Source organism: Serratia sp. CY27727 (assembly GCF_052169275.1).
GTDB classification, from domain to species: domain Bacteria; phylum Pseudomonadota; class Gammaproteobacteria; order Enterobacterales; family Enterobacteriaceae; genus Serratia; species Serratia sarumanii.
This window is the reverse complement of sequence record NZ_JBJNLB010000014.1, coordinates 54,215-101,834: the sequence shown is the minus strand read 5'-3', so window position 1 is coordinate 101,834 and position 47,620 is coordinate 54,215. Positions and strand designations below refer to the sequence as shown.

The following is a 47,620-nucleotide window of genomic DNA, read 5'->3' as shown; positions in this document are numbered from 1 at the left end:
ATCTACCTGCTGGACGAGCGCGGGCAGCCGGTGCCGCTGGGGGCGGTGGGCGAGCTGTATATCGGCGGGGTGCAGGTGGCGCGGGGCTACCTGAACCGGCCTGAACTGACGGCGGAGCGTTTCCTTGCCGATCCGTTCGCGCCGGGCGGGCGGATGTACCGCACCGGCGACGTGGCGCGTTATCTGGCGAACGGCGACATCGAGTACCTGGGGCGCAACGATCAGCAGGTAAAAATCCGCGGCTTCCGCATCGAATGCGGCGAGATAGAGGCGGTGCTGGCGACGCACCCGGCGGTGCGCGAAGCGGTGGTGGATGCACGGGCGGTGGGCGACGACAAACGGCTGGTGGCGTGGGTGGTGCCGGCCGCGGACGTGGCGGAAGAAGCGCTGGCGGGCGCGCTGCGGCAGCATGTGAGCGCGGCGCTGCCGGACTATATGGTGCCGTCGGCCTGGGTGGTGGTGGTGGCGTTGCCGCTGTCGCCGAACGGCAAACTGGATCGGCGAGCGTTGCCGGAGCCGCAGGGGGCGCAGAGCCAGGCAGCGTACGAAGCGCCGCAGGGTGAACACGAAACGCTGCTGGCGGCGATCTGGCGCGAGCTGCTGAACGTGGAGCGGGTCGGGCGCCACGATAACTTCTTCGAGCTGGGGGGCCACTCGCTGCTGGCGGTGCGTCTGACCAACCGTCTGCAGCAGATGGAATGGCAGCTGCCGTTGCAGGTCCTGTTCGCCAACCCGACGCTGCTGGCATTGGCGCAGCAACTGCGGAGAACCGATGAGGCGCTGCCGCCGATCGAGGCTATGCCACGCGGCGCCGCGTTGCCGCTGTCGTTTGCTCAGCAGCGTTTGTGGTTCCTGACGCAGTTGGAAGGCCTGAGTGAAACTTACCATATTCCCCTGGCGCTGAGCCTGCGCGGCGAGCTGGCTCTGCCCGCCTGGCGGCAGAGCCTGGATGTGCTCTATGCCCGCCACGAAGCGTTGCGCAGCCGGTTTGTCACCGTCGAGGGGCAGCCGCAGGCGCACATTCTGCCGGCAGACGCGCTGCCGTTGACGGTTCACGATCTGCGTGGGCGGCAGGATGCTCAGAGCCAGGCGCGGCAACTGGCGCAGCGCCTGACGGAGGCGCCTTTTGATTTGACGCAGGGGCTGCTGGTGCGCGCCGCGCTGATCCGCCTGGCGGATGAGGAGCATCTGTTCCTGCTCACCTGTCATCACATCATTTCCGACGGTTGGTCGACCGGCATTCTGCTGCGTGAACTGGGGGCGTTGTACGGCGCTTTGCGTCGCGGCGATGCCGATCCGCTGCCGCCGCTGACGCTGCAATACGCGGATTACGCCGCCTGGCAGCGTCGCTATCTGACGCCGGAGCGGCTGGCGGCGCAGGCGCAATACTGGCGCGAAACGCTGAGCGATGCGCCGGCGCTGCTGACGCTGCCGACCGACCGGCCGCGTCCGACGGTGCAGTCTTTCAGCGGCGGGGAGGTGCCGATCGCGATCGACGCCGAGCTGACGCAGGCGCTGCGGCAGTTCAGCCGGCAGCATGGCGGCACGCTGTTCATGACGGTGCTGGCGGCCTGGAGCCTGGTGCTGGCGCGCATGGCCGGGCAGCAGGAGCTGGTGATCGGCACGCCGGAGGCCAACCGTGGCCGGCTGGAAACCGAATCGCTGGTCGGCTTCTTCGTCAGCACGCTGGCGCTGCGCATCGATCTTCGCGACGATCCGGATCTGCCGACGCTGATCGCGCGGATCCGCCACGCGGTGCTGGCGGCACGGGAAAATCGCGATCTGCCGTTCGAGCAGGTGGTGGAGCTGGTCAATCCGCCGCGCCACCTGGGTTATACCCCGCTGTTCCAGGTGATGTTGGCCTGGCAGGACGGCTCGGTGCGCGATATCTCGCTGCCTGGGCTGCAGGCCGAGAGTGCCGAGTTGGGCTATCAGATCGCCAAGTATGATTTGACGCTCGATTTGGCGGAGCGCGACGAGCAAATCAGCGGGACGCTGAACTTCGCCACGGCGCTGTTCGACCGCGCTACCGCCGAGCGTTACGGCGTTTACCTGGTGCAGGTGCTGCGGGCGATGGCGACAAATGCTACGCAGCCTGCGTCGCATCTCGATCTGCTGCCGGTTGCCGAGCGTGAACTGTTGTTGTACGGCTGGAACCGAACCGCGGAAGTTTATCCGGCGCAGAGCAGTGCCCACGTCCTGTTTGAACAGTGGGCGCAGCGCACGCCGGACGCCGTTGCGGTGGTGAACGATCGGGACAGCCTGAGCTACGCCCAATTGAACGCCCACGCCAACCAACTGGCGCACCAACTCATCGCGCAGGGCGTGCGCCCGGGCGATCGCGTGGCCACGTCGCTTGAACGCAGCGTTTCTCTGGTCATCGCCCAGCTGGCGATCCTCAAGGCGGGAGCCGCTTATGTGCCGCTCGATCCGCACCTGCCCGTTGCGCGGCAGGCGTGGATCATCGGCGACAGCGGGGCGTTGTTGATCCTGTGCGATCGCGATATCGACCGCGAGATAGCCGGCGAGATCGCCTGCCTACGTATCGATCGGCTGCGGCAGAATCCGACCCACGATCCGGCTGTGGCTCGCGCCGGCGACGCGCCGGCCTATATCATGTATACCTCGGGCTCGACCGGTACGCCTAAAGGCGTCATGGTGACGCACCAAGGCATCCTCCGGCTGGCGATCAACAATCGTTTTGCGTCGTTTGAACGCGGCGATCGCTTCGCTTTCGCCGCCAATCCGGCGTTTGACGCCAGCACGCTGGAAATGTGGGGAGCCCTGTTGAATGGCGCCAGTCTGGCGATCATTGCGCCGGAAGTGTTGACGGAAGCCGAGGCGTTGGCGGCGGCGCTGGTGCGGCAAGGGATTAACGTCTTGTTCCTGACCACCTCGTTGTTTAACCAATATGCCCATAGCATCGCCGCGACGCTGGCGCAGTTGAAATATCTGCTGAGCGGCGGTGAAGCGGCGGATCCGCACGCCTTTGCCCGCATGCTGAAAGAGGCTGGGCCGGTACGGCTGATCAACGCTTATGGGCCGACCGAATGTACGGTGTTCGCCACGACGGCCACGATCGAGCGAGTGGATCCATGGCAGCGTTTGCCTATCGGGCGGCCGATCGGCAATACCCGGATTTATCTGCTGGATGAGCACGGGCAACCGGTGCCGCTCGGCGCGACCGGCGAGATCTACATCGCCGGCCCCGGGGTGGCGCTGGGTTATCTCAACCGCGCAGAGTTAACGGCAGAGCGATTCCTGGCGGATCCGTTTAACCCAGGCGAGCGGATGTATCGCACCGGCGATCTGGCGCGCTATCTGGCGGACGGCAATATCGACTACCTGGGACGCAACGATCGGCAGGTGAAAATTCGCGGCTTCCGCATCGAATGCGGTGAGATCGAGGCGCGAGTGGCCGGTCATCCGGCGGTGCGCGAAGCGGTGGTGGATGTCCTCGGCGAAGTGGACAATAAGCGACTGGTAGCCTGGGTGGTGCCGGAGGCTGACGCGGATCGCCAGACGTTGGCGGTGACGCTGCGACAGTATCTGGCGGGGATGTTGCCGGAGTTTATGCTGCCGGCGGCCTGGGTGGCGCTGGATACGCTACCGCTGACGCCGAACGGCAAACTGGATCGGCGCGCGCTGCCTGAGCCGCAGGAGGACGCCTACGTGCGTGAGGTTTACGCCGAACCTGAAGGCGAACTGGAAACGCTGCTGGCGGGGATCTGGCGCGAGCTGCTGGGCATTGAGCGGGTCGGGCGCCACGATAACTTCTTCGAATTGGGCGGCCACTCGCTGCTGGCGGTGAAGTTGATGGCGCAGCTGCGCCGTGTCGGGCTGAGCGCCGGGGTGCAAACGCTGTTCACCGCGCCGACGCTGTCAACGCTGGCGCAGACGTTGGTCACGCAGCAGGAAGTGAGCGTGCCGGCCAACGGTATCCTGCCGGGCTGCGTAGCCATTACGCCGGAGATGTTGCCGCTGGCGACGCTGAGCCAGCCGGAAATCGACGCGGTGGTGGCGCAGGTGCCGGGCGGTGTGGCCAACGTACAGGACATCTACGCCTTGTCGCCGCTGCAGGAGGGGATTTTGTTCCACCATCTGCTGGCGGAACGAGGCGACCCGTACCAGCTGTCTGCGGTGCTGCGTTTCGACAGCCGTGCGCGCCTGGACGCCTGGCTGGCGGCGATGCAGCAGGTGATCGATCGCCATGACATTCTGCGCACCGCGTTCATCACGCAGGGCGTGTCATCGCCGGTGCAGGTGGTGTGGCGCAAGGCCGAGTTGTCGCTGCGAGAACTGCGGCTCAATCCGGCAGAGGGCGAGATCGGTTCGCGGCTGACGGCGTTGTTTGATCCGCGCCGCGTGCGGCCTGATCTGACGCGCGCACCGTTGCTGAGCTTTGTCGCCGCACAGGGGGAAGAAGGCAGTTGGTGCGTGCTCCAGCAATGGCATCACCTGATCGGCGACCACTCGACCCTGGCGGTGATGCAGGAGGAGATCAACCTGATCCTGGCCGGGCGCGGGGACGAACTGGCCAAGGCACCGCCGTTCCGCAACGCGGTGGCGCAGGCAAGGCTCGGCGTCAGCAAGGCCGAACACGAACGGTTCTTCCGCACTATGCTGGCGGATATCGATGAACCGTCGCTGCCGTTCGGCCTGAGCGACGTGCATGGCGAAGGGCGGGATATCTCGACGGCGCACCTGGCTTTACCGCATGCGCTCAACCAACAGCTGCGGCGGCAGGCGCGGCGGCTGGGCGTCAGCCTGGCCAGCCTGTGCCACCTGGCCTGGGCGCAGGTGTTGGCGCGCGCTACCGGCCGCGATGAGGTGGTATTCGGCACCGTATTGTTGGGCCGCATGCAGGCCGGAGACGGGGCGGAACGGGCGCTCGGATTGTTTATCAATACGTTGCCGCTGCGGCTGGATGTCAACGAGGTCGGCGCGGAATCGGCGGTGTTGCAGGCGCACATCCGGCTGAGCGGGCTGCTGGCCCATGAGCATGCGCCGCTGGCGTTGGCGCAGCGCTGCAGCGGCGTCGCCGCGGGCACGCCGCTGTTCAGTGCCCTGCTGAACTACCGGCATAACAGCGGCGAGGACACCGCATTGCCGACCGGCGTAACGCTGCTCGATAGCCAGGAACGCACCAACTATCCGTTCGTGCTGTCGGTCGAGGACGGCGGTGATTCGCTGGGCCTGACGGCGCAGGTCAGGCAGCCGATTGAAGCGCAGCGCGTGTGTGGCTATATGGCGCAGGCGTTGAGCGCATTGGCGCAGGCATTGGAGCAGGCGCCTCAGACACCGGTCTGTGAACTGGAGGTGATGCCGGATGAAGAGTATGCGTTGCAGCTGTGCCGCTGGAATCATACGGCGGAAGCTTACCCGGCGGATACCTGCGTGCACGAACTGTTTGAACAGCAGGCGCGGCTGACGCCGCAGGCCATCGCTTTGATCCAGGATGCGCAACGGCTCAGCTACGCACAGTTGAATGCGCGCGCCAACCGGTTGGCGCATCGGCTGATTGAGCGCGGCGTACAACCGGGCGACCGGGTCGCGGTGCGGCTGGCGCGCAGCATCGAACTGGTCTGCGCCCAATTGGCGGTAATCAAGGCCGGGGCGGCGTATGTGCCCATCGATCCGCAACTGCCGGCCGCGCGTCAGGCGTGGATCGCCGATGACAGCGGCGCCTGCCTGATGCTGACGGACGCCATCGGCGACGAGGAGATCCCGCAGCTGACGGTCGAGGATCGCGAAGCTGAAGATCATAACGGTAACCCGGCGTTGCGCGTGTCGAGCGGCGCGACGGCCTACATCATGTATACCTCCGGCTCGACCGGTACGCCGAAAGGCGTCATGACGCCGCACCAGGGTATCACGCGTCTGGTGCGCAACAACCGCTACGCCGCCTTTGACGCCGACGACCGCATCGCCTTTGCCGCCAATCCGGCATTTGATGCCAGCACGATGGAGGTTTGGGCCGCCCTGTTGAATGGCGGTGCGCTGGTGGTGATCGCGCCGGAGGTGATGATGGAGGCCGAGCGTCTGGCGGCCGAACTGCAACGCCATCGCATCACCACGCTGTTCTTGACCACTGCGCTGTTCAATCAGTATGTGCACAGCATCAGTGGCGCACTGGCGCAGTTGAAATATCTGATTAGCGGAGGGGAGAAAGAGGATCCGGGCGCTTATGCGCGGTTGTTGCAAGAGCGGGGGCCGGTGCACCTGATCCATGCCTATGGGCCGACGGAGACCACCACCTTTGCGACAACGGCACGTATCGAGCGGGCTGAAGGGGAGGCGCGCTTGCCGATTGGGAAACCGATCGGCAATACCCGCGCTTACTTGCTGGACGCCCGCGGGCGCCCGGTGCCGATGGGGGCGGTGGGGGAATTGCATATCGGCGGCGTGGGGGTGGCGTTGGGCTACCTGAACCGACCGGAACTGACGGCACAGCGCTTCCTGAGCGATCCGTTCAATCCGGTCGGCGGCGGCCGCATGTATCGCACCGGCGATCTGGCGCGTTATTTACCGGACGGCAGTCTTGAATACCAGGGGCGATGCGATCAGCAGATCAAGCTGCGCGGGTTCCGCATCGAACCGGGCGAGATTGAGGTGCAGCTGGCGGCGAGCCCGTGGGTGCGGGAAGCGGTGGTGCAGGTCTGTTCGACGGAACATCATCCGCGCCTGGTCGCCTGGATCGTACCGACGGCCGACGTTGACCGCAGCGCGTTGCAGGGACAGCTACGGGCCTATCTGAGCGAACGTTTGCCGGAGTACATGGTGCCGTCGGCTTATGTCTGGCTGGATGCGCTGCCGTTGACCGCCAACGGCAAGCTGGATCGGCGCGCCTTGCCGGAGCCGGAGCGCGCGGCAGTCGGCACTCGGGAGTATGCGGCGCCTCAGGGGGAGACCGAAACGACGCTGGCGCGGGTATGGTGTGAGCTGCTCGAGATTGGCCAGATAGGGCGCCACGACAATTTCTTCGAGCTCGGTGGCCATTCGCTGCTGGCGGTACGTCTTTCCAGCCAGCTGCGTCAGCAAGGCATCACCTTGCCGGTACAGGCGATCTTCAACCATCCGATATTGGCCGAGCTGGCCGAGCGGATAGATCGTCGCACCGCAGAGGCTCCGCTGCGCAAAGCGGTGCCGGCTCGCAGCAGCGGCAGCCGGCCGCCGCTGTTCTTCGTTCCGACCGGCTTTGGCGACCACTCCTACGTGTTTGAATTGGCCAAGGAGATCGACGAGACCTTCCCGGTCTACGCCGTGCCGTGGCCGGCGGTGGAGGAGAAGCCGGCCACCATGTCCGATATGGCCGCCAGCGCCGTGGCGTTGATTCGCGAGGTGCAGCCGCAGGGGCCATACCATCTGGCGGGGTACTCTTCCGGCGGGGTGTTGGCCTATGCCATCGCCGAGCAGCTGCAATCGGCCGGGGAAGCGGTCGCCTTCCTGGGGTTGATCGACACGTTGCGGCCGGTGGAGGCGATGCACAGCCCGGTCCAGCTGTTGCTGAACTGGGTGGAGTCAACGCAGGAAAGGCCGGATCCGCAGTTCTGTCAGCAGTTGGCCGAGCTGCCGTTGCCTGAGGCGATCGCGGCCGTGCAACGCGCCGGGATCAAGACTCAGCGTGAGGAAGTGGCCGACGAGGCGGCGCTCTGGCAGCAGCGGCACCACTACGCCAAACTGGTGGAAGCGACCCTGGTGCAGCCCGCATCGCTGAAAATCCATCTGTTCAAGGCGAAGCAGGAGCAGGTTTCCGTCAATTCGCAGAACGCACAGTTCCAGGCGTATTGGCAGAGGATCAAGCAGGCGGGATATTGCCGCGAAGACGCTTCCGCGTTGGGATGGGATAAGCTGTTGCCGCCGGCGACCGTCCGCGTCAGCCAGGTCAACGGCGACCATGTGTCGATGATGGAGCATCCGGTTCATCGGCGTGAGCTGGGGCAACACTTCAATCTGGCGTTGCGCGAGCTCGGACAGGCGTAAGCCGGCGGGATGTATCCGAGAAAGCCCTCGCAAGAGGGCTTTTTTTTACCCGTTGGCGGCGGTTTTGACGAGTTCCACCACCAGCGGCGAAAGCTCGCCGCGCAGCGCGGCGCGTTCTGACTGGAACAGCGTGGCGACGTAAAAACGCCGGCCCGGCAGTTCGATGGCGCGCACGTCGCCTTCGGTGTCGTGGCCGCTGACGATCAGCGGGAAGCGCTCAAGATCGGCGACGAATTCCGGATTTACGCCGAAGTTGCAGTGGTAGCCTTCATGGGTGTTCAGGCTGCCGTAGGCCTGCGCGACGCGGGTGTCAGGCTGAAAAACGATGTCGCCGGTTTTTTCCACCAGCGAGCAGCTCAGCGGGGCGATCACCAATCGGCCGCCGCTGTCGGTTTCCGCATGGCCGGCGTCGTGCCAGCCCATCACGTTGCGGGCGTACTCGACGATGGCGTATTGAAAACCGCCGCAGGAGCCGAGGAACGGCACGTCGTTTTCCCGCGCATGGCGGATCGCCATAAAGGCGCCGTCGTCGTAACGATACGGGCTACCCGGCACCACCCAGATGGCGTCGAAATTTTGCAGGACGTCGGGGGAGGTCAGGGTTTCTGTCGGTAGCCATTGGGGCTGCACGTCGATGTCGAGATGGGCGGCGGTGAGCTGGAGCGCCACGGGGATGGCCTGATGGGCCACGGCTTGCGGGTTGTAATCACCGACCAGAGCAATGCGAACTTGAGCTTTCATCATTTCCTTTCCTGTACGGGTAAAAAAGGAGATTACAGGAAAGTAGAGTGTCGAGCCGCCGCTTTTTAAACGTGGCGCACAAAAAAGCCCGGCGTTGGCCGGGCTGGAAAAAAGAGGGTCAGTACAGCGAGGGCGCGCCGGCCGGTCGGGTTTTGAAGCGGCGGTGCAGCCACATGTATTGCTCCGGCGCCCGCATGATCTCTTTCTCGATCACTTTGTTCATGTAAGCCGCCGCCGCCTGTTCGTCGCTGAGCGGGTAGTCTTCCAGGGCCGGTTGAATCAGCAGGTCGTAGCCGCGGCCGCCTTCGCGGCGGATCAGCACCACCGGCACCAATGCCGGGTTGGCCATGCGTGCCAGCATGAAGGTGCCGCTGGTGGTGGCGGCCTGATCGACGGCGAACAGCGGCGCGAATACGCTGCCGCGCGGGCCGTAGTCCTGATCCGGTGCGAACCATACCGCCTCGCCGCGCTTGAGCGCGTGCACCATGCCGCGCAGATCCTTGCGATCGATCATCGCCTTGTTGGAGCGCATGCGGCCCTTGGTCTGCGCCCACTCCATCGCCTTGTTGTTGTGCGGGCGGTACATCGCCATCATCGGCTGGCACAGGCCCATCGCCCGGCCGCCCAGCTCCAGCGACATAAAGTGCACGCCGATCACCAGCACGCCGCGATCGTCGCGCTGCGCCATTTTGAGGTGGTTGATGCCGGAGACGTTGAACCAGCGCTTGACGCGTTTATCCGACCAGAACCAGGCCATGCCGGTTTCCAGCAGGCCCATGCCGAGCGATTCGAAGTTGCCCACTACTTTACGTTCGCGCTGCGCTTCGTCCATCTCGGGGAAGCACAGTTCGAGGTTGCGGCGGGTAATGGTGACGCGACGCTTAAGAAAACGCATCGAAGTGCGCCCCATCCACACCCCCAGCCGATTGAGCAACGGGTAAGGGAGCTGTACCAGCAGGAACAGCAGGGCCAGGCCGAACCAGGTCAGCCAGTAGCGCGGGTGCAGCAAGGAAAGTTGAAATCTCTTTTGGCGTTTCATAGCAGCTCGTTTATGCGTTAGGGGGTAGCAACCTGTAACGCATAAAGGATCCACTCGATAGCGATACGAATACTCAGACACCCAAGTACGGCCAGGGTTTAGTCGGAATTCCATAATTGACTAAACATTTACATTCGAAGGGCGGTTTGCGCTGCTATCAGGCTTCGGAGGGATAGCTGTTGGCCAGCGGAGGCGGCTCTAGGAACGTGTATGTTAACACAGGGTACGGGGTACAGAGGAAGAGGGGCATGCGAATATTCTCATTCGCGTTGCCCCTGAGTTGAAGATTGGCTCGTTTTATAGGCTGGGAATGATAATCGCGGCGAAAATCGCAGCGATCACCAGCCATTTCAGCAGGTAGTAACCGCGGCGGTTGCGCGCCTTCAGGCGCTGGCCGGCATCGCGCACCGCGTTGACGTATTTGAAGATGCGGTTGATGCCGCCGGTGCGGTCCTGATCGTCGTTTGGCGAGCTGGCCGCCGACATCAGCGTGGCGCCGACCCAGTGGTTGACCGCCTGCGCCCAGCGCCATTTCATCGGCCGCTCGACGTCGCAAAACAGAATGATGCGCGTCTGATCGGTGGCGTTCTGCGCCCAGTGCACGTAGGTTTCGTCGAAGATCACCGCCTCGCCGTCGCGCCAACTGTGCTGCTCGCCGTCCACCTCGATGAAGCAGCGATCGTCGTTGGGCGTCATCAACCCCAGGTGATAGCGCACCGAGCCGGCGTAAGGATCGCGGTGTTTACCCAAATGGCTGCCGGGCGGCAGCTCGGCGAACATCGCGGCCTTGACCGACGGGATGCGGTTGAGCAGCTCGACGGTTTTTGGGCACAGCGTCTGCGCCGAAGGGTGGCTGTCGCTGTACCACTTCAGATAGAAACGTTTCCAGCCGCGTTTGAAGAAGGTGTTGAACCCCGCATCGTTGTGCGACTGCGCCTTTTTGATGTGATGCTGCAAGCGCACCGCTTCCTCGCGGATCACCTGCCAGTTGTCGGTCAGCGTCTGCAGCTCCGGGAAACCTTTTTCGTCGAAATAGGGCTGCCTGGCGGGCAAACGGGAGAAACCGGTCATAAACATATTGATCGGCCCCATAAAGGTGGAGTGATCGAACAGTTGGCGGGTAAGCTTTTGTTTCTCCTTGCCGCGGGAGTGTGCGTAAAGGAAGCTGACGATAAAAACGCCTATGATGATGACGGCAACCATAGAATCCATCCCTGTCATTACTGATTATTACGAGGTAAAAACGTAAAAATTATAGTTTTGTGACAGATAAAATTTAACTTTTTCGTGCCATTTCGCCGTTGTTGAACTTTGATGGCATGAAAAGTTAATAAATATGTGGGTGTTGATATTTTATGTTGGTATTTTTGGTTTTCGTACTATTCTTAGGTTTCTTTAACGGGATTGTGTGCCATCTTATTTCATGACGAATGGCACGTATCTGAGAAAAGAGGGACTTATGAAGAAATCAATCATTGCCTTGTCTGCACTGCTGCTCGCTTCCCCGGTGTTCGCCGCTGAGACCGCGACCGACACCGCTGCTCACGCCAGCAACGAGGTCGTTGCCGAAGCGCACAAAGGAGCGGATACCGCCAAAGAAAAGCTGCACCAGTCTCAGGACAAGGGTGAAGAGCTGAAGCTGAAAGCCAAGCACGCCGCCGAAGGCAAGAGCGACAGCGTCGGCAGCAAAGTGAGCGAAGGCTCGCAAAAGGCCTGGCACTCCACCAAGCAAGGTTCGGAGAAGGCTTGGGACAAGACCAAGCAAGGGGCGGAAAGCCTCAAGAACAAAGTGACCGAATAAGGTCTCCGCTTTGCCACAAGGGCCGCGCTGCGGCCTTTTTTATTGCCCGCAAACCGGGCGCACCCCAAAAGAAAAAGGCGCTTATCAAATGAGATAAAGCGCCTTTTCAACACGTTAACTGACTAGTATCAGTTCATGCCGTATTTTTTCAGCTTCTTGCGCAGCGTGCCGCGGTTGATGCCCATCATCAGGGCTGCGCGGGTCTGGTTGCCACGGGTGTATTGCATCACCATGTCCAACAGTGGCTGTTCAACTTCAGCCAGTACCAGCTCATACAGGTCATTTACGTCTTGACCGTTCAGTTGAGCAAAATAGTTCTTCAGTGCTTGTTTAACCGAGTCACGCAGAGGCTTTTGAGTCACCTGATCTTGTGAGTTAACGGTAGAAACGGTCAGTACGTCAGAATTTACGCGTTGTTCGAACATAGTTCTGTCAGCTCTTTTTTTACGCTAAGATTTTCGAAATATGCCTCCAACGCCTCCAGCTGTTCGCTGGCATCCTCTATGGCGTTGAATGTGCGCCGAAACTGGTCATTCGGAGCGTGTTCCTGGAGATACCAGGACACGTGCTTACGAGCAATCCGGAATCCCTTGCCTTGGCCATAGAAGCCGTGCAATTCCCGAATGTGCCCAATCAACAAGCGCTTCACCTCGCCAAGCGGCAGCGGCGGCAGCAACTCCCCAGTGTCCAGATAATGCTGGATTTCCCGGAAGATCCAGGGTCTCCCCTGAGCAGCGCGGCCTATCATCAGGGCATCGGCCCCGGTGTAGTCGAGCACTGCTCTGGCTTTATGCGGGTCAGTAATATCCCCATTCGCGATAATCGGAATGGAAACACTCTGCTTAACTGCCCGAATGCTGTCGTATTCCGCGTCGCCGTTAAACAGACAGGCGCGGGTTCGGCCGTGAATCGTCAGGGCCTGAATACCACAGTCTTCGGCCAGTTGGGCAATCTCTACACAGTTACGATGCTCTGGCGCCCAGCCGGTGCGAATCTTCAGCGTTACCGGCACATCCACCGCGTCAACCACCGCGTGGAGGATCCGTTTAACCAGATCCGGGTACTGCAACAAGGCGGACCCGGCAAGCTTCCGGTTCACTTTTTTGGCAGGGCATCCCATATTGATGTCGATGATCTGCGCGCCGCTGGTCACGTTGATACGCGCGGCGGCGGCCATATCATCAGGATCGCATCCGGCAATCTGCACGGAGCGGATCCCTGGTTCATCGCTATGCACCATACGCAGACGCGACTTATCCGTCCGCCACACCTCCGGGTTGGAGGAGAGCATTTCGGATACAGCCATCCCAGCACCCATTGCATGACAGAGGGTTCTGAACGGGCGATCTGTAATACCGGCCATCGGGGCCGCAATCAGGCAATTAGTAAGCTGGTGGTGTCCAATGCGCATAGACAAAGAGTGACCATACTGTGTCCGCAAGGGCGCGTATATTACGCATTTTTTCGCCGAGATGAAAGGCCAAACTTTAACCAATTGGCGCGATATTAGGGCAAAAAATGCGCTACGCAGTGATTCATAAAAATATTGTATATATTTTACAATGAGTTGACGAAAAGTGCTTATTTTGTGTGCGGTAAAATATTCGCCTTTGCGCAGGATATTATCTGCATTCACCCGCGTTTTTTGCCGGGATAGCCTGCCTGGAAGGCGCATTGTCAGGGCGATCCGTCGTTGAACGGCGAAAAATTGCATAAAATTTTGTCTCGCCCGCGGGCCGATCGCCAGGCAAAAAAAATCCACCGGCGCAGGGCCGGTGGATGAGGGGGCAATAGACCGTGACGCTTACTTGCGGCGGCCGGTGATGCGGCACCACTCTTCACGCTCGGCGACCGGGTCGAGCGTGAACTTCTCTTCGTAGGCTTGCGCAACGCTGCTGGCCTGGCTGGCCAGCACGCCGGACAGCCCCAGATGGCCGCCGGCCTTCGGCAGGCAACCGATCAGCGGCGCCAGCTCGCGCAGTGGGCCGGCGAGGATGTTGGCGACCACCACGTCCGCCAGCAGGTCCGCCGGCTGGTCTTTCGGCAGATACAGCTCCAGACGCTCTGAAACGCCGTTACGCTGCGCGTTGTCGCGGCTGGCCTGAATGGCCTGGGGATCGATGTCGATGCCGATAGCGCGCGCCGCACCCAGCTTCAGCGCGGCGATCGCCAGGATGCCGGAACCGCAACCGAAGTCGATGACGGTTTTGCCGGCCAGATCGAGGCCGTCCAGCCACTGCAGACACAGCGCCGTGGTCGGGTGGGTGCCGGTGCCGAACGCCAGGCCCGGATCGAGCATCACGTTGACCGCGTCGGGATCCGGCACGTCGCGCCAGCTCGGGCAGATCCACAAACGCTCGCCGAAGCGCATCGGGTGGAAGTTGTCCATCCATTCGCGCTCCCAGTCCTTATCTTCCAGCTGCTCTATCTTGTGGCGGAAACCGGCGCCCAGCAGCGGGTGCTGTTCCAGCATCGCCACCACCTCGGCCATATCGGTTTCCGCGTCGTACAGGCCGATCACGTCGGTATCGCCCCACAGCAGGGTTTCACCCGGCAAAGGTTCGAACACCGGGTTGTCGTGGGTGTCCTGGAAGGTCACCGACACGGCGCCGCTTTCCACCAGCGCGTCGCTCAGGTCTTCCGCCTGGCTGCCGGTGGTGTTCAGTTTGAGTTGGATCCAAGGCATAGCAATTCTCTTCAAGAGGGTAATGATGACGCCGTCCGGCGCTTTTCGCCGACGACGTTACCGAGATAAAACGCCAACAGGCTGAGCAACAGCGAAGGCACGATAGGGTGCAGCCCCGCCGGCTGCAGGTTGAAGCTGGCCAATAGCGTATAGCATACCGCACCCGACACCATTGAGCTAAGCGCTCCCTGAGCATTGGCGCGTTCCCAATACAGGCCCAGCACCAGCGGCCACAGGAACACCGCCTCCAGCCCGCCGAAAGCCAGCAGGTTGAGCCAGATGATCATCTCTGGCGGCCGCCAGGCCGCCAACAGCACCAACAGGCCGAGGATCAGCGTGGTCAGGCTGGAGAAGCGCTTGATCAGCCGCTCGTTGTGGATCTGCTGCGGCCGTACGCCAAGATAGAGATCCTTGATGATGGTGGCGGAGGATTGCAGCAGTTGGGCGTTGATGGTCGACATGATCGCCGCCATCGGCGCCGCCAAGAAAATCCCGGCGGCGTACGGCGGCAGCACGGTGATCATCAGCGTCGGGATCACCTGATCGGGGATCTTGAGATCCGGCAACACCGCGCGGCCGAGCGCGCCGGCCAGGTGCATGCCGAACATCAGCACCGCCACCACCACGGTGCCGAGCAGAATGCCGCGGTGAACCGCCTTGCTGTCCTTGTAGGAGATACAGCGCACGGCGGTGTGCGGCAGGCCGATCACCCCGAAGCACACCAGGATCCAGAACGACGCCATAAACGGCAGGCTGAGGATCTGATCGCCGCCCTGCGGCGACACCAGCGCCGGATCGATCTGCTGCAGTTTGCTGACTGCGCTGTCCAGTCCGCCGGCGGCATGGATCACCGCCACCAGCAGCAGCACGGTGCCGAGCAGCATCACCAGCCCCTGCATGGCGTCGTTCAGCACACTGGCGCGGAAGCCGCCGAAGGCGGTGTACAGCGCGATGCTGATGCCGAAGATCAGCAGGCCGGTGTCGTAAGGAATGCCGGCGGCGGTTTCCAGCAGGCGTGCGCCGCCGATAAACTGCACCGTCATGGCGCCGAGGAACGCCACCAGCAGGCTGAGGCTGGCCAGCCACACCAGCAGGCGGCTTTGGTAGCGGCCATACAGCATGTCATTGAGGGTGATAGCGTTATAGCGGCGCGCCAGGATGGCGAATTTCTTGCCCAGCACGCCGAGCGACAGCCACACCGCCGGCAGCTGGATCATCGCCAGCAGCACCCAGCCCAGGCCATATTTGTAGGCGGCGCCGGGGCCGCCGATAAACGAACTGGCGCTGATGTAGGTGGCGGTCAGGGTCATTGCCAGCACAAAGCCGCCCATCGAGCGGTTGCCGAGGAAATATTCGCTGAGGAAATTTCCATTCTGACGGCGGCGATAGGCGTATACCGACAGGCCGAATACCAGCAGCAGGTAGGCGACCAGCGGCAGGATCACTTCAGTTTGCATCGCTGTCCTCCAGCGAAATGTCGCGGAACACCGTGCGCACCATCAGCCAGCACAGGCCGATGAACAGCAGCGGCACCAGTAGGCAGGCCATTTCGAACCAGTGCGGCAGGCCGGTGACGCCGACGGCGCTGTCCGGCAGATAGGCCGCCAGCCCCCAGGCCAGCAGGTAGAGCAGCGTCAGTCCCAGCGCCCAGCGCGCTTCGCGGTGCGCCTGAATAAAGCGTTTGTCCATCCGTGTCTCCCATAGGTTTACGGTGATGGATTCATCAAAGGTAGGGAATTTTACGGCATGACGGCGTTTTGCCAAGCCGTTACTGGCGGCAACGCCAAAGAAAAAGGCCGGTGATTCACCGGCCTTTCGTCAGACGATGCTGCGTGCTGCCTTAGGTTTCCTGCAGACCCAGCTTCTTCTCCAGATAGTGGATGTTGGTGCCACCGTGCTGGAAGTTTTCGTCGTTCATGATCTTCTGCTGCAGCTCAACGTTGGTTTTGATGCCGTCGATGATCAGTTCAGCCAGGGCGTTTTTCATGCGGGCAATCGCCACGTCACGGTTTTCGCCGAAGGTGATCAGTTTGCCGATCATGGAGTCATAGTACGGCGGTACGGTATAACCGGCGTAGATATGAGATTCCCAACGCACGCCGAAACCGCCTGGCGCGTGGAAGCGGGTGATCTTGCCCGGGCTCGGCAGGAAGGTGTTCGGATCTTCGGCGTTGATGCGGCATTCTACCGCGTGGCCGTGGATCTTCACTTCTTCCTGTTTGATCGACAGCGGCTGACCGGCAGCGATGCGCAGCTGCTCTTTGATCAGATCCACGCCGGTGATCATTTCGGTAACCGGGTGCTCTACCTGAATACGGGTGTTCATTTCGATGAAATAGAACTCGCCGTTTTCATACAGGAACTCGAAGGTGCCCGCGCCGCGGTAGCCGATTTCCACGCAGGCTTTCGAGCAGCGCTCGCCGATGTAACGGCGCATTTCGCTGGTGATGCCCGGCGCCGGCGCTTCTTCGACCACTTTCTGGTGGCGGCGCTGCATGGAGCAGTCGCGCTCGGCCAGATAGATGGCGTTGCCCTGGCCGTCGGCCAATACCTGAATCTCGATGTGGCGCGGATTCTCCAGGTATTTTTCCATGTACACCATGTCGTTGTTGAAAGCCGCTTTGGCTTCCGCTTTCGTCATGTTGATGGACTGCTCAAGGTCTTTGTCGCTGCGCACCACGCGCATGCCGCGACCGCCGCCGCCGCCGGAGGCCTTGATGATCACCGGATAACCGATGCGCTTGGCGAAGGCACGGTTTTTATCCATGTCGTCGGTCAGCGGGCCGTCGGAGCCAGGTACGCACGGCACGCCGGCTTTCTTCATGGCGTTGATCGCGGAAACCTTGTCGCCCATCAGGCGGATGGTCTCGGCTTTCGGGCCGATGAAGATGAAGCCGGAGCGTTCAACCTGCTCGGCGAAGTCGGCGTTCTCGGACAGGAAGCCGTAACCTGGGTGGATCGCCACCGCGCCGGTGATTTCCGCCGCCGAGATGATGGCCGGGATGTTCAGGTAGCTTTTTACCGATGGCGCAGGACCGATGCAGACGGTCTCGTCGGCCAGCAGCACGTGTTTCAGATCGCGGTCGGCCGCGGAGTGAACCGCAACGGTCTTGATGCCCAGTTCTTTACAGGCACGCAGGATGCGAAGCGCGATCTCGCCGCGGTTGGCGATAACAATTTTATCAAGCATGGGGGCGCCTCGTTATTCGATGACGACCAGCGGCTCGTCATATTCGACCGGCTGGCCGTTTTCCACCAGGATGGCTTTCACGACGCCGGACTTGTCCGCTTCGATCTGGTTCATCATTTTCATGGCTTCAACGATGCACAGGGTATCGCCGGCGTTCACTTTCTGGCCCACTTCAACGAAGGCTTTCGCGTCCGGGCTTGGGGTGCGGTAGAAGGTGCCTACCATTGGGGAACGAACGACGTGGCCACTCACGGCCGCCGGTGCTGCAGGGGTTTCTGCCGCAGGAGCGGTGGCAACGGCGTTAGCCAGGGCTGGCTGCTGCTGTGCCGGCATCGCGTAGGCCTGCTGCATGACGGGATAAGCCTGCGCCGGTGCGGCACGGCTGATGCGAACCGATTCTTCGCCTTCAGAGATTTCCAGTTCAGAAATGCCTGATTCTTCAACCAGTTCGATCAGTTTCTTGATTTTACGAATATCCATGAGTGTGATTCCGTACTCTTTTTGTGGAGCAATTAGTGGGTTTTCGACAGACGGTTAACCGCTGCCTGTAAAGCGAAAGCGTAGCCATCCGCGCCGAGGCCGCAAATCACGCCTACCGCTACGTCCGAGAGATAAGAGTGATGGCGGAAAGGTTCGCGGGCGTGCACGTTGGACAGGTGGATCTCGATGAACGGGATCTGCACCGCCAGCAACGCATCGCGCAGCGCCACGCTGGTGTGCGTGAACGCCGCCGGATTTATCAGAATGAAATCGGTGTTGCCGCGCGCCTGATGAATGCGATCGATCAGCTGATGCTCGGCGTTGGACTGCAGATGGCTCAGGGTAATATCCAATGCGGATGCCTGGTTTTCCAATCCGTTAACAATCTCTGTCAGCGTCGTGCTGCCGTACTTCTCCGGCTCACGCGTCCCCAGCAGATTGAGATTGGGGCCGTTCAGAAGCAAAATGTGAAACTTATCCGCCATTGTGCTGGTATCTCCGGCAATAAAACCATCATCGTAGAAAATAACCCGATGTTATCGATTTGTCACCTGTTAAGGGGCAAATTCACCCTGAGAATAGAAACAAGGTCGGGCATTATAACGATATCGTAGCAATTCGCAGCTAAATACTGGTCTTATCAGCGAAGATATTCAACCCCAAATCGACGAACTCGGGGATCCGTGACAGGAATATGAGCGCTGGAACACAGAAAAAGTTCCCGCCGGCGGCGCGCGTTTTTCCGTACCAATAACGCGCGCCGCCGCGTAGTTCAGCGCCACCAGGCGCGGAATTTCTTGTAACGCAGGCCCAACAGCGCCACCGCCAGCAGCGCGTAGATGAACGGCTGGGGGGAAAACGTTTTGACCGACCACAGGTAGTGGATGGGGGCGAGGATCGCCGCCAGATAGACGAAGTTGTGCAACAGTTGCCATTTGGCGCCCAGTTTGCGCATCGCCCACAGCGTCGAGGTGGCCGCCAGCGCCAGTAGGATCAGCCAGGTGAGGATGCCGAGCGTCAGATAAGGGCGGTTCACCAGCTCGCTGCCCAGCAGGCCGAGGTTGCTCAGCCCCAGTTCCAGCGTGGAGTAGCTTATCAGGTGCAGCGTGCCCCAGGCAAAGCACCACAGCCCCACCAGGCGGCGGCAGCGGATCAGCAGCGGCTGGCGGGCGTAGCGCGCCAGCGGGGCGATAGCCAGCGTGGCCAGCAGCAGTTTCAGCGTCATCCTGCCGGTAAAATGCTGGATGTCCTTGGACGGATCGGCGCTGAACCAGCCTTGATCCACCGCCAGTACCAGCCAGAGAAAGGGCAGAAACGCCGCCAGATGCAGGGCGGCTTTCAGCCATTTGATATGAACAGGCGTCAGTCGCACTTAGAAATTCTCCCGCAGATCCATGCCGCGATACAGCGACGCCACCTGGTCGGCATAGCCGTTGAACAGCAGCGTCGGCTGGCGTTTGACGTCGAGAATGCCGCCGGAGCCGATGAAACGCTCGGTGGCCTGCGACCAGCGCGGATGATCGACGTGCGGATTCACGTTGGCGTAAAAACCGTACTCGTTCGGCGCGGATTGGTTCCAGGTGGTCGGCGGCCGATCGCGCACCAAACGGATATGCACGATCGATTTGATGCCTTTGAAGCCATATTTCCACGGCGTGATCAGCCGCAGCGGCGCGCCGTTTTGCGGCGGCAGGGTTTTGCCGTACACGCCGACGGTCAGCAGCGCCAGCGGATGCATCGCCTCGTCCAGCCGCAGCCCTTCGACGTAGGGGTATTTCAGGCCGCCGCCGATAAAGCGATCTTTCTGGCCGGGCATCTGCTCCGGATCGTACAGCGTCTGGAAGGCCACGTAGCGCGCGTTGCCGTTCGGTTCGGCCAGCTTGATCAGCTTGCCCAGTTCGAAACCGATCCACGGCACCACCATCGACCAGGCCTCGACGCAGCGCATGCGGTAAATGCGCTGTTCCAGTGGGAAACGCTTCATCAGATCGTCGATATCCAGCGTTATCGGCTTCGCCACTTCGCCGTCGATGCGCACTTTCCAGCCTTCGGTTTTCAGCCCGCCGGCGTTGGCGGCCGGATCGGCCTTGTCGAGGCCGAACTCATAGAAGTTGTTGTAGCCGGTGACCTTGTCTTCCGGCGTCATCGCCAGCTGCGCCTGCCAGGCGGCCGGTTTGCTGAATTCCAGCGCTTTGCCCGGCGGCGCCTTGGGGCGATCGTTGCCCTTGAACCACGACAGCAGGTCCGCCTGTGCGCCGGTGGGCAGCGCCAGCGAAGCGGCGGTGATGCCGAGCGCCTGCAGCACCTTGCGCCGCTGGTGGAATACGCTCTCCGGCGTGACGTCGGCCTCGGTCAATTTCGGGTGTTTGTTCATGCTTATGTTCTCCGCGACTGATTCCCGCCGCCTGCGAGCGGCTAACGGGTCTCCATGAAATAAGCATGGCGCTAAAGGCGGCCGGAAGCGAGGGGACGCAGGAAAATATGAAATTTCGCAGAAGCGGGCGATCCCCCCGTCGCCGGGGGGAGAAGGTCAGCGGATTTTCACCAGGGTGCGGCCGGTGATTTGGTTGTTCAACAGCGCGGCGGCGGTGGCCGGCGCCTGCTCGAGGGAGATTTCGTGCGTGGCCTGCTGATAGAAGCTGTCCGGCAGAATGCCGGCCAGCCGTTCCCAGGCGGTTTGGCGGCGATGCAGCGGCGTATGCACCGAATCCACGCCCTGCAGGCGCACGTTGCGCAGAATGAACGGCATCACGGTGGTCGGCAGTTGATAACCGCCCGCCAGGCCGCAGGCGGCGACGGTGCCGTTATAGTTCATCTGCGCCAGCACCCGCGCCAGCAGTTTGTCGCCGACGGTGTCCACCGCGCCGGCCCACAGCTGTTTCTCCAGCGGACGCGGCATGTCGATATAGCCATCGCGCGGCATCACCTCTTTGGCGCCGAGCGCTTTCAGGTAGTCGGTATTGCTGTCGCGGCCGCTGATGGCGGTCACCCGGTAACCCAGCGCCGCCAGCAGGGCGATGGCGGTGCTGCCCACGCCGCCGCTGGCGCCGGTGACCAGGATATCGCCGTCGTCCGGGTGCACGCCGCCTTCCTCCAGCGCCATCACGCACAGCATGGCGGTAAAGCCGGCGGTGCCGATGATCATCGCCTTGCGCTCATCCAGGCCGTTCGGCAGCGGCACCAGCCACTCACCGGAGACGCGCGCCTGCTCGGCCAACCCGCCCCAGTGGTGTTCGCCCACGCCCCAGCCGGTGAGCACCACGCTTTGTCCCTCTTTGAAGCGATCGTCGCGGCTGTGGCGCACGGTGCCGGCGAAGTCGATGCCCGGCACCATCGGGAAGTTGCGCACGATCTTGCCTTTGCCGGTGATCGCCAGCGCGTCCTTGTAGTTCAGGCTGGACCAGTTGATGTCGACGGTGACATCGCCTTCCGGCAACCGATCGCTGTCGATATCTTTGATATGAGCCAGAGTTTGGTCGTCTTGTTGTTCCAATAACAGTGCACGCATGTCACTCTTCCTCTCGTTTACACTTTTCTATTCAATGGCTGAATCACAGTTATTTGACTATATGCATAATAAGCGGCCCAAGTCCTGATAAAGGACAAAAATGGCGCTTGCAGGTTTAATTCCTCGGCAAGGCTTGTTAGGGTTGGACGGCCCCTTTTAGCTAAAGGGTGAACACTCACTTAACCATAGCGGACAAGGCACAGGGATGCGATTTACCACCAAACTCTCTGCATTGATCACTCTGTTGGTCGCGCTGGCGATGTTTTTGATGCTGATGGGATGCTCATACAGCTTCTTTTACGTTACCCAGGATCGCCAGGAGCGCCGCTTGGATTCGCTGGTCACCACTCTCGATCAAGCCATGCTGAGCGAGCCGCCGCAGGAGCAGGAAAAATGGTTGCCGATCGTCATGCGCACGCTCGGCATCGTGTCGATCCACATAGAGGCCGGTAGCAGCCAACTGCTCGACTATCAATTGCCGACGCAGGAAAAAGAGCACTGGGATGCGTTGAACGGCTATCGTCAGGTCTCGCGTCCCCTGTTGCAGCATCCGGGCAGCACGCTGCGCATCACCTACCGCGATCCCTTCGCCAGCGATGTGCGCACGCTGCAATCCACCGCCGCCGTCACGCTGTCGATCGTCGTGATGGTGGTGGTTTTGCTGTTCAGCCTGCGCTGGCTGCGTGAGCAGGCCGACGGCGAAGATCGTCTGGAACGCCGCGCGCGGCGCATTCTGAACGGCGAACGCGAAAACGTCATGCAGGGTGACGTGCGTGAGTGGCCGGCCAACGTCAGCGGCGCGCTCGACCGCCTGCTGGCCGATCTGGCGGAAGCGCGGGAAGAGCGCAGCCGGGTCGATACGCTGATCCGCGCCTTTGCCGCGCAGGACGCCAAAACCGGGCTGAATAATCGCCTGTTCTTCGATAACCAGTTGACCACTCAGCTGGAAGACGAAGGCTCGCACGGCATCGTGATGATGGTGCGGCTGCCCGATTTCGAGACCCTGCGCGAGACGCACGGCAGCGTGGCGGTGCAGGAGCTGATGTATTCGCTGGTCAATCTGCTGTCTACCTTCGTCATGCGCTATCCGTCGGCGCTGCTGGCGCGCTACTTCCACAGCGATTTTACCGTGTTGTTGCCGCATCGAACCCTGAAGGAGGCCGACGGCATCGCCTCACAGCTGGTCAACGCCATCGATGCCTTGCCTTCCACGGCGCTGATCGACCGCGAGGCCTTCCTGCACATCGGCATCGTGGCGTACCGCAGCGGTCAAACCACCGAGCAGGTGATCGATTATGCGGAGCAGGCGACGCGCCACGCTACGCTGCAGGGCGAAAACGGGTGGTATGTGTACGACAGCCAGGTGCCGGAAAAGGGGCGCGGCAGCGTCAAATGGCGCACGCTGCTGGAACAGGTGCTGGCGCGCGGCGGCCCGCGGCTGTATCAGAAACCGGCGGTGACCGTGGGGGGCGAGGTGCACCATCGCGAGATCATGAGCCGGATCTATGACGGCACCCAGGAATTGCTGCCGGCGGAATATATGCCGCTGGTGCAGCAGCTCGGGCTGGCGGAAAGTTACGATCGCCAACAGGTGAGCCGCATCATTCCCTTGTTGACGCAGTGGCCCGAGGAAACGCTGGCGTTTCCGCTGTGCGTGGACTCGATTTTGCAGCGCTCTTTCCAGCGCTGGCTGCGCGATACATTGCTGCAGTGCGAAAAAAGTCAACGTCGGCGAATTCTGATTGAACTTGCGGAGGCAGATGTGTGTCAACATATCGACCGTTTGCGTCCGGTGCTGAGGCTGTTGTCAGGGCTGGGCTGCCGCCTCGCGGTGTCCAAAGCGGGTTTAACCGTGGTCAGTACGTCCTATATCAAGTCGCTGCAGGTGGAGATCGTCAAGCTCCACCCGGGGTTGGTGCGGAGCATCGATAAGCGGGACGAAAACCAGCTGTTCGTGCAGAGCCTGACCGGCGCCTGCGCGGGCACGCGCGCGCAGGTGTTCGCCGCCGGCGTACGCACGCGCAACGAGTGGCAGACGCTGAAAGAGCGCGGGATCCACGGCGGGCAGGGCGACTTTTTCGCGCCGCCGGAACCGATCGACCCGGGGCGTAAAAAATATTCACGTCGTTATCGCGTTTAAGCTGATTGCCGGACAAAAATTGACGTAGAATGAGCGCCAGATCCATCTGGGCCATGTCACCCGTCATTTTGGAGTTTTCTCCAATCTGCCTGCGACAACGACGCCTATTTGAGATAGGCTCTTGTCAGCTTTTATCTGGTTGGCGTTGGTAGGTGCTTACCATCGGCGGCAATCAGGGAATATGTTAGATTTTATGAGCTGTGTTACGCCGTTTCGTGCGTTGACAGGGTGGTAAACTGAGCCTTTGTTCAGGGAATTCAGGCCTCATCCAATTTCCGTGCATTCGAGCAGAAACAATACAGACTATTTTTCACCGAAGTAGAACGTTTTTGCGCCTTGTCGCTGCTTCGTGTGGTTGGTAAAGTAGGCGGATTTTATTTTCCGCCCCCAGCTTGCAGGATTATCCTTTCGTTATGTTTAAGAAATTTCGTGGCATGTTTTCCAACGACTTGTCCATCGACTTGGGTACCGCCAATACCCTGATTTATGTTAAAGGGCAAGGCATCGTACTGAATGAACCTTCGGTGGTTGCCATTCGTCAGGATCGTGCCGGCTCCCCAAAGAGCGTCGCGGCCGTCGGTCATGACGCCAAACAGATGCTGGGCCGCACCCCCGGCAACATCGCGGCTATTCGCCCGATGAAAGACGGCGTGATCGCCGATTTCTTCGTGACCGAAAAAATGCTGCAGCACTTTATCAAACAGGTTCACAGCAACAGTTTCATGCGTCCAAGCCCGCGCGTGCTGGTCTGTGTGCCGGTCGGCGCGACCCAGGTTGAACGCCGCGCTATCCGCGAGTCCGCCCAAGGGGCCGGCGCGCGTGAAGTGTTCCTGATTGAAGAGCCGATGGCGGCGGCGATCGGCGCTGGTCTGCCGGTCTCCGAAGCGACCGGTTCCATGGTGGTGGATATCGGTGGCGGTACCACTGAAGTGGCGGTGATCTCGCTGAACGGCGTGGTGTACTCCTCTTCCGTACGCATCGGCGGCGACCGTTTCGATGAAGCCATCATCAATTATGTGCGCCGCAACTACGGCTCGCTGATCGGCGAAGCGACCGCCGAGCGCATCAAGCACGAAATCGGTTCTGCCTATCCGGGCGATGAAGTGCGCGAAATCGAAGTCCGCGGCCGTAACCTGGCCGAAGGCGTACCGCGCGGCTTTACCCTGAACTCCAATGAAATCCTCGAAGCCCTGCAAGAGCCGCTGACCGGCATCGTCAGCGCGGTGATGGTTGCGCTGGAGCAGTGCCCGCCAGAATTGGCCTCCGACATTTCCGAACGCGGCATGGTATTGACCGGCGGCGGCGCGCTGCTGCGCAACCTCGATCGCCTGCTGATGGAAGAAACCGGCATCCCGGTCGTGGTGGCGGAAGATCCGCTGACCTGCGTGGCGCGCGGCGGCGGCAAGGCGTTGGAAATGATCGACATGCACGGCGGCGATTTGTTCAGCGAAGAATAGTCAGCCCCTGGAAGGAGGAATCGTATCGGATGAATGCGCACAGCGAAAATCAGGTACGGTTCCTCTTTCTGTTGTCGAGGAACTCGCATAATTTATGAAGCCGATTTTTAGCAGGGGGCCTTCCCTGCAACTGCGACTTTTTTTGGCGGTGATCGCGGCCATTGGCCTGATCGTTGCCGACAGCCGGCTCGGCACGTTCGTGAAGATACGCAACTACATGGACACCGCAGTCAGCCCTTTCTATTTTCTGGCCAACGGGCCGCGTAAAGTTTTGGACAGCGTGTCAGAAACGCTGGCCACCCGCCAACAGCTGGAGCTGGAAAACCGCGCTCTGCGGCAGGAACTGCTGCTGAAAAACAGCGATATTCTTCTTCTTGGCCAATTCAAGCAGGAAAACGCCCGCTTACGCGAGCTGCTGGGTTCTCCGCTGCGCCAGGACGAACACAAGATGGTCACCCAGGTTATCTCCACCGGTTCCGATCCTTACAGCGATCAGGTGGTGATCGACAAAGGGTCGGACAATGGCGTCTATGAAGGCCAGCCGGTGATCAGCGACAAGGGCGTGGTCGGCCAGGTGGTGGCGGTGGCGAAAGTCACCAGCCGCGTGCTGCTGATCTGCGACGCCTCGCACGCGCTGCCGATCCAGGTGCTGCGCAACGATATTCGGGTGATCGCCGCGGGCAGCGGCTGCGCCGACGATCTGCAGCTGGAGCATCTGCCGAACAACACCGATATCCGCGTTGGCGACGTGCTGGTCACCTCCGGCCTCGGCGGCCGCTTCCCGGAAGGCTATCCGGTGGCGGTGGTTTCCTCGGTCAAGGTCGACAACCAGCGCGCTTACACCGTGATTCAGGCGCGGCCGACCGCCGGTTTGCAGCGCTTGCGCTACCTGCTGCTGCTGTGGGGCGCCGATCGCAACGGCGACATGCCGCTGCCGCCGGACGAAGTGCACCGCGTGGCCAATGAACGCCTGATGCAGATGATGCCGCAGGTGCTGCCGCCTGCCGGCTCCGTCGGGCCGCAGCTGCCGGCTCCGGCCACCGGGGTGGCGCCGCAAACCACGGCTCCGGCCTCTGTCCAGCCCCAAGCTCAGCCTGCCGCGGCGGGAGTGGTGCCATGAATAGCTACCGCAGCCACGGGCGCTGGATAATCTGGCTGTCGTTCCTGGTGGCGTTGGTGCTGCAAATCATGCCGTGGCCGGAGCAGATCTACATGTTCCGCCCTTCCTGGCTGGTGCTGATCCTGATCTACTGGGTGATGGCCTTGCCGCACCGGGTCAACGTCGGCACCGGCTTCGTGCTGGGGCTGATCATGGATCTGATCCTCGGCTCTACGCTGGGCGTGCGCGCGCTGGCGCTGGGCATCATCGCCTATCTGGTGGCGTTCAAATTCCAACTGTTCCGCAATATGGCGCTGTGGCAACAGGCGCTGATCGTCGTGCTGCTGTCGCTGTCGATGGACGTGGTGGTGTTCTGGGCTGAGTTTTTAGTGATCAACGTCTCTTTCCGCCCAGAGGTGTTCTGGAGTAGTGTGGTAAACGGCATTTTGTGGCCGTGGTTATTCCTGTTGATGCGCAAAATCCGCCGTCAGTTCGCCGTACAGTAAGGGTATCTCAATGACTTCGCTTTATCTGGCCTCCGGCTCCCCACGTCGACGTGAACTGCTGACCCTGCTCGGCGTGTCGTTCGACATTTTGCTGACGCATACCGAAGAGCAGCGCCGGGAAGGCGAAGCCGCCGAAGCCTATGTGCGCCGCCTGGCGCAGGACAAGGCCAAAGCCGGCGTAGCGCTGGCGCAGGAAGATCGGCCGGTGCTGGGCGCCGACACCATCGTGGTGCTCAACGGCCGGGTGCTGGAGAAGCCGCGCGACGAAGCCCATGCGGCGGACATGCTGGCGGCGCTGTCCGGCAAGCAGCATCAGGTGATGACGGCGGTGGCGATCGCCGATCGCCACGACGTGCGCTGCCAGCTGGTGGTGACCGACGTGACGTTCCGCAGCCTGTCACAACAGGATATCCGCGACTATATTGCTACGGGCGAACCGATGGATAAGGCGGGCGCCTATGGAATTCAAGGAAAGGGTGGTTGTTTCGTCAGAACGATAACCGGGAGTTATCACGCGGTGGTTGGTCTGCCGCTGGTCGAAACACATGAGCTGCTCAGTAATTTTGTCGCATTACGTGATGTAAGAACCGGTTGATGGGCGCTGCCATTATCGACCGGCTCTGAGGAGAAGGCATGACAGCTGAGCTACTGGTTAATATCACACCGTCTGAAACGCGGGTCGCCTATATCGATGGCGGCATTCTGCAAGAGATCCATATCGAACGCGAATCCAAACGCGGCATCGTCGGCAACATCTATAAAGGGCGCGTCAGCCGCGTCCTGCCGGGGATGCAGGCGGCGTTCGTCGACATCGGCCTGGACAAGGCCGCCTTCCTGCACGCCTCCGACATCATGCCGCATACCGAATGCGTCGCCGGCGACGAGCGGAAAAACTTCCACGTGCGCGACATCGCCGAGCTGGTGCGCCAGGGGCAAGACCTGATGGTGCAGGTGGTGAAAGATCCGCTCGGCACCAAGGGCGCGCGCCTGACCACCGACATCACGCTGCCTTCGCGCTATCTGGTCTTCATGCCGGGCGCGGCGCACGTCGGCGTTTCGCAGCGCATTGAAAGCGAAGCCGAGCGCGAGCGCCTGAAAGCCATCGTTGCGCCGCACTGCGACGAGCTGGGCGGTTTTATCATCCGCACCGCGGCGGAAGGCATCGGCGAGGAAGAGCTGGCGCAGGACGCCGCGTTCCTCAAACGCCTGTGGACCAAGGTGATGGAGCGCAAGAAGCGCAACCAGACCAAATACAAACTGTACGGCGAGCTGGCGCTGGCGCAGCGCATCCTGCGCGATTTCGCCGGCGCGGCGTTGGATCGCATCCGCGTCGATTCGCGGCTGACGCACGATCTGCTGGTGGAGTTTACCGGCGAGTACATTCCGGACATCACCAACAAGCTCGAGCTCTATACCGGCAGCCAGCCGATTTTCGATTTGTACGATGTGGAAAACGAGATCCAGCGCGCGCTGGAGCGCAAGGTGGAGCTGAAGTCCGGCGGCTATCTGATCATCGATCAGACCGAGGCGATGACCACCGTTGATATCAACACCGGTGCCTTCGTCGGCCACCGCAACCTCGACGAAACCATCTTCAATACCAATATCGAGGCGACGCAGGCCATCGCGCGCCAGCTGCGGCTGCGTAACCTGGGCGGCATCATCATCATCGACTTTATCGATATGAACAACGAAGAGCACCGCCGCCGGGTGCTGCACTCGCTGGAGCAGGCGTTGAGTAAAGATCGGGTAAAAACCACGATCAACGGCTTCTCTCAGCTAGGCTTAGTTGAAATGACGCGTAAACGCACGCGTGAAAGCATTGAACATGTGCTCTGTCACGATTGTCCTACTTGCAATGGGCGCGGCACCGTGAAAACGGTGGAAACCGTGTGCTACGAGATCTTGCGCGAGATTGTGCGCGTGCACCATGCTTACGATTCCGATCGCTTCCTGGTGTACGCCTCCGCGGCGGTCGGCGAAGCGTTGAAGAGCGAAGAATCGCATGCGCTGGCCGAAGTGGAGATCTTCGTCGGCAAACAGGTGAAGGTGCAGATCGAACCGTTGTACAGCCAGGAGCAGTTCGACGTCGTCATGATGTAGCCCGTCCGACATCGTAAGGGCCCGGCATGCCGGGCCCGTCAGTGCATAGATATTCCCGTTGCCAGGCAGCGGAGCAAGGAGAACTGCGTGAGGCGACTGCCTGGGATTCTGTTAGCAACAGGCGCCACCCTAATCGTGATTGTGGCGCTGCTGATCAGCGGGCTGCGCCTGATGCTGCCGAAGCTGAACGACTACCGTCCCCAACTGCTGGCGCAGGTGGAGAAGCTGTCCGGCGTGCCCGTGCAGATGGATTTCCTGCAGGGCAGCTGGGAAACGTTCGGCCCACAGCTTGAAATGCGCAACCTGAGCGCTACGCTGCCCAAAAGCGATGTGCATATCGAACGCGTGACGCTGGCGCTGGACGTGTGGCAATCGCTGCTGCACTGGCGCTGGCAGTTCCGCGATCTGACCTTCTATCAATTCCGCCTCGATCTGAACGCCACGCTGGGCGGCGACCGGCAGGGCGAAGGCCTTGAGCCGGGCAAAATCGGCGATCTGATGCTGCGCCAGCTCGACCATTTCGATCTGCGCGACAGCCGTATCTCGTTCCTGACGCCCGCCGGCGCGCGCGCCGAATTCGACATTCCCCAACTGACCTGGCTTAACGGCCGCGAGCGCCACCGCGCCGAGGGGCAGATCAGCCTGTCGACGCTGAACGGCCAGCACGGCGTGGTGCAGCTGCGCATGGACCTGCGCGATAATCAGGGCCTGCTGGACACCGGCACGGTCTATCTGCAGGCCGATAACATCGACATGAAACCCTGGTTTACCCGCTGGCTGCGCGCCAACACCGGGCTGGAAAGCGCCGACTTCAGCCTGGCGGCCTGGCTGCAGGTGCAGAACGGCGAGATTGCCGGCGGCCATGCGTTGCTCAAGCAGGGGGCGGCCAACTGGGATATCGGCGCCGCGCAGCACCGGCTGGACGTGGACAATCTGGCGCTGTCGCTGCGCCGCCAGGGCACCGGTTGGCAGCTCGACGTGCCGCAGCTGCGGTTGAGCACCGACGGCCAGGCCTGGCCGCAGGGCACGCTTTCCGCCCTGTGGCTGCCGGAAAACACCGAGTTCATGGGGCCGGCGCAGAATGAAGAGCTGCGGGTGCGCGCGACTAACCTTCAGCTGGAGCGCCTGTCGGCGCTGCTGCCGACCTTCTCGTTCCTCAGCCCGGACGTGCTCGATCGCTGGAACGATCTGCAGCCGCAGGGGACGATGGAGGCCTTGGCGCTGGACATCCCGCTGAAGCAGCCGGAAAAGAGCCGTTTCCAGGCGCTGTGGCGCGATGTTAGCTGGCAGCGTTGGGAGCTGCTGCCCGGCGTCAACCACTTCTCCGGCGCGTTGAGCGGCGGGGTGGAGAACGGCCGCCTGACGCTGGGGCTGGCAGGCAGCACCTTGCCTTACGGCGATATGTTCCGTGCGCCGCTTGAAATCAGCAGCGCGCGTGGCGCGCTGACCTGGCGTTACAACGATCAAGGCTGGGAGCTGGCGAGCCAGGGGTTGGACGTCAAGGCGAAGTCGCTGTGGGTCAACGGCGATTTCCGTTATCAGCAGCCGGCCAAGGGCGATCCGTGGCTGAATATCCTGGCGGGCATCCGCCTGTATGACGGCGCCGAGGCCTGGCGCTATTTCCCGGAACCGCTGATGGGCAAGCATCTGGTGGACTACCTGAGCGGCGCCATTCAGGGCGGCCAGGTGGATAACGCCACGCTGATTTATTCCGGCGATCCGCAGCACTTCCCGTACCGTAAGAACGAAGGGCAGCTCGAAGTCTTCGTGCCGCTGCGCCACGCCACCTTCCAGTTCCAACCGGGCTGGCCGGCGCTGACCGATTTGGCGATCGACCTCGATTTCGCCAACGAGGGATTGTGGATGCATGCGCCGCAAACCCGGCTGGGCAAGGTGGCGGGCAAAAATATCAGCGCGGTGATCCCGGATTACCTGAAAGAGCGGCTGCTGATCGACGCCGAAGTCGCGGGTGCGGGCAGCGACATACACGACTACTTCATGCAGACGCCGCTGCACGATTCGCTGGGGGCGGCGCTGGATCAGCTGCAGATTGGCGGTGATGTCAGTGGGCGCTTACATCTCGATATTCCCCTGGACGGCGAGCAGGTCAGAGCCACCGGTGAAGTGGCGCTGAACAACAATTCGTTGCTGATCAAGCCGCTGGACAGCGAACTGCAAAAGCTCAGCGGCAAGTTCCGCTTCGACAACGGCAACCTGCAGAGCGACCCGCTGTCGGCCAACTGGTTCGGGCAGCAGGTGGCGGTCAACTTCACCACCCAGGAAGGCGAGCGTGACTACAAGGTCAACGTCGGCCTGAAGGGCGACTGGCAGCCGGGCAAGTTCCCCGGCCTGCCGAAAGAGGCCGCCGATGCGCTCAGCGGCAGCGCGCCCTGGCAGAGTCAGGTGGCCATCACGTTGCCGCATCAGGGCTCGGCCAGCTACGATATCGGCCTTGACGCAGACCTAAGGAAAGTGAGCAGTCACTTACCTTCGCCGTTGGACAAGGCACCGGGCGAAGCCTTGCCGGTGAGCGTCAAGGTCAAAGGCGGTCTTAACGGCTTCATGTTGACCGGCAGTGCGGGCAAGCAGAACCGCTTCAACAGTGAATGGAGCTTCGACAAAAAACAGGTGAATCTGGCGCGCGCCGCCTGGCAAACCAACGGTGGCGGCACGCCGCCGCTGCCGGCCGGCAAGTCGATGACGCTGAACCTGCCGGCGCTGGACGGCGAGCAATGGCTGGCGCTGCTGGCGCCGGCGCTGAAACAGGGCGGCGGCAGCGGTCAGGTGGGCGGTTTCAGCTTCCCCACCACCGTGGCGCTGACCACGCCGCAGCTGCTGTTGGGCGGCCAGGCCTGGCATAAGCTGACGCTGTCGGCCGAAAAACAGCTGGGCGCCACCGTGGTGAGCGCCAAGAGCGATGAAGTGGACGGCAGCCTGCGGGTGGCCGATCGCGGGCCGTGGCGCGCCGATATCAACTACCTGTACTACAACCCGCAGTTCGCCGAGACGAAAAGCGCGGCGGGTTCGCCGCCACCGCCGCCGGAGAAAGTCAGCTTCCGCGACTGGCCTTCGCTGATGCTGCGCTGCAAGTCGTGCTGGGTGCTGGGGCAGAACCTCGGCAAGGTCGAGGCGGATCTGAGCAATCGGGGCGATACCCTGACGCTGGATCACGGCCTGGTCGATACCGGCAAAGGGCGCATGAGCGCCACCGGCCTGTGGAAGCAGAACGCGCAGGAAGAGCGCAGCTCGCTGAAAGGCAAGCTGCTCGGCGGCAAGATCGATGAAACCGCCGCCTTCTTCGGCATCACCATCCCGCTGAAAGGCGCGCCTTACGACGTGGACTTCGATTTGTACTGGCGCGGCGCGCCGTGGCAGCCGCAGGTCAATACGCTGAGCGGCGCGCTGCAGGTCAAAATGGGCAAGGGCGAGATCGACAGCATGGGCGGCGGCCGCGCCGGCCAGCTGCTGCGACTGGTCAGCTTCGACGCCTTGCTGCGCAAGCTGCAGTTCGATTTCAGCGATACCTTCGGCAAAGGCTTCTACTTTGATTCCATCCGCAGCACCGCCTGGCTGAAAGATGGCATAATGCATACTGATAATCTATTGATCGACGGCCTGGCGGCGGATATCGCCATGAGTGGCCAGATCGATCTGGCGCGCCGCCGCATCGATATGGAAGCGGTGGTGGCGCCGGCGATTTCGGCGACGGTCGGCGTGGCCACGGCGTTTGTCGTTAACCCGATCGTCGGCGCGGCGGTGTTCGCCGCCTCGCAGGTGCTGGGGCCGCTGTGGAGCAAGATTTCGCTGATTCGTTACCATATCAGCGGCGATCTCGACCAGCCGAAGATCAATGAGGTACTTCGTAAGGCAAAGGAGGATAAGGCGTCATGAGGAATGCTAACGTTGCGTTGTTGCAGTTGTGCAGTGGCGATCAGGTGCGCGATAACCTGGCCCAGATTGAACAGCAGATCAAGCAGCTCAATGCCGGGGTAAAACTGGTCATGACGCCGGAGAACGCGCTGCTGTTCGCCAACTCCGCAGCCTATCGCCAACAGGCGGAAAAACAGGGCGATGGCCCGCTGCAGAACGCGGTGCGCGAACTGGCGCGCCGCTATGGCGTGTGGTTGCTGGTGGGCTCGATGCCCTTGATCAGCCGCGAAAACCCGGAGCTTATCACCACCAGCAGCCTGTTGTTCGACGATCAGGGCGAGATCCGCGCCCGCTACGACAAGCTGCACATGTTCGATGTGGACATCAACGACGCCCACGCCCACTACCGCGAGTCGGATACCTACCAGCACGGGCAGCATCTGACGGTGGTGGATACGCCGGTCGGGCGTTTGGGCATGACCATATGCTACGATCTGCGCTTCCCCGCGCTGTTCCAGGCGCTGCGGGCGCAGGGCGCTGAACTGATTTCGGTGCCGGCGGCCTTTACCCGGGTCACCGGCGAGGCGCATTGGGAAATCCTGCTGCGCGCCCGGGCGATCGAAAACCAGTGCATGATCCTGGCGCCGGCGCAGGTGGGGCGCCACGGGCCGACCCGCCGCACCTGGGGCCACACGCTGGCTGTCGACGGCTGGGGCAAGGTGCTGGCCGAGAACCCGGACGCCGTAGCGGCGCTGAAGGTGCGCGTGGACACCACAAGCCTGCAGCCCCTGCGGCAACAGATGCCGGTGCTGCAGCACAATCGATTCCAGACGTCGCTGACGGCGCCGTCTGACACGTTATCCTCCAATCAAGAGTGAAACCATTATGAGCCTGACGTTTGTCAGTGAGCAGTTACTCGCTACCAACAAGCTGAGTCATCAAGACCTGTACTCGGTACTGGGTCAACTGGCAGAACGCCGTATCGACTACGCCGATCTCTATTTCCAGTCCAGCTATCACGAAGCCTGGGTGATCGAGGACGGCATCATCAAGGATGGCTCTTACAATATCGACCAGGGCGTCGGCGTGCGCGCCGTCAGCGGCGAGAAAACCGGTTTCGCCTATGCCGATCAGATCACCCTGAATGCGCTGCAGCAGAGCGCACAGGCGGCGCGCAGCATCGTGCGCGAGCAGGGCGACGGGCGGGCGCACACCCTGGGCGAAATCGGTTACCGGGCGCTGTACCCGCTGCTCGATCCGCTGCAAAGCCTGCCGCGCGAAGAGAAAATCGCCCTGTTGCACCGCGTCGATAAAGTGGCGCGCGCCGCCGATGCGCGGGTGCAGGAAGTGAACGCCAGCATCACCGGCGTTTACGAGCAGGTGTTGGTGGCCGCCACCGACGGCACGCTGGCGGCGGACGTTCGCCCGCTGGTGCGGCTCTCCGTCAGCGTGCTGGTGGAGCAGGACGGCAAGCGTGAGCGCGGCTCCAGCGGCGGCGGCGGCCGTTTCGGTTACGACTATTTCCTGGAAACCGTCGACGGCGACGTGCGCGCCGATGCCTATGCCAAAGAAGCGGTGCGCATGGCGCTGGTCAATCTCGGCGCGGTGGCGGCGCCGGCCGGCAATATGCCGGTGGTGCTGGGAGCCGGCTGGCCGGGGGTGCTGCTGCACGAGGCTGTGGGGCACGGCCTGGAAGGCGATTTCAACCGGCGCGGCACCTCGGTGTTCAGCGGCCATATGGGCGAACTGGTGGCTTCCGAGCTGTGCACCGTGGTGGATGACGGCACCCTGCAAGGGCGCCGCGGCTCGCTGGCGATCGACGACGAAGGCGTACCGGGCCAGTACAACGTGCTGATCGAAAACGGCGTGCTGAAAGGCTACATGCAGGACAAACTCAACGCGCGGTTGATGGGTGTCGCGCCGACCGGCAACGGCCGCCGCGAGTCTTACGCGCATCTGCCGATGCCGCGCATGACCAATACCTACATGCTGGCGGGCCAATCGACGCCGGAAGAGATCATCGCCAGCGTCGAATACGGCCTGTACGCGCCGAACTTTGGCGGCGGCCAGGTGGACATCACCTCCGGCAAGTTCGTGTTCTCCACCACCGAAGCCTACCTGATCGAGAAGGGCCGCATCACCAAACCGGTGAAGGGGGCGACGCTGATCGGCTCCGGCATCGAGGCGATGCAGCAGATCTCGATGGTCGGCAACGATCTGGCGCTCGATAAAGGCGTGGGCGTGTGCGGCAAGGAAGGCCAGAGCGTGCCGGTGGGCGTCGGCCAACCGACGCTGAAACTGGATACGCTGACCGTCGGCGGCACGGCGTAATCTTTCCTCAAGGAGCCACGCGCTGGCTCCTTTATCCATTCCCCATGTTGCGGCCCTTGCAGGCGTGCCTGCGCCCAGTGATGGAATGAAATTGACGTGGCGAAAAAACGGAACAATACGAGGATGGCGCGTTGGGCTTTCTCCGCCCTGCGTTGGCTGTTGTTGCTGGGCGTTCTGTCCCTGACGGGCTGCGCCCGTTCCGATGCGCTGTGGGGCGTGGTCGATAAGCTCTGCATGGCCAACTATCAGCAAAAGCGCGATCCGGCCCCGTGTGAGCAGATCTATATGCCGCAGGGGAAAGCGCAGGGCTTTAGCGTGCTGCAAAACCCGCGTTATCCCTATCATTTCATTCTGGTGCCGACGGCACCGCTTTCCGGCATTGAAAGCCCGCTGCTGCTGGCCGGAGAACGAACGGACTATTTTGGCTATGCATGGCTGATGCGTTACCGGCTGGCCGCCGAGTATGGCGGGCCGGTGCCGGACGACAGGCTGGGCATGGCGATCAACTCCGCTTACGGCCGCAGCCAGAACCAATTGCACATTCACCTGACCTGTCTGCGCGAGGATGTGCGGCGCCAGCTGCAGGCGGAACGTCCCTACATACAGGAACAATGGCGCCCCTTGCCGGATAAGCTGTTGCGCCACACCTACTATGCCCGCCGCGTGATGCAGCCGGCCGCGATGGGCATCTACCCGATTAAGGATCTTGCGGATTATTTTCATCTGTCGCCGCCGCAGCTGGCGGAGTATGGCGTGGCCGTCGTCCCGACCACGTTTGCCGGCCAACGGGGTTTTATCTTGCTGGCCTCGAAGCGCGGCTGGGACGTCGGCAACCGCGCCTCGGTAGAATCGCTGCTGGATAAAACGTGCGCTATTTTGCCGCGTTAATCTTAAGACGGCAGGTGAGAGCGACGCGCTCTCACCTTATTCTTCCTACCTAAACCGCGCATCCCGCGCAAACAGGAAAGCGGCTTCCCGCTGGCGGGCGTCTGCTTCCGCCTGAGCGCCCTGATAACGCAAAATCATGATCAGCGTGGCATAGACGTTGGCGTCGATACGGCGCTGCAGATAGGCATTGGCCCACTGCCGATAGCCGGTCAGCAGGGCATCATCGCGCGTTTGGTTATAGACCAGCAGCGCGTGAGATTGCTCGTCGAAGGTTTTGCGCTCCCGGTAGATCCAGGCGGCCGGCGGCGGCATCTGCTCGATGCTGTCGATGGAGGCCAGCATGGTGCGTTCCGATTGGGTGAGCGCCATGCGCCCTTGCCAGGCGAAGATCGCCATCACCAACACGCCGATGGCCGCCATCGCCACCGGCAGGCTCAGGGCTTTGGCGAACGGCAGTGGGCGGGGCTCGCCGGTTTGGCCGTCCAGCAGCGCCAGCAGCAGCAGAAACGCCAGCCAATGCGGCGCAGACAGATAGAAAGGGTATTCCAACTGGGTGTGCACCAGCATTGGCAACAGCACCAGAAACAGCCCGACGCGCGCACCGGCCGGCTGCTCGCGATCCCGTTGCCAGGCGCGTTTCAACAGCAGCGCACCGGCGACGAGGACGATAACGATCCCCGCCAGCGCTGGCAGGCCGCCCTCAACCCACCACAGCAGGATTTCATTGTGCGGATGCCCGGCGACTTCCAGCACTTCTCGCCAGGGCATTTCCTGCAGACGGAAGTGCGCGAAGCTGTATTCAAAGCCGCCGTAGCCCCAGCCCAGCAGCGGTTTGGCCAAGATCATGGCGCCGACGTCATGCAGCATGGTGAGGCGAGCGCTATTGGAAAGCTCCCGCCCGATCAGGCCGGCGCGGCCATCCAGACCGAAACCGGTGAACAACACCGTAGTACCGATCGCCACGCCCAGCAGCAGCGCGCCGCCGGCCCAGCGGCTTGCGCCTGGGCGCTGACGGGCAAAACGCCACAGCAGCAGCGCCGCCGCCAGGGCGCCGCCCAGCCAGGCGGCGCGCGACTGGATCAGCACCAGCAGGGCGGAGAAAGCGGCCAGTAGGGCGAGCAGCGGGAGCTGCCGCCGCCGCGTCGGCGTGGAGAGGGGGGCAAGCAGTAGCCAGAGCGCCAAAGCCAGCCCGGTGGCGATAAAGCTGCCCAGCACGTTCGGTTGCTGAAAGACGCCGTAGACCCGGCGGCCATTGGGGGCCACCCAGGCCAGCGCGGGGGCGAACAGCTGCAGCGCCGCCAGCAATGCCTGAACGCTTACGGCGAACAGCAGGCCGTACAGCAACAGATCGCGTTGCCGGGTGGTGAGGCGCAGCTGCAGGCAAGCGACATAGAACAGCCAGCCACCGAGCAAACCGGCGCAGCGCCACAGGGCGTCTTCGCGCCACTCGGCGCGGGTATACAGCAGCGGCAGCGCCAATACGGCGATGCCGAGCAGCAACAGGCGTGCCGTGGGGGTCAGCGAAAGACGGGTACGGCCAAGGCAAACGGTGAAGGTCACGATCAGCGTGGTCAGCGCCATGGCGCTCCAGGCCAGAATGTTTTGCGGCAGCGCCAGGCCGCCGCCGCCCATGTTGGGGTGATAGAACGGCAGGATCGCCGCCATCCAGATCAGCAGCAGGGGCAGCACGGCGATAGCCGGTGCGTTAATGGCGGTTTTATCGGTCATGGTGAACCTGCCATGTTTCGATATCGATCATTGAATGCATATTATTAGGATTCCCTATCCTTATCCTGGTGTTTAAATTCGCTGAAGCTTCAATACCTAAAATTTTTTATGGAAATTGAAAAGACTTCCTGTTGAAGCGATAAATAAGTTTTTCCCCTGTGAGCGCGGGGACGGTTTATATAAAAAGGGGTAAGCCGTATTTCAGTTGCCTGCAAAGGGTGTTTTATTTGTTTGAAAAAACAGGGTTGTCATTTTCTCAAATTCACCTTGCTCCAGTCAATTTTTAATCTTTTATTTTATTTTTGTATTTAAATCAAAATATTGGGATTTTTTTGTATGGAGTAAAACGCCGTGTGTGCGACAACGAACACTTGGGCCGACAGACGATGTAGCCAATGAGATAAGCATTTTCTTGTTAAATCGTTGTTGCCAATGACGGCACGGCGATCGTGGTTTTATTTACCGCTGTTTTTATTTTTTATTTTATATTTTCTTCATTGAATATGTATTTATTTTCATTAAGACTCTTCTTGTTTTTTATTGGTTGTTTTTAAATTTTATTTAAATCCATTTTATTAAGATTGTTCTGTTGCTGTGGAAATAAAGGGGTGATGATCCCCCTATCCCTGTTGCCGTGCCGCAAGACGGATTAACGCGCCTGTAAAAGCGCGTTAATCCACGCTTCACAGACCTCACTCCACTTCGCCAATCCGTTCCAGCGCATCCACCACCATATCCCAGAATTTATCCTGATCCAGTTTGACCGCCACCTGGGTGTGGCAGTCCGGCGGTGGCGGCGCGCGGAAGTCCGCGACCGTCATGCCCAGCGTCAGGGTGCCGGTGAGTTCGATATCCACCGGCACTTTGCGCACCGTCATCACGCTCGGATCGATCACGTAGGCGACGGCGCAAGGATCGTGTACCGGCGGGGCGCTGAAGCCCTGCGCCTGTTGGTACATACGGCCAAAGAATGCCAGCAGTTCGCCGACGAAGGCGGCCGGCCGGGTACCGAGGGCGGCGATGCGCGCGCAGACTGCCGGCGTGGCCAAAGCCTGGTGGGTAAGATCCAGCCCGACCATGGTCAGCGGCCATTTTTCGTTAAACACGATGTGCGCCGCCTCGGGATCGATTTTGATATTGAACTCCGCCACCGCGCTCCAGTTGCCCACATGGTAGCCGCCGCCCATCAGCACCACTTCCTTGACCCGCTCGGCAATGCGCGGCTCTTTGCGCACCGCCATGGCGATATTGGTCAGGCCGCCGGTCGGCACCAGCGTTACGCTGCCGGGCGGGTGGGCCATCACCGTATCGATGATCAGATCCACCGCGTGGCGCGAGTCCAGCTGCAGGTGGGGTTCCGGTAGCACCGGGCCATCGAGGCCGGAATCGCCGTGGATATCGGGCGCCACTTCGATATTGCGCACCAGCGGGCGCGGGCAGCCGGCGGCGAAGGGCACGCCGGTGATATTGGCGATGCGCGCCACCGCCAGCGCGTTGCGCGTCACTTTGTCCAGCGTCTGATTACCCACCACGGTGGTGACCGCCAGCAGGTCGATCTGCGGATTGCCCCAGGCCAGCAGCAGGGCGATGGCGTCGTCATGCCCCGGGTCACAGTCCAGTATGATTTTTTTCATGGTTATTCCTGATGCAGGGAGAGGTTCCCGCAGCATAACGCAGCGCGGCGGCGTGGGATAATGCCGATGGTGCTTTTGTTAACGGCATCAAAGCCTTGCCACTTTTACGATGTAATGAAACGTAAAGCCTGCTCGCCGGGCTTTACCCTGGAGGTTACTCCAGGGTTTACAGTGAGCTTCAGCGCCAATGCACAGAGGAGAGGCGGGATGAGCTTACTGAAAAGGTTGTTGGGGCAAGGCGGTATTAACCGCGGTCATCAGCGCGCGGGCCACGGCGGCGGGCATCATGGCAACCGCTATAACCAGCATGGCGAGCCGGGGCCGCAGTGTCCGGAATGCCAGGCGGTGAATAAATCGGGCGCGCGTTATTGCCACCGCTGCGGTCAGCCGTTTGCCGCGCTGAGCGCCACCTGCGGCCAGTGCGCCGCGCCGCTGCCGCCGGGCAGCCGCTTTTGCCCGCAGTGCGGCGGCGGTGTGCCGTGAACCGGGGCGGTTGGACGCTAGCGCTGCTGCTGGGCGCCATGGCGCTATGGACGCTGCTGGCCTGGGGCGTAGCCGGCGTGCTGGCCTGGCTCCCGGCGTTGGCGGAAGCGGCCGGCGGCGCATCGCTGCCGGTGAACGGCGCGCTGAGCCTGGTGCCGCAGGCGGTGCTGGACGCCTGGTTGCCGTGGCTGAAACAGCTGGGCAGCGGGCTGGCGAGCTATTTTCCTCTGCTGCTGAACTGGGCGGGCTACGCCATCTGGCTGCTGTGGGGCCTCGGCATGCTGGCGCTGATGCTGCTGGGCGCGCTGGCGCACCGCTATTTGGGCGCCGCTCAACGATAGCCCTGATAGACCGCCGCCACGCGTTCGAAATAGTCGGTTAGGTAGTTGATGCACACCTGCACCTTCAGCGGCAGTTTGTCCTTCTCGGTATAGAGCGCGTAGATCGGCCGCGGATCCGAATGGTAGCTTTTGAACAGGATCTCGATCTCGCCGCGCTTGATCTCTTCGATCACCCACATCAGCGGGGCGTAGGCGATGCCGGCGCCGTTTTTCAGCCAACGGATCATGGTGGAGGAGTCGTTGGTGACGAAGCGCCCCTGCGGGGAAATGCGCGTGGTGATGCCCTCCGGCGACATCAGTTCAAATTCGCTGTCGGGCCGCACGCTGTACTCCAGCCAGGAAAAGTTGACCATGTCGCTCGGCTTCTGCGGCGTGCCGTGCTGGCTGAGGTAGCTTTTGGCGGCGCACACCACCATCGGCATCTGCCCCAGGCGGCGGGAGAACAGGCTGGAGTCCTGCAGCGCGCCGGTGCGGATCACCAGATCCAGCCCGTCGGTGATCAGATCCGGCGCCGGAATGCCGGTCACCAGGTTGACCGTCAGGCCAGGGTACTCTTTCATCATCTCGGCGGTCATGTTCGCCAGCACGTTTTGCGCCATGGTGGATGAGCTGCCGATGCGCAGCGTGCCGGCGGGGGTATTGTTAAACGCGTACAGCTGCTCATGCACTTCGCTGACTTCCTGCAGCATGCGTCGGCAGCCCTGATAGTAGATTTTGCCGGCCTCGGTCAGGCCGATGCTGCGCGTGCTGCGGTTCAACAGCTTGACCTGCAGCTCATTTTCCAGTTTCGAGACGGTTTGGCTGATCGATGAAACGCTCATGCCGAGTTGGCGCGCGGCCGCGGTAAACGACCCGAACTCAACCACTTTGGCGAATACCGACATCCGTTTTAATCTTTCCATTATTCACTCTGGCTTAAAAGTGATTTAGATCACAGATTGTTGATGCCTTGATAGTAAGCAGGCTAATATAACGTGGTCGGGTGAATAGACCTTACCAACGTGCGAGAGCGATCGGCAACGCAATCCTGCCGCTCCTCCGGCACCCTCGCAATCCCTGTCGTGGATGTCTGCCCCAAAGTTTAACCTTTTTTCGGGTTCGTGACCTGGACAAGCTGCCTGGTCAAGATTTGTGGCGCGCGCACGCTAAAATGTAAAGAGAATGTGAATGGCGAGACCTGTCTTTCCCCGGCGCAGTGAACAATAAGGAAAAAGTGATGAGTTTGCTTCCGGTTATGGTCATCTTCGGACTGTCGTTTCCGCCGGTGTTTTTCGAGCTGCTGGTGTCGCTGGCGCTGTTTTTCCTCATGCGCCGCCTGCTGCAGCCGACGGGGATTTACGATTTTGTCTGGCATCCGGCGCTGTTTAACACCGCGCTGTATTGCTGCTTGTTTTATCTGATTTCATGTCTTTTTGTTTGAGGTCGCTGTGAAAAATTTTTCGATAAAAATAACCCGAATCGCGATCACTTTGATTCTTGTGCTGCTGGGCATCGTCGCGGTATTCAAGGCCTGGGTGTTTTACACCGAGTCGCCGTGGACGCGTGACGCCAAGTTTACCGCCGACGTGGTGGCGATCGCGCCGGACGTCAGCGGCCTGCTGACCGATGTGCCGGTGGTGGATAACCAATTGGTGAAGAAAGGGCAGGTGCTGTTCGTGGTCGATCGGCCGCGCTATGAGCAGGCGCTGGCGGAAGCCAGTGCCGACGTCGCTTACTATCGGACGCTGGCGGCGGAAAAGCGGCGCGAGGCCGGCCGCCGCGTGAAGCTGGGCGTGCAGGCGATGTCGCAGGAAGAAATCGACCAGTCGAACAACTCGCTGCAGACCGTGCAACACCAACTGGCGAAGGCCGTGGCGACGCGTGAGCTGGCGCAGCTGGATCTGGAACGCACCACGGTGCGCGCTCCGGCCGATGGCTGGATCACCAACCTCAACGTACACGCCGGCGAATACATCACCCGCGGTTCGGTGGCGGTGGCGCTGGTGAAGAAAGACTCCTTCTACATCCTGGCCTATCTGGAAGAAACCAAGCTGAACGGCCTGAATAAGGGCGATCGCGCGGAGATCACCCCGCTCGGCAGCAACCGCATCATGCACGGCACCGTCGACAGCGTGGCGGCGGCGGTGAACAACAGCAGCAGCACGGTGAACAACAAAGGATTGGCCTCGATCGACAGCAACCTGGAGTGGGTGCGCCTGGCGCAGCGCGTGCCGGTGAAGATCCTGCTGGACGCCAAGGACCAACAGCATCCGTACCCGGCCGGCACCACCGCCACCGTGGTGATCGTCGGCAAGAACGATCGCAATGCCGACAGCGGCTCGCCTTTTGTGCGCCTGATGCACCGGCTGCGTGAGTTCGGCTAATGAATAGCCCAACCTTTATCCGGCTGAGATTCGCCTTCAAGCTCAGCTTCGCGATTGTGTTTGCGCTGTTCGTCGGCTTCCATCTCAATCTGGAAACCCCGCGCTGGTCGGCGATGACCGCCGCCATCGTCGCCGCCGGCCCGGCCTTTGCCGCCGGCGGTGAACCCTTCTCCGGCGCCATCCGCCACCGCGGCTGGCTGCGTATTATCGGCACCTTTATCGGCTGCTTCGTCGGCCTGCTCATTATCATCACCACCGCCCGCGCGCCGGTGGTGATGCTGCTGTTGTGCTGCATCTGGGCCGGTTTCTGCACCTGGCTCTCTTCACTGATCAAGGTCGAGAACTCCTACGCCTGGGGCCTGGCCGGCTATACCGCGCTGATCATCATCGTGACGGTCGCCACCAGCGAGGCCCATCTGCTGGAAGCGCCGCAGTTCGCCATCGAGCGTTGCAGCGAGATCGTGCTGGGCATCGTCAGCGCCGTATTGGCGGATCTGCTGTTCTCGCCGCGTTCGATCAAGCAGGACATCGATCGGGCGGTGGATCAGCTGCTGGTGGATCAATATCGCCTGATGCAGATGTGCATCAGCAACGCCGACAAAGAAGACATCGACCGCGCCTGGAGCAATCTGGTGAAGAGCACCACGGCGCTGGACGGCATGCGCAACAACCTGATGATGGAGTCTTCGCGCTGGCAGAAGGTCAATCGCCGGGTGAAGGCGCTGCATACCCTGTCGCTGACGCTGATTACCCAGGCTTGCGAAACCTACCTGATCCTGGTGAATCATCCGGATGCGCTGCAAGCGAGCCTGCGGGAGCAACTGATGGTGCCGGCGGAAACCCCGCAGGAGATCCACAGGCGCATGAAGCTGTTGCGCCAGGTGCTGACCACGCATCGCTCCGAAGAAACGCTGCCGACCCTCACCGGCTGGGTCGGCGCGGCAACGCGCTACCTGCTGCTGTCGAAGGGCGTACACACCAACGGCAGCATCAGCGCGGTGGAAGAGGACGTGTTGAGCAATGAAACCGTGGTCAAGCCGACCTCGGCGGAAGGGCATCATGCGATGATCAACGGCCTGCGCACCTTTGTGGCCACGGCCTTCGGCTGCCTGCTGTGGCTGTGGACCGGCTGGACGTCCGGCAGCGGCTTTATGGTGATCATTGCGGTAATCACCTCGCTGGCGATGCGCACCCCGGCGCCGCGCATGGTGGCGATGGATTTCGTGCTGGGCATGCTGGCGGCGATCCCGGTCGGCTCCCTGTTCTTCATGGTGATCCTGCCGGCGACGCAGCAGAGCATTTTGCTGCTGTGTCTCAGCCTCGGCCTGCTGGCGTTCTTCATCGGCATTGAGGTGCAGAAGCGGCGGCTCGGTTCGCTGGGGCTGCTGGCGGGGACCATCAACATTCTGGTGTTGAGCAACCCGATGGAGTTCAACGTCACCCAGTTTCTCGACGGAGCGCTCGGCCAGTTCCTCGGCAGCTGCGTCGGGCTGATGGTGCTGCTGTTGATCCGCGACAATTCGCGCGAACGCACCGGCCGCACGTTGCTCAACCAGTTCGTCAGCAGCGCGGTGTCGGCGCTGACCACCAAGGCGGCGCGCCGTCGGCAGAACCACCTGCCTGCGCTGTATCAGCAGCTTAACCAACTGCTGATGATGTTCCCGAACGACATCGCCAAGTATCGTCTGGCGCTGAATCTGATCATCGCCCACCAGCGCATGCAGCGGGCGGAGATTCCGGTCAGCGAAGAGCTGTCGGCCTTCCACCGCCAGATCCGCAGCACCGCCGATCGGGTGGTCTCGGCCAAAAACGACGTCAAGCGCGCCTATTACTACGATCGCTTGCTGGGTGAAATGAACGAGTACCAGCAAAAATTGGTAGACAATCAGGCGCCGCTCAGCGTCACCGGGCCGGTGAAGCGCCTGGCCGACATGCTGCATCGCTATCGCCACGCCTTGATCGATTGATGCGTTCCCGCCTGTTGCGCCGCGTTGTGCGGCGCCTTCCCCGACTATACTGAAAGCAGCGCCTGGCACGGCGGGCCGTCTCATGTGGGGCGGCCCGTTTTCAGAGCGACTCCGAGTGCCAGAACGGCTGGAAAGTGGCATCATTGTCATGAATGGATGAAACTCTTACCGCCGCGAAAATGTGACGTGCCGGTCATCTTAGTTTCATCCAGGTCGACTATATAGCTAACTAGCCTGGGGGCGCTGCGGCGCCTTCGGCGGCATAATTTCAGGGAATGTCATGAACAAGCGGATTCTGTTGGCGATTGTCATCGCCGTGGTCATCGCCGTCTTCAGCGCGCTGCGCGGCAACGAGCACCGTGCGATCGACGGCAACGCAGCGGTGGCGCCGGCGGGGCAGCAGCAGAGCATCGATCGGCTCACGCAGCAGCAAACGGTGGTGAGTTACCTGCAGCAGCATCAGCGGCTGCCGGGCTATTACGTCACCAAGAAGCAGGCGCGCGAGCAGGGCTGGGATCCGCGTTCAGGCAACCTCTGTGCGGTATTGCCGGGCAAGGCGATCGGCGGCGATCGGTTCTCTAATCGTGAAGGGCAACTGCCGAGCGCCGGCGGCCGGGTCTGGCGCGAAGCGGACATCAATTATCAGTGTGGCCGGCGCGGCGCCGATCGCCTGCTGTATTCGAGCGACGGTCTGATCTTTGTCACGCGCGACCATTACAAAAACTTCATTCGTGTGGAGTGAGTTTGATGGCAAAAGTAGAGTTTGATTTCGAACAGATCCAGGATGTGCCGACCTTCTACCGCGATTTCGCGCACAAGTTTGCGCTGGACGAGGGGTTTGGCGCCAACCTCGACGCGCTGTGGGACGTGGTGACCGGCGATATCGGCCTGCCGGTGGAAATCGAGTTCACTCACCTGAATGCCCGCAGCAAGCGTCGTTTCGGCGCGATCATTCTGCTGTTTGAAGAGGCGGAAGAAGAGCTGGAAGGCAGCCTGCGTTTCAATATCCGCGAAAGCAGCGGCGAACCGGCCCATCACCGGGGATGAAACGGGTTCATCCCGGGATGGCGGCGGCGCTTAGTCGGCCGCTTCGGCCAGCTCGCGCAGGTATTGGAAGATCTGGCGGTAAGCCTTAGGCGGCTTGTTGGCGGCCTTCTCTTTCTGTGCGTTGCGCACCAGTGAACGCAGCTGTTGGCGATCGGCGGCCGGATACAGATCCAGGATCGACGGAATCACGTCATCGCCTTCTTCCACCAGACGGTCGCGCAGCGCTTCCAGCTTGTGGAACAGCGAAACCTGCTGGTTGTGGCGGTTTTTCAGCTTGTCGAGCGCGGTCTGGATCGGCTCGATATCGCGGGCGCGCAGCATCTTGCCGATCAGCTGCAGCTGACGGCGACGACCCTCTTTCTTGATCTTCTGCGCCAGCTCGATGGCGGCGCGCAAATCTTCGTCCAACGGGATGCGATCCAGCGCGTTTTTGCCCAGATCGACCATTTCGGCCCCCAGGTCTTTCAGCGCTTCGGCATCACGTTTAATCTCACTTTTACTGACCCAGATAATCTCGTCATCGTCCTCGTTTTCATTCTCCGGGACATCGTCGAGCCAGTCTTCAGGCTGTTTGTTCATGGTAGGCTCCGTTAAAAAGAGGCTAATCCTAACAGGTTGTCCGGCAACCCGCCAATTGCGTGCCTTGAGCAAACTGAGTATAGCTGCCACGTTGGGGGATTATCGCGCCTGGCTGCCCGTCTTGGGAATTTGCACGGTTGTTTTTATCACCCTGTCTGTATAAAATTTTATACAAAAGGAGGTGATATTCATGGATGATGGCATCGAGAAAGCCATTGATTGGCGTGGCTCATCGCTAGAGGATTTGCTGGCCTTCCCAATCGATGCGCGAAAAGCGGCAGGATTTGAACTGAGTAAAGTGCAAAGAGGTCTGGAACCCGGTAATTGGAAGCCGATGGCCAACTGCGGAAGCGGCGTTATCGAAATCCGTTTATATGCCATCGGTGGGGCATTCAGGATGGTCTATGTGGCAAAGTTCAGCGAAGCGATCTATGTCTTGCACAGCTTTCAGAAGAAGGCGGAGAAAACCAGCCGCCACGATATTCAGATAATCAAAGCGCGTTATGACGCGGTCATTAATGAGCGGAGTAAAGGTCATGACCAAGCCGATTGATATCGATTCGCGCCACGTTACGCCCGCAGGCGGCAATGTGTTTGCGGATCTGGGATTTTCCGCCGACGAGGCTCGGCAATTGCAAGCGCAGTCCAATGCGGAAATTGCGCAGCTTATCGCACTGAAAAAACAGCTGATGGGTGAGATCAGCGCGTGGATTGAGGAAGAAGGTTATCGCCAGGAGGAGGCGGCGCGTTATCTGCACACTTCCCGGCCGCGCGTGTCCGACGTGGTGAATCAGAAAACCGAGAAGTTCACGCTGGATGCGTTGGTCAACATGATGGCGAATATTGGCAAGTCGGTAAAACTGATCGTCGAGTGATGCACGGCTTTTGCATGTTATCCCGGCTTTGCCGTTCGGCTTTATGCGAAATTCAACGCGGTTCCTGTTAGACTCAACGGCAGAGATCTCAGGATTTTTGCGCGCCGCTCCGCGTGCACAACTACGCCGCTCCGGCACTTTTCTCAACGATTTTCTGATTAATTATGGCAGATTGATGAAAGTAGTCACTCAAGTTGCAGAACAGCGCAAGGCGCTGGAACAGGCCGTCTCTCAGGCGCTGGAGCTGGCCCGCGCCGGTTCCGACGCGGCGGAAGTCGCGGTCACCAAATCGACCGGCATCAGCGTCAGCACCCGCTTCGGCGAGGTGGAAAACGTCGAGTTCAACAGCGATGGCGCGCTGGGCATCACCGTGTATCACCGCCAGCGCAAAGGCAGCGCCTCTTCCACCGATCTCAGCCCGGACGCCATCGCCCGCACCGTACAGGCGGCGCTGGATATCGCGCGCTACACCTCTGAGGATCCTTGCGCCGGCCCGGCGGAGAAAGATCTGCTGGCGTTCGAGGCGCCGGATCTCGATCTGTTCCACCCGATCGAGCTGGACGCCGAGCGCGGCATCGAGCTGGCGGCGCGCGCCGAGCAGGCTTCGCTGGCGGCGGATAAGCGCATCACCAACACCGAAGGCGGCAGCTTCAACAGCCACTACGGCATCAAGGTGTTCGGCAACAGCCACGGCATGCTGCAAAGCTACTGTTCCAGCCGCCACTCGCTGTCCAGCTGCGTCATTGCTGAGCAGGACGGCGATATGGAGCGGGATTACGCT

The 47,620-nt window shown here is 61.3% G+C and carries 40 protein-coding genes (1 of these 40 only partly in view); 22 read left to right on the top strand and 18 right to left on the bottom strand.

The window, feature by feature from the left end:
* The first annotated feature begins 30 nt into the window (after positions 1-30).
* Positions 31-7,983: an amino acid adenylation domain-containing protein gene (locus ACJ8HB_RS23050; protein WP_442522806.1), complete on the top strand. Its 7,953-nt coding sequence runs from the start codon at positions 31-33 to the stop codon at positions 7,981-7,983.
* Positions 7,984-8,028: 45 nt separating this feature from the next.
* Here the strand turns inward: ACJ8HB_RS23050 and ACJ8HB_RS23045 are convergent, their stop codons facing one another.
* The 3 genes from ACJ8HB_RS23045 to lpxO all read right to left on the bottom strand — a co-directional run bounded on the left by ACJ8HB_RS23045 (position 8,029) and on the right by lpxO (position 10,966).
* Positions 8,029-8,727, bottom strand: coding sequence for a CTP synthase C-terminal region-related (seleno)protein (locus ACJ8HB_RS23045; RefSeq protein WP_223182021.1), 699 nt, complete (start codon positions 8,725-8,727; stop codon positions 8,029-8,031).
* Between the two features lie 115 nt (positions 8,728-8,842).
* On the bottom strand, positions 8,843-9,763 hold the full coding sequence (gene lpxP / locus ACJ8HB_RS23040; RefSeq protein WP_033648968.1) for a kdo(2)-lipid IV(A) palmitoleoyltransferase: 921 nt from the start codon (positions 9,761-9,763) through the stop codon (positions 8,843-8,845).
* Between the two features lie 297 nt (positions 9,764-10,060).
* Positions 10,061-10,966 (bottom strand): lipid A hydroxylase LpxO, encoded by a 906-nt coding sequence (gene lpxO / locus ACJ8HB_RS23035; RefSeq protein WP_033636182.1) that lies wholly within the window; start codon positions 10,964-10,966, stop codon positions 10,061-10,063.
* A gap of 256 nt (positions 10,967-11,222) precedes the next feature.
* Here lpxO and ACJ8HB_RS23030 point away from each other — a divergent pair, with 256 nt between their 5' ends.
* A complete protein-coding gene (locus ACJ8HB_RS23030) occupies positions 11,223-11,564 on the top strand; it encodes a hypothetical protein (protein WP_004936850.1) in 342 nt (113 codons plus the stop codon).
* Positions 11,565-11,692: 128 nt separating this feature from the next.
* Here ACJ8HB_RS23030 and fis read toward each other — a convergent pair whose 3' ends face one another.
* From fis to acuI, 11 genes are all read right to left on the bottom strand, one after another.
* Positions 11,693-11,989 (bottom strand): DNA-binding transcriptional regulator Fis, encoded by a 297-nt coding sequence (gene fis / locus ACJ8HB_RS23025; RefSeq protein ID WP_000462905.1) that lies wholly within the window; start codon positions 11,987-11,989, stop codon positions 11,693-11,695.
* Positions 11,971-12,975 (bottom strand): tRNA dihydrouridine synthase DusB, encoded by a 1,005-nt coding sequence (gene dusB, locus ACJ8HB_RS23020; RefSeq protein WP_047571722.1) that lies wholly within the window; start codon positions 12,973-12,975, stop codon positions 11,971-11,973. The genes fis and dusB overlap by 19 nt, the downstream gene beginning before the upstream one ends.
* A 393-nt stretch (positions 12,976-13,368) precedes the next feature.
* Positions 13,369-14,250, bottom strand: a complete 882-nt coding sequence (prmA, locus tag ACJ8HB_RS23015) for a 50S ribosomal protein L11 methyltransferase (RefSeq protein ID WP_033636181.1) — start codon at positions 14,248-14,250, stop codon at positions 13,369-13,371.
* Positions 14,251-14,261: 11 nt separating this feature from the next.
* Positions 14,262-15,707 carry a sodium/pantothenate symporter gene (gene panF, locus ACJ8HB_RS23010; RefSeq protein ID WP_033636180.1) on the bottom strand — a complete coding sequence of 482 codons (1,446 nt, stop codon included), beginning with the start codon at positions 15,705-15,707 and terminating at the stop codon, positions 14,262-14,264.
* Positions 15,697-15,939 carry a YhdT family protein gene (locus ACJ8HB_RS23005; RefSeq protein ID WP_033636179.1) on the bottom strand — a complete coding sequence of 81 codons (243 nt, stop codon included), beginning with the start codon at positions 15,937-15,939 and terminating at the stop codon, positions 15,697-15,699. Before ACJ8HB_RS23005 ends, panF begins: the two co-directional genes overlap by 11 nt.
* A gap of 151 nt (positions 15,940-16,090) precedes the next feature.
* A complete protein-coding gene (accC, locus tag ACJ8HB_RS23000) occupies positions 16,091-17,440 on the bottom strand; it encodes an acetyl-CoA carboxylase biotin carboxylase subunit (protein WP_004936886.1) in 1,350 nt (449 codons plus the stop codon).
* A gap of 12 nt (positions 17,441-17,452) precedes the next feature.
* A complete protein-coding gene (gene accB, locus ACJ8HB_RS22995) occupies positions 17,453-17,920 on the bottom strand; it encodes an acetyl-CoA carboxylase biotin carboxyl carrier protein (RefSeq protein WP_033636178.1) in 468 nt (155 codons plus the stop codon).
* A gap of 32 nt (positions 17,921-17,952) precedes the next feature.
* Positions 17,953-18,405: a type II 3-dehydroquinate dehydratase gene (gene aroQ / locus ACJ8HB_RS22990; protein WP_004936891.1), complete on the bottom strand. Its 453-nt coding sequence runs from the start codon at positions 18,403-18,405 to the stop codon at positions 17,953-17,955.
* Between the two features lie 287 nt (positions 18,406-18,692).
* The gene (msrQ, locus tag ACJ8HB_RS22985; protein ID WP_041036869.1) at positions 18,693-19,292 is read right to left on the bottom strand and encodes a protein-methionine-sulfoxide reductase heme-binding subunit MsrQ; all 600 of its coding nucleotides are present in this window, start codon (positions 19,290-19,292) and stop codon (positions 18,693-18,695) included.
* Entirely contained in the window at positions 19,293-20,294 is a 1,002-nt protein-coding gene (gene msrP, locus ACJ8HB_RS22980; RefSeq protein WP_033636176.1) for a protein-methionine-sulfoxide reductase catalytic subunit MsrP, read from the bottom strand.
* 156 nt (positions 20,295-20,450) lie between these two features.
* Positions 20,451-21,428: an acrylyl-CoA reductase (NADPH) gene (gene acuI, locus ACJ8HB_RS22975; RefSeq protein WP_047570383.1), complete on the bottom strand. Its 978-nt coding sequence runs from the start codon at positions 21,426-21,428 to the stop codon at positions 20,451-20,453.
* Positions 21,429-21,633: 205 nt separating this feature from the next.
* On the opposite strand from acuI, the gene csrD reads away from it, so the two are divergent.
* The 10 genes from csrD (at position 21,634) to ACJ8HB_RS22925 (ending at position 35,822) form a co-directional block, all read left to right on the top strand.
* Positions 21,634-23,568, top strand: a complete 1,935-nt coding sequence (csrD, locus tag ACJ8HB_RS22970; RefSeq protein ID WP_047570384.1) for an RNase E specificity factor CsrD — start codon at positions 21,634-21,636, stop codon at positions 23,566-23,568.
* 413 nt (positions 23,569-23,981) lie between these two features.
* On the top strand, positions 23,982-25,025 hold the full coding sequence (gene mreB / locus ACJ8HB_RS22965) for a rod shape-determining protein MreB (RefSeq protein WP_003855260.1): 1,044 nt from the start codon (positions 23,982-23,984) through the stop codon (positions 25,023-25,025).
* Between the two features lie 94 nt (positions 25,026-25,119).
* A complete protein-coding gene (gene mreC / locus ACJ8HB_RS22960; protein WP_047570390.1) occupies positions 25,120-26,145 on the top strand; it encodes a rod shape-determining protein MreC in 1,026 nt (341 codons plus the stop codon).
* Entirely contained in the window at positions 26,142-26,630 is a 489-nt protein-coding gene (gene mreD / locus ACJ8HB_RS22955) for a rod shape-determining protein MreD (RefSeq protein ID WP_004936918.1), read from the top strand. The genes mreC and mreD overlap by 4 nt, the downstream gene beginning before the upstream one ends.
* Before the next feature lie 10 nt (positions 26,631-26,640).
* Positions 26,641-27,225, top strand: coding sequence for a Maf family protein (locus tag ACJ8HB_RS22950; RefSeq protein ID WP_004936921.1), 585 nt, complete (start codon positions 26,641-26,643; stop codon positions 27,223-27,225).
* 38 nt (positions 27,226-27,263) lie between these two features.
* Entirely contained in the window at positions 27,264-28,733 is a 1,470-nt protein-coding gene (gene rng, locus ACJ8HB_RS22945; RefSeq protein WP_016930237.1) for a ribonuclease G, read from the top strand.
* 87 nt (positions 28,734-28,820) lie between these two features.
* Positions 28,821-32,624: an AsmA2 domain-containing protein YhdP gene (gene yhdP / locus ACJ8HB_RS22940; RefSeq protein WP_094860186.1), complete on the top strand. Its 3,804-nt coding sequence runs from the start codon at positions 28,821-28,823 to the stop codon at positions 32,622-32,624.
* Positions 32,621-33,481, top strand: a complete 861-nt coding sequence (gene nit1 / locus ACJ8HB_RS22935; protein ID WP_033636170.1) for a deaminated glutathione amidase — start codon at positions 32,621-32,623, stop codon at positions 33,479-33,481. Before yhdP ends, nit1 begins: the two co-directional genes overlap by 4 nt.
* 7 nt (positions 33,482-33,488) lie before the next feature.
* Complete coding sequence (tldD, locus tag ACJ8HB_RS22930) at positions 33,489-34,934, top strand: metalloprotease TldD (protein ID WP_047570394.1); 1,446 nt, start codon at positions 33,489-33,491, stop codon at positions 34,932-34,934.
* 123 nt (positions 34,935-35,057) lie between these two features.
* Complete coding sequence (locus ACJ8HB_RS22925; RefSeq protein WP_047570395.1) at positions 35,058-35,822, top strand: CDP-diacylglycerol diphosphatase; 765 nt, start codon at positions 35,058-35,060, stop codon at positions 35,820-35,822.
* Positions 35,823-35,867: 45 nt separating this feature from the next.
* On the opposite strand, the gene ACJ8HB_RS22920 is transcribed toward ACJ8HB_RS22925, so the two are convergent.
* On the bottom strand, positions 35,868-37,550 hold the full coding sequence (locus ACJ8HB_RS22920) for a PglL family O-oligosaccharyltransferase (protein ID WP_094860185.1): 1,683 nt from the start codon (positions 37,548-37,550) through the stop codon (positions 35,868-35,870).
* A 692-nt stretch (positions 37,551-38,242) separates the two neighbouring features.
* Positions 38,243-39,184, bottom strand: a complete 942-nt coding sequence (gene uriH / locus ACJ8HB_RS22915) for a uridine-preferring nucleoside hydrolase UriH (RefSeq protein ID WP_047570399.1) — start codon at positions 39,182-39,184, stop codon at positions 38,243-38,245.
* Positions 39,185-39,391: 207 nt separating this feature from the next.
* Here uriH and ACJ8HB_RS22910 point away from each other — a divergent pair, with 207 nt between their 5' ends.
* Both ACJ8HB_RS22910 and ACJ8HB_RS22905 read left to right on the top strand, forming a co-directional pair.
* Complete coding sequence (locus tag ACJ8HB_RS22910; RefSeq protein ID WP_033648979.1) at positions 39,392-39,667, top strand: zinc ribbon domain-containing protein; 276 nt, start codon at positions 39,392-39,394, stop codon at positions 39,665-39,667.
* On the top strand, positions 39,664-40,008 hold the full coding sequence (locus ACJ8HB_RS22905; protein WP_047570401.1) for a hypothetical protein: 345 nt from the start codon (positions 39,664-39,666) through the stop codon (positions 40,006-40,008). Before ACJ8HB_RS22910 ends, ACJ8HB_RS22905 begins: the two co-directional genes overlap by 4 nt.
* Here ACJ8HB_RS22905 and aaeR read toward each other — a convergent pair.
* On the bottom strand, positions 39,999-40,910 hold the full coding sequence (gene aaeR, locus ACJ8HB_RS22900; RefSeq protein ID WP_025304394.1) for an HTH-type transcriptional activator AaeR: 912 nt from the start codon (positions 40,908-40,910) through the stop codon (positions 39,999-40,001). The two genes, ACJ8HB_RS22905 and aaeR, sit on opposite strands and share 10 nt — an antisense overlap.
* A gap of 314 nt (positions 40,911-41,224) precedes the next feature.
* On the opposite strand from aaeR, the gene aaeX reads away from it, so the two are divergent.
* The 5 genes from aaeX (at position 41,225) to ACJ8HB_RS22875 (ending at position 45,385) form a co-directional block, all read left to right on the top strand.
* Positions 41,225-41,428: a p-hydroxybenzoic acid efflux pump operon protein AaeX gene (gene aaeX / locus ACJ8HB_RS22895; RefSeq protein ID WP_039569422.1), complete on the top strand. Its 204-nt coding sequence runs from the start codon at positions 41,225-41,227 to the stop codon at positions 41,426-41,428.
* Positions 41,429-41,435: 7 nt separating this feature from the next.
* Positions 41,436-42,371, top strand: a complete 936-nt coding sequence (aaeA, locus tag ACJ8HB_RS22890; RefSeq protein ID WP_047570404.1) for a p-hydroxybenzoic acid efflux pump subunit AaeA — start codon at positions 41,436-41,438, stop codon at positions 42,369-42,371.
* Complete coding sequence (aaeB, locus tag ACJ8HB_RS22885) at positions 42,371-44,338, top strand: p-hydroxybenzoic acid efflux pump subunit AaeB (protein WP_047570405.1); 1,968 nt, start codon at positions 42,371-42,373, stop codon at positions 44,336-44,338. Before aaeA ends, aaeB begins: the two co-directional genes overlap by 1 nt.
* A 280-nt stretch (positions 44,339-44,618) precedes the next feature.
* Positions 44,619-45,080 carry a ribonuclease gene (locus ACJ8HB_RS22880; protein WP_047570407.1) on the top strand — a complete coding sequence of 154 codons (462 nt, stop codon included), beginning with the start codon at positions 44,619-44,621 and terminating at the stop codon, positions 45,078-45,080.
* A 5-nt stretch (positions 45,081-45,085) separates the two neighbouring features.
* Positions 45,086-45,385 carry a barstar family protein gene (locus tag ACJ8HB_RS22875; RefSeq protein WP_004936963.1) on the top strand — a complete coding sequence of 100 codons (300 nt, stop codon included), beginning with the start codon at positions 45,086-45,088 and terminating at the stop codon, positions 45,383-45,385.
* 30 nt (positions 45,386-45,415) lie between these two features.
* Here ACJ8HB_RS22875 and yjgA read toward each other — a convergent pair whose 3' ends face one another.
* Positions 45,416-45,964, bottom strand: a complete 549-nt coding sequence (gene yjgA, locus ACJ8HB_RS22870; RefSeq protein WP_004936968.1) for a ribosome biogenesis factor YjgA — start codon at positions 45,962-45,964, stop codon at positions 45,416-45,418.
* A gap of 190 nt (positions 45,965-46,154) precedes the next feature.
* Here yjgA and ACJ8HB_RS22865 point away from each other — a divergent pair, with 190 nt between their 5' ends.
* The 3 genes from ACJ8HB_RS22865 to pmbA form a co-directional block, all read left to right on the top strand.
* The gene (locus ACJ8HB_RS22865; RefSeq protein WP_047570409.1) at positions 46,155-46,517 is read left to right on the top strand and encodes a type II toxin-antitoxin system RelE/ParE family toxin; all 363 of its coding nucleotides are present in this window, start codon (positions 46,155-46,157) and stop codon (positions 46,515-46,517) included.
* Complete coding sequence (locus ACJ8HB_RS22860; RefSeq protein ID WP_047570411.1) at positions 46,501-46,839, top strand: helix-turn-helix domain-containing protein; 339 nt, start codon at positions 46,501-46,503, stop codon at positions 46,837-46,839. The genes ACJ8HB_RS22865 and ACJ8HB_RS22860 overlap by 17 nt, the downstream gene beginning before the upstream one ends.
* A gap of 175 nt (positions 46,840-47,014) precedes the next feature.
* Positions 47,015-47,620, top strand: the 5' end (the start) of a protein-coding gene (pmbA, locus tag ACJ8HB_RS22855; protein ID WP_033648986.1) for a metalloprotease PmbA. Its footprint extends 735 nt past the window's final position; only the first 606 of its 1,341 coding nucleotides appear in the window; the start codon lies at positions 47,015-47,017; its stop codon lies off the right edge, out of view.

Bases quoted from the DNA above. Each gene is read 5' to 3' on its own strand.
- ACJ8HB_RS23045 (WP_223182021.1), bottom strand. From the start codon at position 8,727: ATGATGAAAGCTCAAGTTCGCATTGCTCTGGTCGGTGATTACAACCCG.
- lpxP (WP_033648968.1), bottom strand. From the start codon at position 9,763: ATGAAACGCCAAAAGAGATTTCAACTTTCCTTGCTGCACCCGCGCTAC.
- lpxO (WP_033636182.1), bottom strand. From the start codon at position 10,966: ATGGTTGCCGTCATCATCATAGGCGTTTTTATCGTCAGCTTCCTTTAC.
- ACJ8HB_RS23030 (WP_004936850.1), top strand. From the start codon at position 11,223: ATGAAGAAATCAATCATTGCCTTGTCTGCACTGCTGCTCGCTTCCCCG.
- fis (WP_000462905.1), bottom strand. From the start codon at position 11,989: ATGTTCGAACAACGCGTAAATTCTGACGTACTGACCGTTTCTACCGTT.
- dusB (WP_047571722.1), bottom strand. From the start codon at position 12,975: ATGCGCATTGGACACCACCAGCTTACTAATTGCCTGATTGCGGCCCCG.
- prmA (WP_033636181.1), bottom strand. From the start codon at position 14,250: ATGCCTTGGATCCAACTCAAACTGAACACCACCGGCAGCCAGGCGGAA.
- panF (WP_033636180.1), bottom strand. From the start codon at position 15,707: ATGCAAACTGAAGTGATCCTGCCGCTGGTCGCCTACCTGCTGCTGGTA.
- ACJ8HB_RS23005 (WP_033636179.1), bottom strand. From the start codon at position 15,939: ATGGACAAACGCTTTATTCAGGCGCACCGCGAAGCGCGCTGGGCGCTG.
- accC (WP_004936886.1), bottom strand. From the start codon at position 17,440: ATGCTTGATAAAATTGTTATCGCCAACCGCGGCGAGATCGCGCTTCGC.
- accB (WP_033636178.1), bottom strand. From the start codon at position 17,920: ATGGATATTCGTAAAATCAAGAAACTGATCGAACTGGTTGAAGAATCA.
- aroQ (WP_004936891.1), bottom strand. From the start codon at position 18,405: ATGGCGGATAAGTTTCACATTTTGCTTCTGAACGGCCCCAATCTCAAT.
- msrP (WP_033636176.1), bottom strand. From the start codon at position 20,294: ATGAACAAACACCCGAAATTGACCGAGGCCGACGTCACGCCGGAGAGC.
- acuI (WP_047570383.1), bottom strand. From the start codon at position 21,428: ATGCGTGCACTGTTATTGGAACAACAAGACGACCAAACTCTGGCTCAT.
- csrD (WP_047570384.1), top strand. From the start codon at position 21,634: ATGCGATTTACCACCAAACTCTCTGCATTGATCACTCTGTTGGTCGCG.
- mreB (WP_003855260.1), top strand. From the start codon at position 23,982: ATGTTTAAGAAATTTCGTGGCATGTTTTCCAACGACTTGTCCATCGAC.
- mreC (WP_047570390.1), top strand. From the start codon at position 25,120: ATGAAGCCGATTTTTAGCAGGGGGCCTTCCCTGCAACTGCGACTTTTT.
- mreD (WP_004936918.1), top strand. From the start codon at position 26,142: ATGAATAGCTACCGCAGCCACGGGCGCTGGATAATCTGGCTGTCGTTC.
- ACJ8HB_RS22950 (WP_004936921.1), top strand. From the start codon at position 26,641: ATGACTTCGCTTTATCTGGCCTCCGGCTCCCCACGTCGACGTGAACTG.
- rng (WP_016930237.1), top strand. From the start codon at position 27,264: ATGACAGCTGAGCTACTGGTTAATATCACACCGTCTGAAACGCGGGTC.
- nit1 (WP_033636170.1), top strand. From the start codon at position 32,621: ATGAGGAATGCTAACGTTGCGTTGTTGCAGTTGTGCAGTGGCGATCAG.
- tldD (WP_047570394.1), top strand. From the start codon at position 33,489: ATGAGCCTGACGTTTGTCAGTGAGCAGTTACTCGCTACCAACAAGCTG.
- ACJ8HB_RS22925 (WP_047570395.1), top strand. From the start codon at position 35,058: ATGGCGCGTTGGGCTTTCTCCGCCCTGCGTTGGCTGTTGTTGCTGGGC.
- ACJ8HB_RS22920 (WP_094860185.1), bottom strand. From the start codon at position 37,550: ATGACCGATAAAACCGCCATTAACGCACCGGCTATCGCCGTGCTGCCC.
- uriH (WP_047570399.1), bottom strand. From the start codon at position 39,184: ATGAAAAAAATCATACTGGACTGTGACCCGGGGCATGACGACGCCATC.
- ACJ8HB_RS22910 (WP_033648979.1), top strand. From the start codon at position 39,392: ATGAGCTTACTGAAAAGGTTGTTGGGGCAAGGCGGTATTAACCGCGGT.
- aaeR (WP_025304394.1), bottom strand. From the start codon at position 40,910: ATGGAAAGATTAAAACGGATGTCGGTATTCGCCAAAGTGGTTGAGTTC.
- aaeX (WP_039569422.1), top strand. From the start codon at position 41,225: ATGAGTTTGCTTCCGGTTATGGTCATCTTCGGACTGTCGTTTCCGCCG.
- aaeB (WP_047570405.1), top strand. From the start codon at position 42,371: ATGAATAGCCCAACCTTTATCCGGCTGAGATTCGCCTTCAAGCTCAGC.
- ACJ8HB_RS22880 (WP_047570407.1), top strand. From the start codon at position 44,619: ATGAACAAGCGGATTCTGTTGGCGATTGTCATCGCCGTGGTCATCGCC.
- ACJ8HB_RS22875 (WP_004936963.1), top strand. From the start codon at position 45,086: ATGGCAAAAGTAGAGTTTGATTTCGAACAGATCCAGGATGTGCCGACC.
- yjgA (WP_004936968.1), bottom strand. From the start codon at position 45,964: ATGAACAAACAGCCTGAAGACTGGCTCGACGATGTCCCGGAGAATGAA.
- ACJ8HB_RS22865 (WP_047570409.1), top strand. From the start codon at position 46,155: ATGGATGATGGCATCGAGAAAGCCATTGATTGGCGTGGCTCATCGCTA.
- ACJ8HB_RS22860 (WP_047570411.1), top strand. From the start codon at position 46,501: ATGACCAAGCCGATTGATATCGATTCGCGCCACGTTACGCCCGCAGGC.